Annotated in this window: 45 protein-coding genes; 16 read left to right on the forward strand and 29 right to left on the reverse strand. The window is 74.3% G+C overall.

The window, feature by feature from the left end; translation table 11 throughout:
• Positions 1-128 precede the first annotated feature (128 nt).
• Both ACF1BN_RS35200 and ACF1BN_RS35205 read left to right on the forward strand, forming a co-directional pair.
• The gene (locus ACF1BN_RS35200) at positions 129-497 is read left to right on the forward strand and encodes an ATP-binding protein (protein ID WP_392335665.1); all 369 of its coding nucleotides are present in this window, start codon (positions 129-131) and stop codon (positions 495-497) included.
• Positions 466-1,713: a PP2C family protein-serine/threonine phosphatase gene (locus tag ACF1BN_RS35205; protein ID WP_392335666.1), complete on the forward strand. Its 1,248-nt coding sequence runs from the start codon at positions 466-468 to the stop codon at positions 1,711-1,713. Before ACF1BN_RS35200 ends, ACF1BN_RS35205 begins: the two co-directional genes overlap by 32 nt.
• 32 nt (positions 1,714-1,745) lie before the next feature.
• Here the strand turns inward: ACF1BN_RS35205 and ACF1BN_RS35210 are convergent, their stop codons facing one another.
• Positions 1,746-2,975 (reverse strand): glycosyltransferase, encoded by a 1,230-nt coding sequence (locus ACF1BN_RS35210; RefSeq protein ID WP_392335667.1) that lies wholly within the window; start codon positions 2,973-2,975, stop codon positions 1,746-1,748.
• A 70-nt stretch (positions 2,976-3,045) separates the two neighbouring features.
• Positions 3,046-3,924, reverse strand: a complete 879-nt coding sequence (locus tag ACF1BN_RS35215; protein ID WP_392335668.1) for a LysR family transcriptional regulator — start codon at positions 3,922-3,924, stop codon at positions 3,046-3,048.
• Between the two features lie 122 nt (positions 3,925-4,046).
• Between ACF1BN_RS35215 and mgrA the strand changes: the two genes are divergently transcribed.
• Positions 4,047-5,039: an L-glyceraldehyde 3-phosphate reductase gene (gene mgrA / locus ACF1BN_RS35220; RefSeq protein ID WP_392335669.1), complete on the forward strand. Its 993-nt coding sequence runs from the start codon at positions 4,047-4,049 to the stop codon at positions 5,037-5,039.
• 37 nt (positions 5,040-5,076) lie between these two features.
• Here mgrA and ACF1BN_RS35225 read toward each other — a convergent pair whose 3' ends face one another.
• From ACF1BN_RS35225 to ACF1BN_RS35245, 5 genes are all read right to left on the reverse strand, one after another.
• On the reverse strand, positions 5,077-5,499 hold the full coding sequence (locus tag ACF1BN_RS35225; protein WP_392335670.1) for a subtilase-type protease inhibitor: 423 nt from the start codon (positions 5,497-5,499) through the stop codon (positions 5,077-5,079).
• A gap of 319 nt (positions 5,500-5,818) precedes the next feature.
• Positions 5,819-6,928 (reverse strand): aryl-sulfate sulfotransferase, encoded by a 1,110-nt coding sequence (locus ACF1BN_RS35230; RefSeq protein ID WP_392335671.1) that lies wholly within the window; start codon positions 6,926-6,928, stop codon positions 5,819-5,821.
• Between the two features lie 97 nt (positions 6,929-7,025).
• A complete protein-coding gene (locus ACF1BN_RS35235; protein ID WP_392335672.1) occupies positions 7,026-8,102 on the reverse strand; it encodes an ABC transporter substrate-binding protein in 1,077 nt (358 codons plus the stop codon).
• A gap of 60 nt (positions 8,103-8,162) precedes the next feature.
• A complete protein-coding gene (locus tag ACF1BN_RS35240; protein WP_392335673.1) occupies positions 8,163-8,948 on the reverse strand; it encodes an ABC transporter ATP-binding protein in 786 nt (261 codons plus the stop codon).
• Complete coding sequence (locus tag ACF1BN_RS35245; protein WP_392335674.1) at positions 8,945-9,724, reverse strand: ABC transporter permease; 780 nt, start codon at positions 9,722-9,724, stop codon at positions 8,945-8,947. The genes ACF1BN_RS35240 and ACF1BN_RS35245 overlap by 4 nt, the downstream gene beginning before the upstream one ends.
• A 138-nt stretch (positions 9,725-9,862) precedes the next feature.
• On the opposite strand from ACF1BN_RS35245, the gene ACF1BN_RS35250 reads away from it, so the two are divergent.
• Positions 9,863-10,432, forward strand: coding sequence for a helix-turn-helix domain-containing protein (locus ACF1BN_RS35250; protein WP_392335675.1), 570 nt, complete (start codon positions 9,863-9,865; stop codon positions 10,430-10,432).
• A 44-nt stretch (positions 10,433-10,476) separates the two neighbouring features.
• Here ACF1BN_RS35250 and ACF1BN_RS35255 read toward each other — a convergent pair whose 3' ends face one another.
• The 3 genes from ACF1BN_RS35255 to ACF1BN_RS35265 form a co-directional block, all read right to left on the reverse strand.
• Complete coding sequence (locus ACF1BN_RS35255) at positions 10,477-11,355, reverse strand: DMT family transporter (protein ID WP_392335705.1); 879 nt, start codon at positions 11,353-11,355, stop codon at positions 10,477-10,479.
• A gap of 128 nt (positions 11,356-11,483) precedes the next feature.
• The gene (locus tag ACF1BN_RS35260; protein WP_392335676.1) at positions 11,484-12,461 is read right to left on the reverse strand and encodes an alpha/beta hydrolase; all 978 of its coding nucleotides are present in this window, start codon (positions 12,459-12,461) and stop codon (positions 11,484-11,486) included.
• Positions 12,462-12,486: 25 nt separating this feature from the next.
• Positions 12,487-14,739, reverse strand: a complete 2,253-nt coding sequence (locus ACF1BN_RS35265) for an FUSC family protein (protein WP_392335677.1) — start codon at positions 14,737-14,739, stop codon at positions 12,487-12,489.
• A 234-nt stretch (positions 14,740-14,973) separates the two neighbouring features.
• Between ACF1BN_RS35265 and ACF1BN_RS35270 the strand changes: the two genes are divergently transcribed.
• The 4 genes from ACF1BN_RS35270 (at position 14,974) to ACF1BN_RS35285 (ending at position 18,854) form a co-directional block, all read left to right on the forward strand.
• Complete coding sequence (locus ACF1BN_RS35270; protein WP_392335678.1) at positions 14,974-16,173, forward strand: cytochrome P450; 1,200 nt, start codon at positions 14,974-14,976, stop codon at positions 16,171-16,173.
• Positions 16,174-16,223: 50 nt separating this feature from the next.
• Positions 16,224-16,427 (forward strand): ferredoxin, encoded by a 204-nt coding sequence (locus tag ACF1BN_RS35275; protein WP_392335706.1) that lies wholly within the window; start codon positions 16,224-16,226, stop codon positions 16,425-16,427.
• 101 nt (positions 16,428-16,528) lie between these two features.
• Complete coding sequence (locus tag ACF1BN_RS35280; protein WP_392335679.1) at positions 16,529-17,086, forward strand: TetR/AcrR family transcriptional regulator; 558 nt, start codon at positions 16,529-16,531, stop codon at positions 17,084-17,086.
• A gap of 85 nt (positions 17,087-17,171) precedes the next feature.
• Positions 17,172-18,854, forward strand: coding sequence for an alpha/beta fold hydrolase (locus tag ACF1BN_RS35285; protein WP_392335680.1), 1,683 nt, complete (start codon positions 17,172-17,174; stop codon positions 18,852-18,854).
• A gap of 91 nt (positions 18,855-18,945) precedes the next feature.
• Here ACF1BN_RS35285 and ACF1BN_RS35290 read toward each other — a convergent pair whose 3' ends face one another.
• From ACF1BN_RS35290 to ACF1BN_RS35340, 11 genes are all read right to left on the reverse strand, one after another.
• Positions 18,946-20,394, reverse strand: coding sequence for an amino acid permease (locus tag ACF1BN_RS35290; RefSeq protein WP_392335681.1), 1,449 nt, complete (start codon positions 20,392-20,394; stop codon positions 18,946-18,948).
• 80 nt (positions 20,395-20,474) lie between these two features.
• On the reverse strand, positions 20,475-22,238 hold the full coding sequence (locus ACF1BN_RS35295) for an LVIVD repeat-containing protein (protein ID WP_392335682.1): 1,764 nt from the start codon (positions 22,236-22,238) through the stop codon (positions 20,475-20,477).
• Between the two features lie 53 nt (positions 22,239-22,291).
• Positions 22,292-23,536, reverse strand: a complete 1,245-nt coding sequence (gene kynU / locus ACF1BN_RS35300) for a kynureninase (RefSeq protein WP_392335683.1) — start codon at positions 23,534-23,536, stop codon at positions 22,292-22,294.
• Positions 23,533-24,621: a 4-hydroxy-2-oxovalerate aldolase gene (dmpG, locus tag ACF1BN_RS35305; RefSeq protein WP_392335684.1), complete on the reverse strand. Its 1,089-nt coding sequence runs from the start codon at positions 24,619-24,621 to the stop codon at positions 23,533-23,535. The genes kynU and dmpG overlap by 4 nt, the downstream gene beginning before the upstream one ends.
• Entirely contained in the window at positions 24,618-25,532 is a 915-nt protein-coding gene (locus ACF1BN_RS35310; RefSeq protein ID WP_392335685.1) for an acetaldehyde dehydrogenase (acetylating), read from the reverse strand. Before ACF1BN_RS35310 ends, dmpG begins: the two co-directional genes overlap by 4 nt.
• Positions 25,529-26,551: an amidohydrolase family protein gene (locus ACF1BN_RS35315; protein ID WP_392335686.1), complete on the reverse strand. Its 1,023-nt coding sequence runs from the start codon at positions 26,549-26,551 to the stop codon at positions 25,529-25,531. The genes ACF1BN_RS35310 and ACF1BN_RS35315 overlap by 4 nt, the downstream gene beginning before the upstream one ends.
• Positions 26,548-27,120: a 3-hydroxyanthranilate 3,4-dioxygenase gene (locus ACF1BN_RS35320; RefSeq protein ID WP_392335687.1), complete on the reverse strand. Its 573-nt coding sequence runs from the start codon at positions 27,118-27,120 to the stop codon at positions 26,548-26,550. Before ACF1BN_RS35320 ends, ACF1BN_RS35315 begins: the two co-directional genes overlap by 4 nt.
• Positions 27,117-27,536: a RidA family protein gene (locus ACF1BN_RS35325; protein WP_392335688.1), complete on the reverse strand. Its 420-nt coding sequence runs from the start codon at positions 27,534-27,536 to the stop codon at positions 27,117-27,119. The genes ACF1BN_RS35320 and ACF1BN_RS35325 overlap by 4 nt, the downstream gene beginning before the upstream one ends.
• Positions 27,533-28,300: a 2-keto-4-pentenoate hydratase gene (locus ACF1BN_RS35330; protein ID WP_392335689.1), complete on the reverse strand. Its 768-nt coding sequence runs from the start codon at positions 28,298-28,300 to the stop codon at positions 27,533-27,535. Before ACF1BN_RS35330 ends, ACF1BN_RS35325 begins: the two co-directional genes overlap by 4 nt.
• A 153-nt stretch (positions 28,301-28,453) precedes the next feature.
• Positions 28,454-29,290: a 2-keto-4-pentenoate hydratase gene (locus tag ACF1BN_RS35335; RefSeq protein ID WP_392335690.1), complete on the reverse strand. Its 837-nt coding sequence runs from the start codon at positions 29,288-29,290 to the stop codon at positions 28,454-28,456.
• Positions 29,287-30,702, reverse strand: coding sequence for a 2-hydroxymuconic semialdehyde dehydrogenase (locus ACF1BN_RS35340; protein WP_392335691.1), 1,416 nt, complete (start codon positions 30,700-30,702; stop codon positions 29,287-29,289). Before ACF1BN_RS35340 ends, ACF1BN_RS35335 begins: the two co-directional genes overlap by 4 nt.
• A 178-nt stretch (positions 30,703-30,880) precedes the next feature.
• Between ACF1BN_RS35340 and ACF1BN_RS35345 the strand changes: the two genes are divergently transcribed.
• Together ACF1BN_RS35345 and ACF1BN_RS35350 are read left to right on the forward strand one after the other, a co-directional pair.
• Entirely contained in the window at positions 30,881-31,852 is a 972-nt protein-coding gene (locus ACF1BN_RS35345) for a LysR substrate-binding domain-containing protein (protein WP_392335692.1), read from the forward strand.
• A gap of 210 nt (positions 31,853-32,062) precedes the next feature.
• A complete protein-coding gene (locus ACF1BN_RS35350) occupies positions 32,063-32,494 on the forward strand; it encodes an STAS domain-containing protein (RefSeq protein WP_392335693.1) in 432 nt (143 codons plus the stop codon).
• 119 nt (positions 32,495-32,613) lie between these two features.
• Here the strand turns inward: ACF1BN_RS35350 and ACF1BN_RS35355 are convergent, their stop codons facing one another.
• Entirely contained in the window at positions 32,614-33,837 is a 1,224-nt protein-coding gene (locus ACF1BN_RS35355) for a saccharopine dehydrogenase family protein (protein ID WP_392335694.1), read from the reverse strand.
• Positions 33,838-33,953: 116 nt separating this feature from the next.
• Here ACF1BN_RS35355 and ACF1BN_RS35360 point away from each other — a divergent pair, with 116 nt between their 5' ends.
• Together ACF1BN_RS35360 and ACF1BN_RS35365 are read left to right on the forward strand one after the other, a co-directional pair.
• The gene (locus ACF1BN_RS35360; protein WP_392335695.1) at positions 33,954-34,679 is read left to right on the forward strand and encodes a TetR/AcrR family transcriptional regulator; all 726 of its coding nucleotides are present in this window, start codon (positions 33,954-33,956) and stop codon (positions 34,677-34,679) included.
• A gap of 164 nt (positions 34,680-34,843) precedes the next feature.
• On the forward strand, positions 34,844-36,412 hold the full coding sequence (locus tag ACF1BN_RS35365; RefSeq protein ID WP_392335707.1) for an MFS transporter: 1,569 nt from the start codon (positions 34,844-34,846) through the stop codon (positions 36,410-36,412).
• Positions 36,413-36,609: 197 nt separating this feature from the next.
• Here the strand turns inward: ACF1BN_RS35365 and ACF1BN_RS35370 are convergent, their stop codons facing one another.
• A complete protein-coding gene (locus ACF1BN_RS35370; RefSeq protein WP_392335708.1) occupies positions 36,610-37,374 on the reverse strand; it encodes a MerR family transcriptional regulator in 765 nt (254 codons plus the stop codon).
• A 32-nt stretch (positions 37,375-37,406) separates the two neighbouring features.
• Between ACF1BN_RS35370 and ACF1BN_RS35375 the strand changes: the two genes are divergently transcribed.
• Together ACF1BN_RS35375 and ACF1BN_RS35380 are read left to right on the forward strand one after the other, a co-directional pair.
• Positions 37,407-37,886, forward strand: a complete 480-nt coding sequence (locus ACF1BN_RS35375) for a DUF6194 family protein (RefSeq protein WP_392335709.1) — start codon at positions 37,407-37,409, stop codon at positions 37,884-37,886.
• A gap of 74 nt (positions 37,887-37,960) precedes the next feature.
• On the forward strand, positions 37,961-38,761 hold the full coding sequence (locus ACF1BN_RS35380; protein ID WP_392335696.1) for a HEAT repeat domain-containing protein: 801 nt from the start codon (positions 37,961-37,963) through the stop codon (positions 38,759-38,761).
• 38 nt (positions 38,762-38,799) lie between these two features.
• On the opposite strand, the gene ACF1BN_RS35385 is transcribed toward ACF1BN_RS35380, so the two are convergent.
• From ACF1BN_RS35385 to ACF1BN_RS35400, 4 genes are all read right to left on the reverse strand, one after another.
• A complete protein-coding gene (locus ACF1BN_RS35385; protein ID WP_392335697.1) occupies positions 38,800-39,462 on the reverse strand; it encodes a YoaK family protein in 663 nt (220 codons plus the stop codon).
• A 331-nt stretch (positions 39,463-39,793) separates the two neighbouring features.
• On the reverse strand, positions 39,794-40,066 hold the full coding sequence (locus ACF1BN_RS35390; RefSeq protein WP_392335698.1) for a GlsB/YeaQ/YmgE family stress response membrane protein: 273 nt from the start codon (positions 40,064-40,066) through the stop codon (positions 39,794-39,796).
• Between the two features lie 113 nt (positions 40,067-40,179).
• The gene (locus ACF1BN_RS35395) at positions 40,180-41,208 is read right to left on the reverse strand and encodes a glutathione S-transferase family protein (RefSeq protein WP_392335699.1); all 1,029 of its coding nucleotides are present in this window, start codon (positions 41,206-41,208) and stop codon (positions 40,180-40,182) included.
• Entirely contained in the window at positions 41,198-42,349 is a 1,152-nt protein-coding gene (locus ACF1BN_RS35400; protein ID WP_392335700.1) for a YihY/virulence factor BrkB family protein, read from the reverse strand. Before ACF1BN_RS35400 ends, ACF1BN_RS35395 begins: the two co-directional genes overlap by 11 nt.
• A 231-nt stretch (positions 42,350-42,580) precedes the next feature.
• Here ACF1BN_RS35400 and ACF1BN_RS35405 point away from each other — a divergent pair, with 231 nt between their 5' ends.
• Positions 42,581-43,261: a DUF4230 domain-containing protein gene (locus ACF1BN_RS35405; RefSeq protein ID WP_392335701.1), complete on the forward strand. Its 681-nt coding sequence runs from the start codon at positions 42,581-42,583 to the stop codon at positions 43,259-43,261.
• Between the two features lie 24 nt (positions 43,262-43,285).
• On the opposite strand, the gene ACF1BN_RS35410 is transcribed toward ACF1BN_RS35405, so the two are convergent.
• On the reverse strand, positions 43,286-45,409 hold the full coding sequence (locus ACF1BN_RS35410) for a SpoIIE family protein phosphatase (protein WP_392335702.1): 2,124 nt from the start codon (positions 45,407-45,409) through the stop codon (positions 43,286-43,288).
• A gap of 135 nt (positions 45,410-45,544) precedes the next feature.
• On the opposite strand from ACF1BN_RS35410, the gene ACF1BN_RS35415 reads away from it, so the two are divergent.
• Positions 45,545-46,447, forward strand: a complete 903-nt coding sequence (locus ACF1BN_RS35415; protein WP_392335703.1) for an oxygenase MpaB family protein — start codon at positions 45,545-45,547, stop codon at positions 46,445-46,447.
• 43 nt (positions 46,448-46,490) lie between these two features.
• On the opposite strand, the gene ACF1BN_RS35420 is transcribed toward ACF1BN_RS35415, so the two are convergent.
• On the reverse strand, positions 46,491-46,970 hold a 480-nt coding region (locus tag ACF1BN_RS35420), incomplete at its 5' end, for a sigma-70 family RNA polymerase sigma factor (protein ID WP_392335704.1).

Consider the following 46,970-nt stretch of genomic DNA (forward strand, 5'->3'; position numbering starts at 1 on the left):
ACCCCCCCGACCTACCCCGCGGGGGACCCCCCCCCCCGCCCGGCCCCGGCGGCCCCCCCCCCGCCCCCCCCCGGGGGGGGGGGGGCGGGCCCCCCCCCCCCCCCCCCGACGCCGTGGAGACAGCCCGGTTGGTCATCAGCGAGCTGGTGACCAACGCCCTGAAGTACGCTCCCGGCCCCGTCCTGCTGGAGCTGCGGCTGGAGGGCGGGCTCGTCGCCCTGTCCGTGCGGGACGGCGAGCCGCGCTTCCCGGTGGTCGGGGACACCGACCCCACCCGGGTCGGGCGGCACGGTCTGGAGATCGTGACGGCCGTCGCCCATGACGTCGAGGTGCGGCGGGAGCCCGGCGGCAAGCGGGTGACCGCCCGCGTCGTCCTGGACGGCGCGACGGCGCCCGCGCCCGTACCGGCGCATGATGGGAGGCGGCACCGGGGTCGGCCGGTGACCGGCGGCGGAGGGCGGGCTGGTGCCTGTGGACAGGGCGGACGGCGACGGTGACACCCTGGGCGCGGTCCTGGCGGACGTGCTGGCCTCGGCCCACCGGCTCGCGCCCCGCGCGATCCCCCTCCTCGTGGCGGACGCCGGGCGGCGGCTGGGCCTGACGGAGGCCCGGGTCTACGTGGCCGACCTCCAGCAGGTGGGCCTGGTGGCTCTTCCCCTGCCCGAGCAGGCGTCGCGGCTCGCGGCCGGCGAGGGGGCCGAGGAGCTGGAGACGCTCCCCGTCGACAATTCGCTCGCCGGACACGCGTACCGCACCGAGACGGCGCGGCTCGGCCGGCCGGCCTCCGGGGGCGGGGAGCGCACGGGCTGGATCCCGATCGTGGACGGCATCGGCCGGATGGGCGTGCTGCGGGTGACCGCGCCGGAGCTCGATCCGCCGCTGCTGCACCGGTGCGAGGCCCTCGCGGGTCTGGTCGCCATGATCCTGGCCACCAAGCAGCCGTTCAGCGACGTGCTCGCCCAGACCATGCGCACCCGGTCGATGCGGCTCCAGGCCGAGCTGCTGTGGGCGTTCCTGCCGCCGCGGACCATCGGCACGGCGACGGTCACCTCCAGCGCCGTGCTGGAGCCCGCGTACGAGGTCGGCGGGGACGCGTACGACCACAGCCTGGCCGGAGACCTGCTGCACCTGTCCCTGCTGGACGCCATGGGCCACGACCTCGCGTCCGGCGGCTGCAGCGCCGCCGCGCTCGCCGCCTGCCGCTCCACCCGGCGCGCCGGCGGCGGGCTCGACGACATCGCGGTGGAGATCGACCGCACGCTGGAGCGCTGGATCCCGGAGCGGCTGCTGACCTGTGTCATCGGCGACCTCGACACCACGACCGGCCGGCTGAGGTGGATCAACTGCGGCCATCCCGCTCCCCTGCTGATCCGGGACCGGCGCATCGTGACCGGCGCTCTCGACCGCGCTCCCCACCCGCCCCTCGGACTGACCGGTTACGGCATCGCCGCCCCGCCCGTCCACACCTTCCAGCTCCAGCCGGGCGACCGGCTGCTGCTGTTCACCGACGGAGTCATCGACGCCCGCTCCGCGACGGGCGAGCTGTTCGGCGAGGAGCGCCTGGCCGACATCGTCGTCCGGGCGCTGACCGAGGGTCTTCCGGCGCCCGAGGCGCTGCGGCGCCTCCTCCAGCACATCCTCGTGCACCAGGACCGCCGTCTGAGCGACGACGCCACCATCCTCCTCGCCGAGTGGCATCCCGGGCGCCGCTGAGCCACGGGGGCCGGGGCGCTTCCCGCCCGGGGTCAGCCGGGCAGGCGGGCGAGCGCGGCCAGCACCGGTGCCACGCCGTCCTCCGCGGCGAGACCGTCGGCCAGCGCACGGGCGCGCGTGGTGTGGGAGCCGTCCCGCGTCGCCCGGCGCAGGGCCTCGGCCAGGGCCCCGGCGGTCAGCCGGCGCAGCGGCACCGCGCCGGGGGAGGTGCCGAGCGCGGTCAGCCGGGACGCCCAGAACGCCGCGTCGAACTGGACCGGCACCGGGACGGACGGCACGCCGGCCCGCAGGACGGCGCCGGTGGTGCCCGCTCCCGCGTGGTGGACGACGGCGGCGGTCCGGGGGAAGAGCAGGGAGTGCGGCACCTCGCCGACGGTCAGGATGTCGTCGCCCCGGGCGGACAGGCCCGCCCAGCCGCTCTGCACGATCCCGCGCACCTTCGCGGCCCGCAGCGCGGTGACGATCTCGCGGCTCAGCCGTTCGGGGTCGGGGACGGTGGCGCTGCCCAGTCCGACGAAGACGGGCGGGGGCCCGGCGGCGAGGAAGTCCTCCAGCTCTCCGGAGAGGCGGGCGCCGGGCGGCTCGTGAGGCCACCAGTACCCCGACACGTCGAGGCCGACGGGCCAGTCCCGGGGGCGGGGGACCACGCGTTCGCTGTAGCCGTGGAGCACCGGCCGAGGCCTCCGTCCGGCCCGGCCCGGCGCCGCGATCCCGTGCCGCCGGGGCAGGGACCGTACGGCGTCCGAGAACATCAGCTCCACCGACGTCATGACGGCCCGTCCGCTCAGCCTGTTCCCCACGGACCCCAGGGGCCGGGTCCCGAGGACGGGGGCGGGGAACTCGCCGGTCGGGTGGAGGGGTTGGAGGTGCAGTCCCAGAGCCGGTACCGACAGGGCGTCCGCGAGGGCGTACCCGAGCGGGCCCAGCGCCCCGCCGACGAGCAGGACCTCGCCCTCGCGCGCCGCCGCCACGAGCGTCCCGGTCATCTCGTCGACCGCTCGGCGGGCCATCGACACGAGCCGTACGAGCTTGCCGGCGCCGGTCCTCGCGTCGTGCAGCCGCGCCCCGCGCGCGGAGTGGAGTTCGGCGCGGGGGTCCACCGGAAGCGCGCGGAACCGCACCCCGGACCCCGCCACCAGCGGCTCGAACACGCCGTGGGTGGCCAGGGTCACCTCGTGCCCGGCCCGTACGAGACCGGCACCCAGACCCGTGTACGGCGCGACGTCGCCGCGCGACCCCGCCGTCATCATCACGATGCGCACGCCGCCAGTCTGCCCCGCCGGGGACGCGACCACGCGGAGGACCCGACCGCGCGGTCCGGCCCGTCTTCCGTCAGGACCGTTCGAGCAGTGCCATCAGGGCGCGGGCGGCGGGGCTGGTGGCCTGCGGGGGCGGGAGCAGCGCGACCGTCTCGTAGACGGTGTCGGGCACGCCCCGCACCGGCAGGGCGCGCAGGGTCTCGCGCTTCTGCCGGAAGTGGCGGGGGACGGCCGCCACGCCCAGGTTCTCGTCGACCAGGTCGAGCAGGCTGTGGACGTCGTTGACCTCCAGCGCCACCTTGCGCCGGACGCCGGCGGCGGCGAAGGCGGCGTCGGTGGCCCGGCGGGGTCCCCAGTCGGGGTGGAAGTCGACGAAGACCTCCGCGGCGAGGTCGGCGGGGGCGAGGGGCTTCCCGGCCGTCGCGAGCGGGTGCCCGGGGTGGCACAGCAGGGTCATCGGCTCGGTGGCGAGCGGCACGGCGCGCAGCTGGTCGGAGTCGGCGCGTGTGCGGTAGGCGAAGGCGAGGTCGAGGCGTCCGCCGGAGACCTCCTCGGCCAGGTCGAGGGAGGCGGACTGGCGCAGCCGGATCTCCACGTCCGGGTGCCGGCGGTGGAACGCGGCCAGGAGTCCCGCCGCGTACACCCCGGCGACGCACTGCTCGGTGCCCAGTGTCAGGGTGCCGCGCAGCACGCCCTGGACGGCGGCCACCGCTTCGCGCGCGGTCCGCACCTGGGCCAGGATCCGCTCGGCCTCCCCCAGCAGGGCCCGCCCGGCCTCCGTCAGGGTCACCTGGCGGGTGGTCCGGACGAACAGGGGGGCGCGCAGCTCGCGCTCCAGCGCCCGGACGGACGCGGACAGGCCCGACTGGGAGACCATCAGGCGTTCGGCGGCCCGGGTGAAGTGCCGTTCCTCGGCGACGGCGACGAAGTGCTGGAGGTGGCGCAGTTCCATGACTGAGAAGCGTATCCGCTGAATCCCATCGGATTCTCCTGTTGGACCGATGGTGGGGGGTGGGTGCAGATTGGTCGGCGTCCGGTCCCTGGAGCCGGCACCCCTCGACCCATGGAGCCGCGTTGTACACCGCACACCCCGACCGTTACGCCGACATGCCCTACCGCCGTGCCGGGAACAGCGGCCTCAAGCTGCCCGCGCTGTCGCTGGGCCTGTGGCACAACTTCGGCCCCGACCGCACGGCGGAGGGACAGCGGGCCATTCTGCGCCGCGCCTTCGACCTCGGGATCACCCACTTCGACCTGGCGAACAACTACGGCCCGCCGCCCGGCGCCGCCGAGTCCGCCCTCGGCGCGGTCCTCGCGACGGACTTCGCGCCGCACCGCGACGAGCTGGTCGTCTCCACCAAGGCCGGGTACCTGATGTGGCCGGGCCCGTACGGCGAGTGGGGATCGCGCAAGTACCTGCTGTCCTCGCTGGACCAGAGCCTGAACCGCCTGGGCCTGGAGTACGTGGACGTCTTCTACTCGCACCGCTTCGACCCGGAGACTCCCCTGGAGGAGACGATGGGCGCCCTGCACTCGGCGGTCCAGCAGGGCAAGGCGCTCTACGTCGGCGTCTCCAACTACTCGGCCGAGCAGACCCGCGAGGCGGCCCGCATCCTGGGTGAGCTCGGCACCCCGCTCCTCATCCACCAGCCGCGCTACTCCCTGCTCGACCGGCGCCCGGAGTCCGAGGGGCTGCTGGACGCGCTCGACGAGCTGCGGGTCGGGTCCATCGCCTACTCCCCGCTGGAGCAGGGCCTGCTCACCGGGCGCTACCTGAACGGCATCCCGGAGGACTCCCGGGCCGCGAGCGACAGCCCGTTCCTGCGCCGGGACGCCGTCACCGAGGACCTGGTGGACCGGCTGCGCGCGCTGAACGCCCTCGCGGAGGAGCGCGGCCAGACCCTGGCGCAGCTCGCCCTGGCGTGGGTGCTGCGCGGGGGGCGGGTGACCTCGGCCCTGATCGGCGCGAGCAGCACCCGCCAGCTCGACGACAGCGTGGCCGCCGTCGCGAACCTCGACTTCGACGCCGAGGAGCTGGCTCGCGTGGACGCCCTGGTCGGCCCGTGAGCGGGCGGGGCCGGCGCCCCGCCCCTCGGTGGGCCCGTCAGAACGCGAACACGCCGTGGTCCCTCAGGTCGACGGACATGGCGCAGGTGTTGGAGAACGTGTGCCGCCAGCTGACGCGCTCGCCCTTCCACACGCCGTCGGCGGAGACGGTGATCGGGTCGTAGTGCAGGGGACAGACGCGGTCCGGCGCCGGGGCGGCCAGCAGGCGGTCGAGGGACCCGGAGGTGGCCGCGAGCGCCGCGCAGGCGGCCTCGGGGTCGGGGTGGGTGCCCTGGGCCGTCGGTGCGCAGCTGAGGGTGGACGCCCGGACCACCGTGGCCGCCTGCTCGTCGCCCTGGGCGACGGTCAGCACGAGGGCCGAGGGGGCGTACAGGCTGGCCGGCGCGGCCTGCGCCACGCCGGCGGTGCCGGCGAGGACGAGGAGGGCGGAGGCGGATACGGCGGCGATACGGTGACGCACGACAGGATGCTCCTTCGAAGAAGAGGGATCTCGCAGAAGATTTCTGCGAGTTCCGGGTTCGACGCCGCAGATACTGTCGTGAACGAAGGTCGATCACACCTCGATGGCCTACTTACGGACAAGTCCGCCGATGCACTGCTACCGACCGAACGTTCTGCCTGTTCGACGGGGTGAGGACACCCCGCCGGCTCGCCGGGGCGGGTCCGCGGCCCGGGAGCGCGGGCCCGGGATCACGGGCCCGCGCTCCCGCTCAGGGCCTCTGGTGTTCACCTTCCGTGCATGGAAGATGACCGATTGCCATCGCTCCTCGAACGGTCGGTCACAGCCAGGGCAGCTGTTCGGCCGCGTAGCGGTAGGCGCGGAAGACCGAGTTCTGGGCCCCCGCCGACGACTCCAGGCCCACCCCGTCCCCGAAGGACCGGAACTGCGGCACCACGAACTCCCACACGACCTCGCCGCCCGGTGTCACCTCGAAGAGCCGTCCGAACGATCCCTCCGCGATGAAGGTGTTGCCGTTGGGCAGGCGCTGGGCGCTGGACATGTAGGGGCTGTAGAAGTTCTGCGGCGGGTTGTCCTGGTAGGACCAGACCTCCTCGCCGGTCAGCGGGTCCAGCTCCAGGACCCGCGAGTACGGCACGGAGGTGGTGTCGCGGTAGCTGCCGTTGTCGAAGACGAGGACGGTGCCGCCGGGCAGCTCGTGCGGGTGGTGCTGCTGGGCCAGCACGTCGGGACCGATGCGCCACAGGACCGAGCCGTCGGCGCGGTCGATCGCGACGGCGGAGGACGCGCTGCGGAACCCGAGGACGATCGAGCCGTCGGCGCTCTCGTTGACGGTGTTGGCCATGGGCCAGTGCTCGCGGGCGAAGTGCCGGTCGAGCGGGAAGTCCTCGGGGTCGAGGTGGTCGATGGCGGCCCAGCGCCACACCTCGCTCCCGTCCCAGGCGAGTTCGAGGACGACGTCCCCGTAGATCACCCCGCCCGGCGCCTCGGAGCCGGGGATGCCGCCGCGGATCCGGGCGGCCTGGTCCGGCTCCAGCGGCTCGACGACGGTGACGACGAGGTTCCCGTTGCGCAGGATCGAGGCGTCGTGGTGGTGGTACGGGTGCCGCACCTCGCGCAGGACGGTGGAGTCCGGGGCGAGCTCCTGGAAGATCCCCCCGTGGTAGACGTCCCAGATCGGGAAGAGCGTCGGGCCGCCGGTGTCCTTGGCCGCGTAGAAGAGGTTGCCGTTCGGCAGGAGCTGCGCGTGCCGGCCCGGCGGGTGCGGGGAGTTCCAGGTGTGCGCGGGCCGGCCCTCGATGTCGACGAGGTGGATGTCACCGGAGCCGGTGATGGGCGTGTAGAGGGTGTAGCCGCCGTAGGTGCGGGCGGGGTCGTGGGCGATCAGGCCGACGCCGCGGCGGCGCAGGGTGTTCTGGTCGACGGTCATGGACGGGGTCTCCTCGTACGGTACGGATGAAAATCGATCGGGGGGCGGACGCGGGACCGCGCCCGTGGGAACGGGCGGCGTCGGGGCGTGGTGCCGTTCAGCGCACGGTGACGGCGGCCGGGTCCACGGCCTTCAGCGGCGCGGGGTCCAGGTGCCGCAGCAGCGCGGCGCGGTCGGCGGAGCCCGGCAGCTTCTGGGCGGTCTTGGCCCAGGCGGCCTCCTCGGTCAGCTGGACGAGCAGTTCGGACGAGAGCGTGGAGCCGTACGCGTACCGGGGCTGGAAGGCGGCCACGTAACCGGCCTGGAGCGCCCCCTTCGCCTCCGCGAGGACGTCCTCGCGGGCCCCGGCCGGATCCGCGCCGATGCGCGCCTCGGCCTTCCGCAGGGCGCGGAGCACGGCGGTCGTGGTCTCCTCGGTCGCCTCGGGGCCGGCGACGAGCAGGGTGCGGGCGGTGTAGCCGGTGAAGGAGAGTTCGGCGTACCGGTCACCGAGGGCGGTCCGGGCGGAGTCGTAGAAGCTGGGGAAGGTGACCCCGGCCTCGACGTCGCCGCGCGCGAGTGCCGGGGTGACCTGGTTCGGGGCGAGGTTGACGACGGTCACGTCGGCGGCGGTCAACCCCGCGGAGGCCAGCATCCGCGAGAGCGCGTACTCGACGTTGGTCCCCTGCGGAACACCGACCTTGCGCCCCTTCAGGGCGGCGAAACCGGTGATCCCGTGGTCGGCGCGGGTCAGCAGCCGCCAGTCGGAGAACCGGGACAGGTCGGCGACGACGCGCAGCTCGCGGCCGCCCAGCGCGGCCGTGACGGCGGGCAGGTCTCCGACGACGCCGAGCTGCGCCTGCCCGCCGAGCACGGCGTTGAGCGCGTCGCGGCCCGTCGGCCGGGTGGTCACGGCGGCGGTGATCCCTTCGCTCGTCCACAGCCCCCGCGCCTGCGCCACGTGGACGGGCGCGCCGCCGAGGTGGTCGCTGGTGGCGAGCGAGACCGTGTCACGGCCGGCGGGCTCCGAGCCGGCGGCGCAGCCCGTCGCGAGGGCGCCGGCGAGCACCGCCGCCAGGAGGGCGGCCAGCGCGCGGGCTCTGGCCGAGGCGCGGGGGCCGGGCAGGGCGCGGGGTCTGGTCGAGGCGCGGGGGTCGGTCAGCGCGCGGGGTCTGGTCGGAGTGCGTCCGGGCATGTCGGGTCCTTCCGGGGAACGGGGAGGCGAGAGGGAAGCGGGAAGTGGAGGGGCGGAGGGTCACCGCTCCGAGCCGAGCTGTCGCGCGATCAGCGACCGCAGGCCGGGGGCGGGATCCCGGGAGGGCCCGCCGGACGGTGCCTGCCCGGCCCCCGCCGGTACGGACTCCGGCGTCGCGGCCGCGCGCTCCGGCACCTCGTGGTCCGCGAGCACCCGCCCGGGAGTGCCGCCGAGCACGACGACGCGCTCCGCGAGGGCCAGGGCCTCGTCGATGTCGTGGGTGACGAAGAGGACGGTGGTGCCGCGCCGCCGCCACAGTTCGCGGAGCAGGGTCTGCATCCGGGTCCGGGTGAGGGCGTCCAGGGCGCCGAAGGGTTCGTCCATGAGCAGGACCTCGGGCTCGGCGGCGAGGGCGCGGGCCAGCGCGACGCGCTGCTGCATGCCGCCGGAGAGCTGGGCCGGGTACTTCTCGGCGCCGTCCGCGAGTCCGACCTCGGCCAGGGCCGCCAGGGCGCGGCGGCGTCGCTCCGCGCGCGGGAGTCCGAGGCGCTTGAGGGCGAACTCGACGTTGCCGCGTGCGGTGCGCCAGGGGTAGAGCGCGTAGTGCTGGAAGACGACGCCCCGGTCGGGCCCGGGTCCGCGCGCCGGGGCGGCTCCGGCGGTGACCCGGCCCTCCGAGGGGCGGGTGAAGCCGGCGACGAGGTTCAGCACGGTGGACTTGCCGCATCCGCTGGGCCCCAGGAGGGCGGTGAAGGATCCGGCGGGGAGGTCGAGGTCGATCGGATCCAGGACGCGGGCGGTGCCGTACCGGACCGCGGCGCCCTCCAGGCGTACGTCCTTGCTCATGAGGCGCTCCAGTGGACGATCCGCCGGCCGAGCGCGGCGAGGAGGAGGTCGACGACGACACCGAGCAGCCCGAGCACCAGCAGCCCGGCGAACATCCGGTCCACCCGGAGGAACTGCCCGTCCACCTGGAGCCGGTACGCCAACCCGCTGTCGGCTCCGCCGAGTTCGGCGGCCACGAGGGCGAGGAGGGCGACGGAGGCGCCGTACCGCAGCGCGGCCAGGAGCGCGGGCGCGGCGGCCGGCAGCAGCACCTCGGCGAACCTGCGGTGGAGCGGGGCGCCGAGTGTCCGGGCGGCCCGCAGGTGGGAGACGGGGACCCGGGACACGCCGTCGTGGACGTACAGCCAGACGGCGAGGAGGACGGCGTAGGCGATGAGCAGGCGCTTCGCGGTCTCGCCGACGCCGAACCAGGCGGTGGCGAGCGGCACGAGGGCGATGGCCGGGATCGGCCGCAGGAAGGAGACGATCGGCGTGACGGCGGCCGACAGCTTCGGGAGGTACCCGGTGGCGAAGCCGAGGGCGCCTCCGGCGACGGCGCCGAGCGCGAAGCCCTGGCCTGCGCGGGCCAGGCTGGCCGCCAGGTCGGCGGCGAGCAGCCCGCTGCGCGCGCTGTCGGCGAGCGCGGCGGCCGTCCGGCCGGGCGTGGGCAGGAGGCCTGGCGCCACCGCTCCGGACCGGGCGAGCAGGTACCAGAGCGTGAGCACGGCACCGGCGGCACCGAGGGCCGGCACGAGCCTGCCGCGGGCCCGGCCGGGCGGTGAGGGGGTGACGCGCACGGGGCAGCTCCTTGTTCGGCCACAGAACTTCATAAGCAGGGTCAATAATTGACGACGCTTATGAAGGCTGTGTTGCGGCGGCATGAAACGTCCCCGGGCCCCCGGGCGCTCCGGACCCGATGAGGTACGTTCACCTGCGTGTCCCGACCAGAACCCACGCCCGAGGCCATCGAGGTCGGCCGGGTGGTCCGGAACTGCCGCAAGCAGCGCGGCGTCTCCATGGCCGTCCTCGCCGCCCGTTCAGGCCTCTCCCAGCCCTTCCTCAGCCAGCTCGAACGCGGCCTCACCACCCCCAGCCTCAGCTCGATCTACCGCATCGCCGAGGCCCTGGACGTCACCCCGGGCACCTTCCTCCGCCCGCCGGCCCGTCCCGGCGCCGTGACCCACGAGGCCGACCCGCAGGTCATCCGCGTCAGCGAGACCGCCGGCCAGATCGCGCAGGTCCTCATCCCCGGCGGCCGCAGCTCCCTGATGGAGGCCTACGAGCACCACTTCGAGCCCGGTCGCGGCGAGCGCGGCTGGTTCGAGCACCCCGGTGAGGACTTCCTCTACGTCCTGGAGGGCGAGATCGTCCTGGAGGTCGAGGGCGAGCCCCCGCTCACCCTGACGGCGGGCCAGAGCGCCCATCACCGGGGCGAGGTCCCCCACCGCTGCCGCCTCCCGGGGCCGGCCCCCGCCCGCACCCTCCTGGTGATCGCCAACGCCTGACCCGCTTCCGCCCGCCGAACGGCGCGACGGCGGCTCCGGACGGGTCAGCCGCTCGCGGAAGGGGCCGGGTCGGGGCCGAGTTCACGGATCTGGCGCACGGCGCGGGAGAGCACGAGGACGCCGACGACGATCAGGCCCGCGCCGACGGCCTCCGGCAGGAGGTACCAGCCGGTTCGGATCGTCTCCCGGAAGAGGAAGACCCCGATCAGCAGGCTGACGAGGGCGTCGCCGATGGTGAGCGCGGGCTGCGAGGCGGCGAGCGATCCCGCCTGGAGGGCGTTCTCCAGCAGCAGGACGGCGGCCACTCCCGTGGCGGCGAAGCCGTACGTCTGCCAGCTGGTGAGGAACGCGGCGATCCCGTGGTCCGCGAAGGCTCCCGCCGAGGACTTCAGCAGTGCCGCGGTCAGGGCGTTGGCGACGGCCGCCGCGGTGCCGAAGCAGACGGCCCGGCCGAGCGGGGAACGGCGCCGGGCCACGAGCACCGCGACGCCGATCGCGCCGAGGCAGGCCGTCAGCACGACGGCCCACCGGGTCATCGGCGCGTCGCTGGAAGCCCCCGTCGGTGCGGCCGCGCCCAGGAGCAGCGCCAGACCGGCCACCACGCCGGCCACCGCCCACCAGCCGGAGGCCGGCAGCCGCCGGTGGAGGAGCGGCATCGCGATGACCAGCGCGAAGGGCAGCTCCAGCACGAAGACGGGCTGCACGAGGGACAGCGGCCCGAAGGACAGGGCCAGGGCCTGGAAGAGCGCCGCGCCCACCACCCCGGCGATGCCGACCAGCCAGACGGGACGACGGGCCAGGGTCAGGATCAGCCGCAGGCCACCGCCCTGGGGGACGGTGGCCGCGGCCTTCCGCTGGAACACGGTTCCGGTGGCGTTGCTGGCCGCCCCGAGGACGGCGAAGACGACGGCGAGGAGGAGCACACCGGCCACGTTCCCCCGGCCGGCACGGGTCCACGACCGGCCTCGTCGGGGATTGGGCCGATCGGACGCACGCGGCCCCCCGCCCTCGCGATCGGACGGGGGCGCGCCGGAGGCGGCTCGCCGGGAGGTCAGTCGGCGTGGAGCGCGTCGCGCAGCGCGTCGATCGCGAGCCGCCGGGCCACGACGGCCGCGCGGGTGTCGCGCAGGCTGTCCAGGAGCAGGAAGTCGTGGACCATGCCGGCCACCCGGACCGAGGTCACGTCGACGCCGGCCTCGCGGAGCCGGTTGGCGTACATCTCGCCCTCGTCGCGCAGGACGTCGGCCTCGTCGGTGATGACGAGCGTGGTGGGCAGGCCGCGCAGCTGTTCGAGGGTCGACCGCAGCGGGGAGGCGTGGTGCTGCCTCCGTTCGGCGGGGTCGGTCGTGTAGGCGTCCCAGAACCACTTCATGCCGTCGCGGGTCAGGTAGTACCCCTCCGCGAACTGCAGGTAGGACGGTGTGTCGAAGTCGGCGTCGGTCACCGGGTAGAGCAGGACCTGGGCCTTCAGGTCGAGGCCGTCGTCGCGTTCCTGGTTCATCAGCGCGAAGACGGCCGACATGCAGCCCCCGACGGACTCACCGGTGACGGCCACGCGTGAGACGTCCATCCCGTGGTCGGCGCCGTTCTTCCGCACCCACTGCCCCACCGCGTAGTTCTGCTCGACCTGCGTGGGGTACTTGGCCTCCGGAGCGCGGTCGTACACCGGGAAGACCCCGACGGCGCCGGCGCCGACGACGAGCTCGCGGAAGAGCCGGTCGTGGGTCTTCTCGTCACCGAAGACCCATCCCGCGCCGTGGATGTAGAAGACCACGGGCAGCTGGCCGCTGACGCCCTTCGGCCGGATGACCCGGGTGCGCACCGTGCCCCACTCCCCCGCGTCCACGTCGACCCACTCCTCGTCGACCTCGGGTCGTGGCACGCCCTCGCCGCTCTGGAGATCGGCCAGGATCGCCCTGCCCTGCTCCGGCGGGACCTCGTAGATCCGCGGGTGCGGGTCCGTCGCCTCGGCCAGTTCCTTCGCGGCGGGCTCCAGATAGGGCGTGACGGGCGGGGGAAGCTGCGTCATGAACACTCCAGTGTGTGGTGCCCCGCTACGAGGCGCGACCCCCCTGTGGATCTCCCCGGGTTCCATCGTGACCGCTTCCGGGCTCGGCGCAACCGGTGTCCGGGGCCGGGCGGTCGCCGACGGGTGGGGCGGTCTCGGCACGGCTCTCTCCGGCGAGGCGTCCGAGGTCCGTGGTCAGCGAGGCCAGCCACGCCATGGTCGCGTAGTAGGCGTGCGGCGTGCCGGGCGGGGCGTCGGGGAAGAGGGTGGGCGCCCGGAGGCCGGAGGGCGGCAGCGGCGTCTCCGGGGTGTCACCGGTGGGGTCGGTGCGGGCGGAGATGAGCAGCATCCGGGCCGCGACCCGGTCGCCCGCCCGGACGACGGCCTCGGTCGGGCGGCTGTCCAGCGGCGGGACGTCGACCGGCTCCGGGGGGACGAGGAGCCGGTCGACGCCCCAGAGCGTGTGGTGCCCCGTGATGAGCGCGGCCTGCCAGTCCTGGCCGCCCGGCGGCCGTGCCGGTCCCGTCGGCTCGCTCTGGTACTGCGCGTACGCGGACTCCGCCATGACCAGGGCGTGCTGGAGCGACCTGCTGCCGGGCGCGGAGAGCACCGGTACGCGCCGGCCGCCCGCCGCGGTCCGGGCCGTCGTGGCCACGACGATCTCCGCTGCGACCCGCAGCAGCACCGCGACCGAGCGCCGCAGTTCGTCGTGGGCGCCGCGCGGCCAGGCGAGGAGGCCGAACACCGCGCCGATCGCGCTGCCCGTGACCACGTCGAGCAGCCGGAACTCGGCGAGCTGCCAGGTCGCCGGGGCCAGTTGCGCGAACACCAGGGCGACGACGACGGTGAACAGGGCCTGCGACCATCCGACGCCCTTCACCGGTCCCAGCGTGAAGGTGACGAGCATCAGCGGCGGCAGCGCCACCGCGTACACCTCGATGTCGGTGCCGACGAGCGCCAGCAGGGCGGCCGCGAGGAGCGCGCCGACGAGGGTGCCGGTGAGCGCCCTGCGTACCGTCGTGCGGGTCTCCCGTACCGTCGTGCGGGTCAGCGTCAGGGTGGCCAGGAGGACCCAGAAGCCGTGCGGGAGCGTGTCGACGCCGGCGATCAGCCGGGCCGCCGCCAGCGCGAGGCTGATCCGTACGGCGTTCTGGAAGAACACCGACCGGCCGCCCACATGGCCCGACAGACGCCGCCACCACAGCTGCGGGGCCCGCATCCGCGCGTACCAGAAGCGCCCCGGCGCCGGTGCGGCGCCGGCCCTGCCCCGTACGGCGAGGTCGGCCGCGGTCGACATCGCGAGCGCCGCGTCCGTGACCTCCAGGAGCGCGGCGGTGCGGCGCTGCGCGGCGGGCAGGGCGTCCTCGGCCGTGGTGAGCGCCCTGCGGATCCGGCTCAGCCGGGTGTGGGCCCGGGCGTCCGGGGTTCCGCCCCGCAGTCCGACGGCGGTCTCCCCCGCCACGTCCGCGACGGCCCGCAGCACGTCGGGGTCCTCGACGCCCACCGCACCGGCTCCGGCGGCTCCGGGCGGCGCCACGCCCGGCGCCGGCGGTGGCAGCGCCGCCAGCCTGCCGAGCAGGGTGCGCGTCGCCAGGCCCGTGTGGGCCAGCGCCCTCTGGCGCACACCCGCTCCGGCGGGCCTCTCGGCTTCCGGGACCTGGGAGGAGCGGAGCTCTTTGCTGAGGGTGCGGGCCGAGTCGCGCAGGGCTTCGGGCAGGGTGTACGGCGCCGACCGCAGCCGCTCGGCGCAGCGCGCCACGCCGTCGGCGGCCCGGGCGGCCCTTTCGCGGTAGGGCAGCGCGCCGGGCTCGGGCAGCAGCGTCAGCTCCGCGACGATCAGCAGGGCGATCCCGAAGGTCGCCCCCGCGAGCCGTTCGCCCAGCGTGCCGGGCGCGTAGGGCGGGAACGACGGCAGGATGTACATCAGGTGCAGGCCCGTGGCCGCGCCCGCGAACCGTGGTCCTCCGACCGCCATGAAGGCCAGCGTGAACCCGACGACGAGCATGCCGACGACGGCGCTCCAGGTCCGCACGGACAGGTAGGTGCCGAGCGTGATCAGCGCCCAGCACACCGGCACCGCGCCGAGCAGCAGCTCGGCCCGCTGGCGTCCGGAGCCGGGGAGGTGGGACAGGCCGGCCATGGCGATCGCGCCGAACAGGGCGTAGGTCGCGCCGACCGACCAGTCCAGGCCGTAGAGGAGGACGTAGAACCCGGCCGAGGCGGCGATCGTGACGCGCAGTGCCCTCCGCCCCGCCGTCCGGTAGGCGGGCGGGGGCCGTCGCGGGAGCGCGCCAGGCATGCTCCCAGCATCTCCCGCCGCGGCGGAACCCGCCGGACGACCGGCTGCCGGGCACCCCCGCCGTCACGCGCCCTCGCACGCGCCGCCGGGGCGCCGTCGCTCGCCCGGGGGAAGGGTGCCACCCGTTCCGGCGGATTGGCCGAACTCCGCGTAGACCGGATAGGTGCCTGAGGCATGTAGTGGAGGGTGGCATTCACGCCGGAGCCAACGATCCGACGTCTGCGAGGTTCCCTGATGACGACCACGGACGAGACCGTCGCCTTCCCCCAGAACCGCTCCTGCCCCTATCACCCCCCGACCGCCTACGATCCGCTGCGCGAGGACCGCCCCCTGTCCCGGGTCACCCTGTGGGACGGCCGGGAGGTGTGGCTCGTCACCGGACACCGGACCGCCCGGGCCCTCCTGGCCGACCAGCGGCTGTCCACCGACTCCACCCGCCCCGACTTCCCGATCCCGGTGGAACGCGCCCAGGCCCTCCGCAGCCGCCGGCGCGCCGCGCTCCTCGGCTGGGACGACCCCGAGCACAACGTCCAGCGGAGGATGCTGATCCCGAGCTTCTCCCTGAAGCGCACGGACGGCCTGCGCCCCCGGATCCAGGCGACCGTGGACAGGCTGCTGGACGCCATGGAGGCCGCGGGTCCGCCGGCCGAGCTGGTGAGCGCCTTCGCGCTGCCGGTGCCCTCGATCGTCATCTGCGACCTGCTGGGCGTGCCGTACGAGGACCACGACTTCTTCGAGGAGCAGTCCCGGCGCCTGCTCCGCGGCCCGAAGGGCGAGGACATCGAGGACGCGCTGGCCCGGTTGGAGGGCTATCTCGGCGAACTCATCGACGGCAAGCGCGCCCGGCCCGGCGAAGGGGTCCTCGACGACCTGGTCGCGCGGCAGGCGCGGGAGGGCGGTCCGGACCGCGAGGAGCTGGTGCAGCTGGCGACGATCCTGCTCGTCGCGGGGCACGAGACCACCGCCAACATGATCTCCCTGGGCACGTACACCCTGCTCCGCCATCCCGAGCGGATGGCTCAGCTCCGCGCGGATCCGGCCCTGCTGCCGACGGCCGTGGAGGAGCTGCTCCGCTTCCTGTCGATCGCGGACGGCATGCTGCGGGTGGCCCGCGAGGACGTGGAGATCGACGGGGCGGTCATCCGCGCGGGTGACGGGGTGGTGTTCTCCACCTCGCTCATCAACCGCGACGGCTCGGTCTACGCCGACCCCGACGCGCTGGACTGGGAGCGCACGGCCCGCCATCACGTCGCCTTCGGCTTCGGCATCCACCAGTGCCTGGGCCAGAACCTGGCGCGCGCGGAGCTGGAGATCGCCCTTGGCACGCTGCTGCGGCGGCTGCCGGGCCTCCGGCTGGCGGCGCCCGCCGAGGAGATCCCGTTCAAGCCGGGCGACACGATCCAGGGAATGCTCGAACTCCCCGTCGTCTGGTGAGCGTCACGGCGCGGTCCGGATCCGGTCCCACGACGAAGGGAACCCCTGTGGTGCGCATCGCCATCGACCCCGACCTGTGCATGGGAGCGGGCCAGTGCGCCCTGGTCTCCCCCGATGTCTTCACCCAGGACGACGACGGCTTCGGCGCCGTCCTGCCCGGCCGCGAGGACGGCGCGGGCGCGACGCTGGTGCGCGAGGCGGTCCGCGCCTGCCCGGTCCAGGCGATCAGCCTGGGGGACGATCCGCTGGGGTGAGAGTTCACGGGGGCGGGTCGGGGACGCCGGCCCACCCCCGTGACCACCCCGCCTTCCGCATCCCTGTTGAGGAAATATGTAGATCGGTCTACAGTTCAGCCATGGGACTGAAGGGCGCCGAGACGCGGGACCGACTGCTGGACGCGACACAGGAGTTGCTCGAGACCGGGGGCTACCTCGGCGCCGGGCTCAATCAGGTGATCGCGGCCGGCGGCGCGCCGCGCGGTTCGCTGTATTTCCACTTCCCCGGCGGCAAGGACCAGTTGGTCGGCGAGTCCGTCCGGCGGGCCGGCCGGGCGATCGGGGGCGAACTGGAGGACCTCGCGGAGTCCACCACGTCGGCGGCGGAGTTCGCCGGGGCGATCCTGCGCCGACTGGGCGAGCGCCTGGAGGAGTCGGGGTGGCGCAAGGGCTGCCCGGTGGCCACCGTCGCGCTGGAGACCGCCAGCACCAACGACCCCTTGCAGCAGGCCTGCTCCGAGGTCTACACCTCGTGGGAGGGAGCGCTGCGCGCGCGGCTCGCGGACCGCCCGGACGCCGACGACCTCGCGGTCACCGTCCTCGCCCTCGTCGAGGGCGCGCTCCTGCTGGCCCGCACACACCGCAGCAGGGAACCCCTGGACCGGGTCGCCCGCCAGATCGGCACCCTGCTCGACTGACCCGGCCCCCTACGGCCCGCCGCACTCCGGCGGGCCTTTCACCGGCCCGAAAAATATGTAGACCGATCTATTTAGGGAGTTCATCATGGACGCGATCGTCTTCGGCGCGACCGGCTTCATCGGCCGTTCCCTCGTCGCCGAACTGCTCACCCGGGGCCGACGGGTGGCGGCTGCCGTGCGCAACGACACCCTCACCCCCTGGCTGGCCTCGCAGAACGTCGACACCCGCGGGCTGGAGATCGTCACGGCCGACATCACGCGCCCGCTGGTGGACCTCCCCGAGGTCAGGGACGTCTACAACGCCGCCGCCCGCTTCGCCTTCGGGCTCGACGAGCGGGAGGCCAGGGCGGTCAACGTCACCGGGGCGCTCAACGTGCTCGAATGGGCCGCCACGCTGCCGCGGCTGCGCCGGCTCGTCCACCTCACCGGGTACCGCGTGAGCGCGGCCGCCGACCACCCCGACCACACCTCCCTGGGGGCCTACGAGACGTCGAAGATCGAGGGCGACCGCGCGGTCCGGGCCCGCGCCGAGGCGCTGTCGGTCCCGCTGACCGTCGCCAATCCCAGCACCGTGATCGGACCGGGCCAGTACATCGGCCTGGCGACGCTCGTCGAGGACCTGTGGAACGGACGGCTCCCGTTCGTCCCCGGCGGCTCCGACACCTTCCTGCCGATCACGACCGTCGACCATCTCGCGCGGTTCCTGGCGGAGATCCCCTCGTCGCCCGTGGGCGAGCACTACTGGGTGCTCGACGACGACACCCCTCTCCTGCCCGAACTGATCGGCACCATGGCCGCCCACATGGGTGTGCGGGCACCCCGCGGGACCGTTCCCGCCGGCCTGCTGCGGCGGCTGCCGCGGCGGCTGACCGGTGCGGACCCCGAGACGCTGTCGTTCCTGTCGAACGACCGCTACCCGACGGCCTCCGCCCGGGCCCTCGCCGCGCGCGCCGGCCTGGAGACGCCTCCCGCCTCCGAGGCCCTGCGGACCTGGGCCGACGACCTGGTGGCCGCCCGCTTCGGAGCCGCGTCGCCCTGGCGGAGCCCGTACGGCTTCCAGACCGTGGCGGGCGGTCGGACCTGGGTGACCGGCGACCGGCGCGACCCCTCCCACGTCCTGCTGCACGGCCTGCCGATGAACTCCGACCTGTGGGCTCCACTCGCCGAGCACCTCCCGGGCCCGGTCCTCGCCCCCGACCTGCCCGGCCTGGGGCGCTCGGCCCCCTCCGGGCGGCCGGTCGACGCGTGGCTGGCCGAACTGATGAGCCAGGTGCGGACCCGCCCGGTGCTGGTCGCGCACTCCCTGGCCTGCGGACCCGCCCTCCGCTTCGCCGCCGACCACCCGGACCGCGTCGGCGGACTCGTGCTCGTCTCCCCCGCGTTCCTCCAGGCACCCGCCTCGCGGCTCGCCCGCTCGGTCCTGGCCGGGCCGGCGCTGCGCCGGATGCCGGCCCCTCGGCTGGCCCGGACGCTCGGCGTCCCCGAAGGACCGGAGGTGCGCAGCGCCGCGGCCGACCTCCGGCGCCCCGGGGTGGCGCGGCGCACCGCCGCGTCCTTGCGCGGAGCCGTCGCCGAGCGTCCGCGGGTGCGCGCCCTGCTGGAGCGCGTGGACGTCCCGGTCCGGATCGTCGTGGGCTCGGAGGATCCCCTCGTCGAAGCGGTCGACGTCCCGGTGGCCCGGATCGTCGGAGCCGGTCACTACCCCCAGCTCACCCACCCCGCCGAGCTCGCCCACCACCTCGGCGCCGGGGTGCCGGCCGGGGCGTGACTCCGGGGCGGCCGGCGCGTCGGACGCACCCGGCCCGGGGGCCGTGCCGCGTCGGTGCGGCACGGCCCCCGGGCCGAGGGGCGGCGCAAGGTCACCGGCGGCGCCGGGCCGTCAGCACGTGACAGACGAGGAGGACGGCGGTGAACGCGAGGCCGATGCCGGCGGCCTGGCGCATGTCGGGCACCTCCACCGCCGTCGCCGCCACCGCCAGGACCCCGACGGTGGCGACCACCGCGAGCTTGTCGCCGCCGGGGATGCTGAAGCCGGTGAACTCCTCCGGGTGCGCGTTCCGGTGGCGGCGGAAGGCGACGTACGAGGCGAGGATCAGCAGCCACACGAGCAGCACCGCGAAGATCGCGATCGACATCAGGATGCCGAAGAGCCCGCTGACGTCGTAGAAGGCGAGGAGCGCCGCCACCGCGATGCCCAGGGTGGAGGCGGCGAGGGCCGCCGCCGGGACGCCGCGCCGGCTGAGCCGGGCCAGCGGGGCGGGGGCGAGACCGTCGCTTCCGAGCGAGTGGAGCAGCCGGGAGGCTCCGTAGAGGTGCGCGTTGGCGGCGGACATGGCGGCGATGAGGACGACCGCGTTGGTGACGGTCGCCGCGGCGGGCACGCCGACCTCGGTGAAGACGCGGACGAACGGGCTGGACTCGACGCTGCCGTCGCCGCCGGCCAGGGTCCGCCACGGGATGAGGGCGAGGACGAGGGTGATGGAGAGCAGGTAGAAGAAGGCGAGGCGCCAGGCGAGCTGCCGCATGGCGGTGCGGATGGTGCGCTGCGGGTCGGCCGCCTCGGCGGAGGCGATGGCGACGACCTCGAAGCCGGCGTAGGCGAACATCACGATCGACATGGCCAGCCAGATGGAGCTCGCGCCGTGCGGGAGGAAGCCGCCGTCGCCGGTCAGGTGCGCGAAGCCGGTGGCCTCGGTGTCCGGCAGGCCGAAGACGACGAGCAGGGCGGCGCAGAGGATGAAGGCGCAGAGCGCGACGACCTTGACGGTGGAGAGCCAGAACTCGGTGGTGCCGAAGGACTTCACACTGATGACGTTGACGGCGAGGACCACCGCCGCGATGACGAGGATGGCCGCCGACATCGGCACCTCGGGCCACCACCAGCGGATGTAGAGGGCCGAGGCGACGACCTCGGTGCCGATGACGACGACGGCGCTGAACCAGTACAGCCAGCGGCTGAGGAAGCCGGCCCAGGGGCCGAGGTAGCGGTGGGCGACGGTGCCGAAGGAGCCCTGGACGGGGTGGGCTGCGGACATCTCGCCGAGCAGGACGGCGATGATCGCGACGAGCACGGCGCCGATGACGTACGAGACGATCACGGCGGGTCCGGCGACGGATATCGCGGACCCGGAGCCGAGGAAGAGGCCGGTGCCGAGCGCGGAGCCCAGGCCGATCATGGTGGTCTGGCGGTGGGTGAGGGAGCGGACCAGGCCGCTCTCGCCGCCGGGTGCCGGTCTGGCGGCCTCGTCGGCGTCGGTTCCGTCGGTGGAGGAGGGGGCGGGGGGCGCGGATTCGCCGGCTGCGGTCATGGCGGGGTGACCCTTCTGCGCGGGGAGACGGGGTGGCGGGGATGGCGGGGCGGGGGTGGTTCGCGGGGGACGCGGGGCGGTCAGAACTCGCTGGTGCGGAACGGCTTCGCGGGGGCGTCGAGGTCGGGCTTGCCGAGGACCTTCGACGAGAGGGCGTAGATGCCGTGGTTGGTCAGCGCCCAGGCGATGTTGCGGTCCCACTCGACGTAGACGCCGTGGGTCTGGTTGCCGTACGCGTACTCGGCGGTGTCCCGGCCGTAGGCCTTGGGGACGAAGTACGCGGAGATCTCCGGGTCGGCCGGGTCGGAGACGTCGAAGAACTGGACGCCGGCGTTGTAGAAGCCGTAGCCGAGCAGTCCGGCGTCGTGCCTGCCCGGGTTGGTGTAGTAGCCGGTGCGCTTGGGGCCGAAGCTGCCGCGCCGCTGGCAGTAGTCGGTGAGGCCGGACGCCTTCGGCGGGACGGGGCGGGGCAGCACGCCGACGACGCGCGGTCGGGCGGGGTCGCGGACGTCGATCTGGTAGACGTCCTTGTAGGGCTCGTAGCAGTCCTCGGTCAGCGGGTAGCCGGAGTAGTAGATCATCCCGGTCTTCTCGTACTGGGAGACGTCGATGTTGTCGCCCTCGGTGCCCGCGACCGAGGCGGGCAGGTCGAGCCGGCCGACGGTCCGCATGTGCGCGGGGTCGGAGACGTCGAGCACCGTCAGGCCGTACCCGCCCATCGCGGCGAAGGCGTAACGCCCGCCCTTCTCCACGGGCTTGGGGAGGAAGAGCGGCATCCGGGCGCCCATCCAGCTGGTGCGGTTCCCGCAGCGCGGGTTCTCCCGGTAGGCGGCGTCCTCGCCGGTGCGCTGGCCGGGCAGGTGCCAGGTGTCGAGGAGCTTCGGGTGCGCCGGGTCGGACATGTCCCAGGACTGGTAGCCGGCCGAGTGCAGGTTGGTCGGGTACTCGGTGCCGGAGTAGGTGTCGTCGGGGGCCGTGGCGAGGAACATGTACTTCTCGCCGGTCCAGTGGGGGACGTCGATGGAGCCGGAGCCCTGCTGCGCGGTGGCGGGGTCGCTGCGCAGCGGGTCCTTCTGGGTGGTGTCGGTGGAGACGGTCGCGAGGAGCTTCCAGTCCTTCTTGCGCGGTCCGTCGAGGCGGTAGACCTTGAAGCCCTTGAGTCCCGGCTTGGCGCGCAGCTTCCGGACACCGTCGGGGTTGTTGTACTTGTCGAGCGGCGGGTGGTCGGAGAGTTCGGAGATCTGCCGCTTGCTCTCGAAGCTCTGCACCATGACGTACGCGCCGAGTTTGCGGCTCCACTGGATCGTGGAGGCGCCCCAGTAGTCGTGCGCGGCCCAGTCGCCGTTGGCTCGGGTCTCGTCGCCGTCGACGTCCTCACGGCTCAGCTTCTCGACGACCCTGACCTTCTTGACGTCGGTGATGTCGTAGACGCGGCCCTCGGAGCGGTCGTACTGGAAGAGGTAGCGGCGGCCGTCGAAGTCGACGACGTTCTGCCAGGTGTGGAAGTAGTCGGGGGTGAAGTCGGCTCCCTCGTAGGCGGCTTCGACCTTCATGTTCTTGATGTACGCGCGGGTGTCGTACTGGTCGGCGCGGCCGGGGAAGGGGTGGTCGGACTCCTCGTCGACGGGGGTGAGGGAGGGGTGGCGGAACGTGCCGTCGAGCTGCATCCCGTACGCGCCGGGGTCGGCCGGCCCGGGGCGGCGGTCGGCGCAGACCTCGCGGACGTCCGGGTCGGTCGCGGCGGCGGCGACGGGCGTGGCGGAGATGCCGGGGGCGAGCAGCGTGGCCGTGGCGGCGGCCGCGACGAGGGTGGCGAGCACCGTGGTTCCGCGGGTGAGGCGCATGGACGGTCCTTTCGGGGGCTGCGGGATGCGCGGGGAGAGGGAGGGGGCGGGGGTCAGGTGACGGTCGGGCGGGACCGGAACGCGGGGGCGCGGTGGGCGCCGGTGACGGCGATGTCGCGGAGTTCGCGGACCGCGCGCAGGACGTCCGCGTGGGTGACGTACAGGGCGTTGAAGCCGAAGCGGAGCAGGTCGGGGGCGCGCATGTCGCCGATGACGCCGCGGGCGGTGAGCGCGGCGACGAGGGGGTACGCCTCGGGGTGGCGCAGCGCGACCTGGCTGCCGCGCCGGTCGGGGTCGCGCGGGGTGGCCGGGGTGAAGCCGAGGCCGTCGAGCAGGGTGTCGGCGCACTCCTGGAAGAAGCCGGTGAGGGAGAGGCTCTTCTCCCGGACGGTCCTCATCCCGACGCCGTCGAAGGCGGTGAGCGCGGCCTCCAGGGCGATCAGGGAGAGGAGGGCGGGGGTGCCGACACGGGCCCGGGTGATGCCCGGGGCGGGCGTGTAGGTGCCGGACATGGCGAACGGCTCGGCGTGTCCGTGCCAACCGGTGAGGGGGTGGTCGAACGCCTCCTGGTGGCGGCGGGCGACATACGCGAAGGCGGGGGCGCCGGGTCCGCCGGACAGGTATTTGTAGCCGCAGCCGACCGCGAAGTCGGCCTCGATGGCGTCGAGTTCGACGGGGAGGGCGCCGGCCGCGTGGCAGAGGTCCCAGTGGACGAGGGCGCCGGCGGCGTGGGCGGCGGCGGTGAGCGCGGCCATGTCGTGGAGCTCGCCGGTGCGGTAGTCGACGGGGGCGTACGCGGCGACGGCGACGTTCCCGGACTCGGCGGCGAGCACGGCGGCGGCGTCGCGGGCGGGGACGCGGCGCACGTCGAGGCCGAGGAGCCGGCCGACGGAGTCGGCGATGTACTGGTCGGTCGGGAAGTGGTCGGGGTCGGTGAGGAGGAGGCGGCGGCCGGGGCGGAGCCGGGCGGCGGCGAGGAGGGTGTTGAAGAGCTGGACGCTGGTGGAGTCGCCGGCGACGACCTGCCCGGGCGCGGCGCCGATCAGGCGGCCGATGGCGTCGCCGGTGCGGACGGGGGCGTCCCACCAGCCGTTGGCGTTCCAGGAGCGGATGAGGTCGGTGCCCCACTGGCGGTGGACGGCGTCCTCGACGGCGGCGGGGACGGCGGCGGGCAGGGCTCCGAGCGAGTTGCCGTCGAGGTAGACGACGTCCTCTGGGAGGAGGAAGCGGTCCCGGACGGCGGCGAGCGGGTCGGCGGCGTCCAGGGCGGCGGCGCGGGCGGTGAGGTCGTGCGTCATGCGAGGGCTCCGGGGGCGGAGGGGGCGGGGGCGTCGGGGGTACCGGGGGTGCCGGGGGCGGCGGGGGCTTCGAGGTCGGCGGCGTGCCGGGTGAGGTCGAGGGCGATGTCCGTCAGGAGGTCCTCCTGACCGCCGACGAGGCGGCGCCTGCCCGCCTCGACCAGCAGGTCGCGGGTGTCGAGGCCGTGGCGGGCGGCGGTCGTCTCGGCGTGCCGCAGGAAGCTGGAGTACACGCCGGCGTAGCCGAGCGTGAGGGTCTCCCGGTCGACGCGGACGGGCCGGTCCTGGGTGGGGCGGACGAGTTCCTCGGCGGCGTCCATGAGGGGGAAGAGGTCGCAGCCGTGCGCGATGCCCATGAGGTCCAGGACGGCGACGACGGGTTCCAGGGGCGCGTTGCCGGCGCCCGCGCCCTGTCCGGCGAGGGAGGCGTCGACGCGGTGGGCACCGGCCTCGACGGCGACGATGCTGTTGGCGACGCCGAGGCCGAGGTTGTGGTGGGCGTGGACGCCGATCTCGGTGGCCGGGTCGAGGACGTCGCGGTAGGCGCGGACCCGCTCGCGCACGCCGTCCATGGTGAGCCGGCCGCCGGAGTCGGTGACGTACACGCAGTGGGCGCCGTACGACTCCATGAGGCGGGCCTGGGCGGCGAGTTCGGCGGGTGGGGCGAGGTGGGACATCATCAGGAAGCCGGAGACGTCCATGCCGAGTTCACGGGCGAGCCCGATGTGCTGGGCGGAGATGTCGGCCTCGGTGCAGTGGGTGGCGACCCGGACGGAGGTGACGCCGAGGGCGTGGGCGCGGCGCAGGTCGTGGGCGGTGCCGATGCCGGGCAGCAGCAGGGTGGTGAGGCGCGCCCGGTCGAGGACGTCGGCGGCGGCCTCCAGCCACTCCCAGTCGGTGTGGGCGCCGGGTCCGTAGGTGACGGAGGAGCCGGAGAGGCCGTCGCCGTGGGCGACCTCGACGGCGTCGACGCCGGCCGCCTCCAGGGCGGCGGCGATGGCCCTGACCTGGTCGAGGGTGTAGCGGTGGGAGACGGCGTGCATGCCGTCCCTCAGGGTGACGTCCTGGACGTAGACCCGGTTCATCGGTTCCGGCTCCGTTCGGCCAGGCGCTCGGCGGTGCGCAGCGCGGCGGCGGTCATGATGTCGAGGTTTCCGGCGTAGGCGGGGAGGTGGTGGGCGGCGCCCTCGACCTCCAGGTAGACGGAGACGAGGAGCCGGGCGCCGGCGCCGAGGCGGACGAGCGGGTCGTCGGCGGGGAGCGTGCGGAACTGGGGTTCCTGCTTGAGGCGGTAGCCGGGGACGTAGGCGGCGACGGAGGCGGCCATCGCGTGCACGGAGGCGGTGACGCGGTCGGTGTCGGCGTCGTCGACGAGGCAGTGGACGGTGTCCCGCATGAGGAGCGGGGGTTCGGCCGGGTTGAGGACGATGATGGCCTTGCCGCGGGCGGCGCCGCCGACCTGTTCGAGGGCGCGGGAGGTGGTCTCGGTGAACTCGTCGATGTTGGCGCGGGTGCCGGGTCCTGCGGAGCGGGAGGCGATGGAGGCGACGATCTCCGCGTAGTGGACGGGGGTGACGGCGGAGACGGCCGCGACGATCGGGACGGTGGCCTGGCCGCCGCAGGTGACCATGTTGACGTTGGTCTCGCCGAGGTGCTGGTCGAGGTTGACCGGCGGGACGACGTACGGGCCGATGGCGGCCGGGGTGAGGTCGACGAGCGTCTTGCCGTAGGGGGCGAGGGCGGCGGCGTTGCGGTGGTGGGCGGCGGCGGAGGTGGCGTCGAAGACGACGTCGATCTCGTCGAAGCCGTCCAGGGCGAGGAGTCCGGCGACGCCGTCGGACGTGGTGGGGACGCCGAGTCTGCGGGCTCGGGCGAGTCCTTCCGAGTCGGGGTCGATGCCGGCCATGGCGGCGGCGGTGACGTGCCCCTCGCCTCGGATGATCTTGATGAGGAGATCGGTGCCGATGTTGCCCGATCCGATGACGGCTGCCTTCACCGCGCGGCCTCCTTGAGCCTGGGGGTCAGTCCGAAGAAGCGGACGGCGTTGCCGCCGAGGACGGCGGCCCGCTCCCGGGGGGTGAGGTCGCTCTCGCGGACGAGCCGCCCGATGGCCTCCTCGCCGAGCGGGAAGGGGTGGTCGGAGCCGAGGAGGACCCGCTCCGCGCCCATCACGTCGACCAGGAGCCGCAGCGCGCCCGGGTCGAAGACGGCGGAGTCGACGGAGAAGCGGTCGGTGTACGCGGACGGCGGGCGGGGGCTGTCGGCGCGGACGATGTCGCGGCGGTGCCAGGCGTTGTCGGCCCGGCCCAGCAGGTACGGGAAGCTGCCGCCGCCGTGCGCGAAGAGGAGCCGCAGGGAGGCCGGGAGCCGTTCGAAGGCGCCGGAGAGGATCAGCGAGAGGATCGTCAGGTGGGTCTCGCCGGCCATGCCGGCCAGCCAGGCCAGCATGTACCGGGAGTACCGGGGCCCGGAGGGCAGGTCCCAGGGGTGGACGAGGACGGCCGCGTCCTCGTGGGCGCAGTGCGCCAGGAACTCCACGAGCGCGCCGTCGTCGAGGTCGCGGTCGCCGAGGTGGTTGCCGATGTGGACGCCGTGGAAGCCCTGCCGCATCGCCTCGGTGACCGTCTCGCAGGCGGCCTCGGTGTCCTGGAGGGGCACCTGGCACAGCGGGGCGAGCCGGTCGGGGGCGTGGGCGGCGTACGCCAGGAGGTGGGCGTTGACGCCGCGGCACCAGTCGGCGGCGCGGGCCGGGTCGAGTCCGTAGCCGAAGAGCAGCGGGGTGCTGGACAGCACCTGGACGTCGACGCCGAGCCGGTCGAGGTCGGCGACGCGTTCGGCCGGGTCCCACAGGGTGCGCCGCACCGGGCGGTACTCGGTGGTGCCGGCCATCATCATCCCGGCGTCGGGGCCGTCGGTGGTGCGCAGCCAGGGCGCGTCGTCGCTGCCGGTGACGCGGGTGGCCTCGGCGCGGCCGATCTCGGGGAAGACGTGGGCGTGGATGTCGACGACGGTCATGCGTCGGCCGCCCCGTCGCGGCGGGTGCGGGGGCGCAGTTCCTCGGGCCAGTCCTTGCCGGGGTGGAGGGCGCCGCAGTGGCCGCAGGTGCGGGCGGCCTCGTCGGCGTAGAAGGCGCTGAAGACGGGCGGCAGGTCGTCCACGATGGAGGTGAGCTGGACCTCGCTGCGGTGCACGAGGTGGTGGCACTCGACGCAGTACCACTCGAAGGCGTCGCGGTGGCCCTGGGGGCGGGCGAACTCGACGACGAGGCCGATGCTGTCCTCCTCGGGGCGCTGCGGGGAGTGCCGGAGGTGGGCGGGGGCGAGGAAGACGTCGCCCTCGCGGATGTGGACGTCGCGCGGCGGGCTGCCCTCCTCCTCCATGACGCGGAGCACCATGTCGCCCTTGAGCTGGTAGAAGAACTCCTCGATGGGGTCGTCGTGGAAGTCGGTGCGGCGGTTGGGGCCGCCGACGACCGTCACCATCAGGTCGGCGTCCTGCCAGATCTGCACGTTGCCGACGGGCGGCTTCAGCAGGTGGCGGTGCTCCTCGATCCACGCCTGGAGGTTGAACGGTCTGAGGTTCATCGGTGCGTGTCCTTGTCGTGCGGGAGGTGGGCCACCGCGCTGATCTCGATCAGCAGGTGGGGGTGGGGCAGCTGGTGGACGGCGACGGTCGTCCGGGTCGGACCGGTCTCGTCGAAGTACTCGCCGTAGACCTCGTTGTAGCCGCCGAAGTCGTTCATGCTGACGAGGTAGGCGGTGACCGACACGAGGTCACGGAGGCTTCCGCCGGCGGCGGCGAGGAGGCCGTCGATGGTGTCGAGGACGGCGCGGGTCTGGACCCGGATGTCGAGGTCGGTGACGCCCATCGGGTCGGCGCTCGCGCCGGCGAAGGTGCCGTCGGGGCGGCGGGAGCTGGTGCCGGAGACGAAGACCAGGTCGCCCGCGCGCCTCAGGTGCGGGAAGCGGCCGCGCGGCGGGGCCGCGCCGGGGACGATCACCGGGCCTCCTCGGTGGTGAGGCGGACCGCGCCGAGCCGGGCGACGGTGGCCCGCACGTGGGTGCCGGGCGGCAGCGGTACGGCGGCGGTCGCCGCTCCGGCGAGGACGACCGTCCCGGCGGGGAGCGGGCCGGCGAGCCGTGCCGCGGCGGCGAGGGCGCGCAGCGGGTCGCCGAGGATCGCGGCGGTGGAGCCGGTCTGAGCGGGGCGGCCGTCGAGTTCGAGGACGACGCCGAGGTTGGCGAGGGCGCGCGGACCGCCGAGGGCGTCGGGCCGGGTCCAGGGGCCGGTGGCGTACGCGGCGGCGGAGGTGTTGTCGGCGACGACCTCGGCCAGTGAGAAGCGGAAGCCGTCGTAGCGGGAGTCGATGACCTCCAGGGCGGGGGCGACTCCGGCGACGGCGGCGGCCGGGTCGCCGCCGGGGGTGAGCTCGGCGCCGAGGAGGAAGGCGAGCTCGGGTTCGACGCGGGGGTGGATGAGCCCGGTCGTGTCGAGGCGTCCGCCGTCCGGGACCTCCATGCGGTCGGTGAGCCGTCCGTGGATCAGGTCGGCGACGCCCATCTGACGCATCTTGGCGAGGCTGGTGAAGCCGAGCTTGACGCCGGTGGGGCGTTCGCCGCGGGCGAGGCGGAACGCGACCAGGGCCTCCTGGACGGCGTAGGCGGCGCCGGTGTCGGCGTCGGTGAGGCCGGTGGTGCCGCCGGACAGGGGGCGGGCGTCGCGGGCGGCGGCGTCGAGGCGTGCGGCGAGCGCGGCCGGGTTCACCGGGCGCCTCCTTCGGGGTGGGAGGGGTTCGACGGTCGCGCCCTTCGGGTGCGCCGGGGTGCGTCGGCTCGTTCTTCGGGAGCGGCGGGGTCCGCCGGTGGTCCCGCGGAGGCGGCGGGGTTCATCGGGCGTCCTTCGCGGAGGCGGCGGGGTTCATCGGGCGTCCTTCGCGGGGGCGGCCGGGCCGAAGGCGGCGCGGACCGAGCCGAGTCCGTCGATGCGGGCTTCCAGGACGTCGCCCGGGGCCACTTCGGCCATGGGGCCGAGCGCCCCGGTGAGGACGGTGTCCCCGGCGCGCAGCGGCCGGCCGAGGCGGACGAGGGTGTCGGCGAGCCAGACGGCGGCGTGCAGCGGGTTGCCGAGGCAGGCGACGCCCGCGCCGGTCGAGACGGGTTCGCCGCGGCGTTCCAGGACCATGCCGGCGGTCCGCAGGTCGAGGTCGCGCAGGAGGACCGGGCGGGTGCCGAGGACGTACGCGCCGCTGGAGGCGTTGTCGGCGACGGTGTCGACGGCCGTGATGTCCCAGTCGCGGACGCGGCTGCCGACGATCTCGACGGCGGGCAGCGCGAAGGCGGTCGCCCGGATCACGTCGGCGACGGTGTGCCGCTCGTGCGGGAGGTCGTGCTCCAGGACGAGCGCCACCTCTGCCTCGGCCTTCGGCTGGAGTACCGCGCCCCAGGGCAGCTCCTCGCCGTCGGGGACGGCGGTGTCGTCGAGGAGGGCGCCGAAGTCGGGTGTGTCGACGCCGAGCTGACGCTGGACGGCGGGCGAGGTGAGGCCGACCTTCCAGCCGGTGGTCCGGCGGCCCTCGGCGAGCCGGCGCCCGGTGAGGAGGTCCTGGACGGCGTAGGCGGCGTCGAGGTCGCCGGGCGGCAGGAGGTCGCGGACGGGGTCGCAGGGAACTCCGGTGCGGCGGGCGCGGTCGAGGCGTTCGGCGGCGGCCGCCACCGCCTCGCTGCCGCGCGGGGTGGCCTCGCGGGTCGTCGTCACAGCTTCACGCACACATTCATCGGTTCGGAGAAGAAGTCGAGCGAGTGGTCGCCGCCCTCGCGCCCGATGCCGGAGGCCTTCACGCCGCCGAAGGGGGTGCGCAGGTCGCGCAGGTTCCAGGTGTTGACCCAGGCGATGCCGACGTCGAGGGCGGGGGCCACGCGGTGGGCCCGGCGCACGTCTCCGGTCCAGACGGTGGCGGCGAGGCCGTACGGGCCGGCGTTGGCGAGCGCGAGGGCCTCCTCCTCGGTGTCGAACGGCGCCAGGTGCACGACCGGGCCGAAGATCTCGTCGCGTACCGCGGGGTGGTCCTCCGGGAGGCCGCTGAGCACCGTGGGCTCGACCCAGAAGCCGCCGTCGCGGGCGTCCCCGAAGGACGGGACGCCGCCGCCTGCCAGCACCTGCCCGTCGGCGGCGGCGCGTGCGAGGTGGCCGCGGACCTTGTCGCGGTGGGCGGCCGAGATCATCGGGCCGTAGCCGGTGAGCTCCTTCGCCCCGGCGGCGAGGGCGGCGGCGAACGCGTCGAGGACCGGCCGTTCCACGTACACGCGCTCGGTGCAGAGGCAGACCTGGCCGCTGTGGGTGAAGGAGGAGCGGAGCGTGCCGGCCACGGCCTCGTCGAGGTCGGCGTCGGCGAAGACGAGTCCGGCGTTCTTCCCGCCGAGCTCGAAGGAGACCGGGGCGAGCCGGGCCGCCGCGGCCCGCATGATCGTCGATCCGGTGCGGGACTCGCCGGTGAAGGCGATCGCGTCCACGCCGGGGTGCTCGGTCAGCCACTGGCCCGCGGCGTCGGCGCCCCGGCCGTGCACGAGGTTGAAGACGCCCGCCGGGACCTCCGCCTCCGCCATCACCTCGGCGAGCAGGCAGGCGGTGCCGGGGGTGAGTTCGGACGGCTTGGCGACGACGGTGTTGCCGGTGGCCAGGGCCGGTGCGACCTTCCAGGTGAGGAGCAGCAGCGGCAGGTTCCACGGCGAGATGACCGCGACCACGCCGAGGGGCTTGTGCACGGTGTAGTTGAGGGCGCCGCGCCCGTCGGGGGTCGGGGTGTGCCACGAGCGCTCGTGGCGGCCGGTCAGGAGGTCCGCGTAGGCGCGGAAGTTGGCGACGGCGCGCGGGATGTCGACGGTCGAGGCCAGCTCGCGGGGCTTGCCGGTGTCGGCGCACTCGGCGGCGGTGAACTCCTCGGAGCGCCGCTCGATGCCGTCCGCGATCCGGTGCAGGAGCCGCGACCGCCGCCCCGGGCTCCAGCCGGCCCACGGTCCGCGCAGCGCCTCGCGGGCCGCGCCCACCGCCCGGTCGACCAGCTCCCGGCTCGCCTCCGGCACCTCGCCGACGACGCGCCCGGTGACCGGGTCGACGAGCGGGAACGGCACGCCGGACGCGTCGAACCCGCCTCCTACGTAATGCCGCACGGGTGAACTCACCTTGCAGACCTCCGTTGCTGAGCCGGGGGCTGTCCGAAACTCGCCCCCGGTGCGTGTCGGTATAGTGCGCCCACTCAGCTATGCCGATCCAATGCCGATCGGTGCGTGAGCTATAGCGAAACCGGTATGCGGGGAGGGATCCGTCCCGCGGAAGGAGCCCTGGGCGATGGACCTCCTGGACGGCCGGCTCAAGTTCCGGCACCTGACCCTGCTGATCGCGGTCTACGAGCACGGGAGCGTCGTCCGCGCCGCGGAATCGCTGCACCTCACCCAGCCCGCCGCGACCCGCACCCTGCGCGAGCTGGAGGCGGTGGCGGAGCTGCCGCTCTTCACCCGCGTCCCGCGCGGCATGCTCCCCACCGTCTACGGCGAGGCGCTCGTCGGTCACGCCCGCGCGGTGGTGGCCGAGGTGCGGCGCGCCGAGGAGCACCTCACGGGGCTGCGGCAGGGCCGGGACGGCACGGTCACCGTGGGCACCCTGCTCGCCGGGGCGAACGTGCTGCTCCCCCGCGCCGTCGCCCGGCTGAAGCGCGAGCGCCCCCGGCTGACCGTCGTCGTCCGGGAGGGCACGCCGGACGTCCTCCACCCCGCCCTGCTCGGCGGCGAACTCGACGTCATCGTCGGGCGGGTGGGGGCCGTGTCCGGCGACGGCGAAGCGGGCGAGCGGGTACGCCAGCGGGTGCTCTACCGCGAGCCCATCCGGCTCGCGGTGCGGGCCGGGCACCCGCTCCTCGACGAGCGGGCCGACGGGGACGGGCCGGAGGTCACGCTCGCCGACGCCCTCGGGCACCCCTGGATCCTGCCCGTCGAGCAGACCGCCCTGCGGCAGGAGCTGGCCGCCCTCTTCGTCGACCGGGGCCTCTCGCTCCCCGTCGACCGGGTCGAGTGCACGTCGATCCTGACCATGCGGGCGCTGCTGCTCCAGACGGACATGGTGGCGCTCCTGCCCGAACTGGTCCTCCGCGACGACGAACATCTCGCCGCCCTGCCCGTCGAGCTCCCGTCCGTCGGCCGTACGGTGGGCGTCACCGAGGCCGCCCACCGCACCCGTACCCCCGCCCTGGAGGCCCTGCTGCGCCACCTCGACGAGGAGGCGGCCCTGCTGCGCGCCTCACTGCCCGGGAGTGTCGGCGGCTGAGGCACCGCCGAGGCGCGCGGGCCTTCGCCGCGCGCCGGATCACGACGGACGCACTTTTCCCTCTTTCCGGGGATCGCCGCTGGTCAGTTGGGGTGAACGGAGCGCGAGCGGCGTGCCCGGCGCGGGACGGAGGGCGTTGGAGGGGATGTGAGTACCGCAAGCACAGCTCCGATACTGACCGTTCTTCTCGACACTCCCGCCCCTCCCCCCGTGCACGACTCGGGCGCGGACGCCGCGCCCGGCGAGATAGTCGTCACCTCCTGCACCACCCTCGGCAGCACCCTGATCGTCCATCTCACCGGCGAGATCGATCACCTGAGCGTCGGTCCGCTGCGGGCCCTGCTGGCCTCGGCGGCCGACCACGGGTGCACCGGGCTGGTCCTGGACACCTCGCAGGTCACCTTCTGCGACTCCGCGTTCCTCAAGGTCCTGGACTGGTGGCCTCGGCACGGTCGACGGCTCAGGTTGGCGAACCGCTCCCGAGCCGTCCTGCGCCTCCTGAGCGCCGCCGCGTACGGAGGACCGCGCCGCGAGTGGGCCGTCTCCCCCGCCCCCAGGAACCCCCGGGGCCGACCGCGGGGCGTCGCCCCGACGCGCCCCGGCAGCCCTCGGACCGGATTCTGGACCGTCCGCGAGCGCTAGCCCGTCCACGACGCACCGCGTGAGGAGGGTGGTGGGCCGGGTGGCGAGATGCCACCCGCGCCCCACCACCCCCTCTCCACCGACCGCCCCCTCGTCCTGGGCACACACCTTCGGGGCGGTCAGCGCTCCTCGCGCAGCCCCCAGGGCGATCCGTACGCGCCGAGGAGGTCGAGGAACGGCCGGGCCGGCAGCGCCTCGGGACCGAGGACGCCGGCGGCCTTCCACGTGCCCTCGGCGATCAGTTCCAGCGCGATCACCGGGTTCAGGGCGGTCTGCCAGACCACGGCCTGGGAACCGTACTCGCGCATCGACCACTCGTTGTCGACGACGTGGTACAGGTACACCTCCCGCGCCGTGCCGTCCTTCGTCCCCTTGACCCAGGTGCCCGCGCAGGTCTTGCCCGTCATGCGGTCGCCCAGGGTGGCCGGGTCGGGCAGGCAGGCGGCGACCACGTCGCGCGGGGAGACCCGGACCGGGCCGTCCGGGCCGGGCACGGTGACCTCCGCCGTCGAGTCGAGCCCCAGGTCCCTGAGGGTCTTCAGCTTGGCGATGAAGTCGTCGCCGAGCCCGTACTTGAAGGTCACCCGGCGCGCGTCCACCCAGCGGGGCATGAGGAGGACCTCCTCGTGCTCCACGTTCACGCACTCCACCGGGCCGATGCCCTCGGGGAAGTCGAAGACCTCCGGCTCGCTGAAGGGGGCCGTGGTGAACCAGCCGCGGTCCTTCTCGTAGACGACGGGCGGGTTGAGGCATTCCTCGATGGTGGTCCAGATGCTGAAGGAGGGCGCGAAGTCGTAGCCCTCCACCGTGAGGTTCGCGCCGTCGCGGACGCCGATCTCCTCGATCTCGTCGAAGAGCTCGTCCGCCGCGTGCCGCGCGAACACGTCGGAGAGGCCCGGCTCCACGCCCATGCCGACGAGGGCGAGGCGGTCCGCCTTCTCCCACTCCCCGGCGAGCGCGAACTGCTCGTCGCCGAGCTTGACGCCGCACTGTGCGTAAGGGGCGGTCGGGTGCGGCACGGACAGCGACATCGCCATGTCGACATAGTGCGTGCCCGCGGCGAGCGCCGCGGTGAACAGGGGCATCACGAACCTGGGGTCGGTGGCGTTCAGCAGCACGTCGCAGTGCTCCTCCTCCAGGAGACGGCGGACCGCCGTCTCGTCGGAGGCGTCCACGCGCCGGGCGCTGAAGCGGCCCTCCCGGTCGTCCAGCGCGGCCACGGCGGCCTCCGCGCGGGCCGGGTCGTAGTCGGCCACGACCATGTGGGTGAGAAAGGCACGTCGGGCCGCGATGCGGGTGACGGCGGTTCCGACACCGCCCGCACCCACGAGAAGTACACGCATGTCACACACCATTTCGTCGAGGTCGTCCCGGCGAGAACCCGGGAACGCCTCGATGCAACACGAACCCGGAGGTTAAAGTCTACGGCGTTGGCATAAGGGTGCGAGGTGGTGGAGCGATGCCGAAGAAGGTGGTTCCGGAGGCGGAACGGCGCCGGCGGCGGCCGACCCGGCAGGGCACCGTCCTGTCGGAGCGGCACATAGTGGAGACGGCGCTGCGGATGCTGCGCGAGCACGGGAGTGCCGGGCTGACCGCCCGGAGGCTCGGCGCCGCCCTCGGCGCGGACCCCAGCACGGTGTACCGCTACTTCGCCGGACTCGACGGCCTCACCCGGGCCATCGGCGAGGAGCTGATGGGACGGGCCCTGGACAGCTGGACGCCCACCGGGAGCTGGCGGCCCGACCTGCGCGCGCTGGGTCTGGCCATCCACGCCTCCTACCTCGCGCACCCCCAGGCCGCTCTGCTGACCGCGAGCCGCGTCACCGGCCGTCCCCGGGAGATCGAGGTGGACGAGACCATCCTGGGCATCCTGCGCGGTGTGGGGTTCGACGACGCGGAGGCCGTCGGTCTGTATCACGCCTTCATCGATCTGGCGCTGGCCTTCGCCTCCCTCGACGCGGGTGCGCTGGCCGTGAAGGACGACGCCCGGCACGCGGACGAGTCGATGTGGACCTCCACGTACGCCCGTCTGCCCGCCGAGACCCATCCGCACATCGCCGCCACCTCGCGTCTGCTGGCGGACCGGATGAATCTCAGTGCCTATCCGACCGTCCTCGACACCCTCCTGGACCGGGCGGAGGCCCGCCTGACGGCCTCACGGAGCCGGGCCCCCGGTACCGGCTGACGGCGGGCGCGGCTCCCGGTCACGGCCTCGACGCGATGCGGAACGCACGGGTCGGGATCACACTGGTCAGGGTGAGCAACCAACCGGCATCCGGTTCGGGGCCCGGAGCGACACAGACCGGGAGTCCCCCGCGGGCTCCGAACCAGACCGTGGCCCTCGCGGCGATGATGTTCGCGGTGGCGATGACCTTCATCGACCAGACCATCGTCTCCATCGCCGCCCCGGACATCGTCCGGGAGCTCGGTCTCACGAGTTCGGGCATGCAGTGGGTCGTGAACGCCTACCTGCTGGCCCTCGCCGCCTTCTTCGCCCTGGGCGGCAGGCTCGCGGACCTGTACGGTCCCCGGCGCGTGGTCATGATCGGCACCCTGGTGTTCGTCGTGGCCTCGGTGCTGTGCGGATGCGTTCCGTCCGGGGACTTCGCGCAGACCTGGCTCATCGTCTTCCGGGGCGTCCAGGGTTTCGGCGCGGCGCTGCTGTTCCCGGCCGCGCTGGCCGTCGTGGTGGCCGTGTTCCCGGTCGAGCGGCGTGGCCGCGCCCTCGCCCTGTTCTTCGGGATCTCGGGCGCGCTGACCGCGATCGGGCCCCTGCTGGGCGGCTGGCTCACGGCTTCGTGGACCTGGCGGGCCGTCTTCTGGGTCAACGTCCCCGTGGCGATCGTCGCCCTGGTCCTGACGGCGTTCGCCCACATCGCCGACCGGCCGCGCGGCGGCACCCTGGACTGGCGGGGCGCCGTGCTCGTCGCCGCCGGCATGGGCCTGAGCGTCCTCGGCTTCCAGCAGGCGTGGTCGTGGGGCTGGGGCAGCGCGGCGACGTGGCTGTGCATCGTCGGCGGGCTCGCGGTGCTCTTCGTCTTCGTGCGGTACGAGCAGCGCGTCGAGCATCCCCTGGTCGATCTGAGGGTGTTCAGGGACAAGGCGTTCTCGATGGACGTGGCGGTGCTGTTCTTCGCGATGCTGGCCTTCGTCCCGGTGTTCTTCTTCTCCTCCGTGTACGCCCAGGTGTCCCTCAGCGCCTCGCCGAACCAGGCGGCCCTGTTCCTGCTGTACTTCTTCGCCGGCTTCGCCCTCGCCTCCCAGTGGGGCGGCCGGATCCTCGACAAGAAGGGCGCCCGCCCCGCGCTGAAGATCGGATCCATCGTCGGCGCCGTGGGGTTCGCCCTGTGGGCGAACAACCTCACCAACCTCTCGATGCACGACCAGTGGCCCTACGCGGCCATGGCGGGAGCTGGTATCGGCTTCATCCTCGCGCCCGCCTCGACCGACGCCGTGAACCGGGCGATCGGACCGTCGTACGGGGAGGTCACCGGCATCACCCAGACGGTGCGCAACTACGCGGCGAGCGTCGGCATGGCCGTGTTCGGCACCATCCTGACCCGGGTCATGGCCGACAACGTGGTGGAGACGTTGCGGGCCCGCGGCATCTCCTCCGACGTGGCGCACGACGTCGCCCGCAACATCAGCGAGTCCGTCTCCGGGCACGGCGACTCCACGCCGCCCACCGGGACGGGCCAGGCGGCGGAGGCGACGCGGGACGCGATGCAGGCCATCCAGATGGACTTCGCGCAGGCCAACCAATGGGTCTTCTACGGCATGGCCATCGCCCTCGCCGTCGGTTTCCTCTTCGCCCTGCGCCACCCCGGCGGCCACGGCACCGGCACGCGACAGCCGGAGCACGCCGGAAGCGGCGAGGGGAGCGGGGCCGGGTCGCGGGAGCGCCCCCCGGGCGGTTGAGCACCGGGGCCGGGAGAAGCGGGCCCAGGGCCTGTCGTCGGACTCCCGTCGTCGCCCGAAGGGCGGCCCCCCGGCGTCAGGCGCGTGTTCTCGGCGTGCCGGGCACATGCCCTCGTACGGGGCGTACTCGGGCTTGTGTCCGGTGCGGCGAGAGCGCGCAGGGCGTCGCGGGGCAGACGGGAGGCCGACGACAGGCCCTATCGGGCGGCCGGGGCCCGCGCCGAGGTGACGACGGCCGCCAGGTCGGTGCCGGCCCGCAGCAGGGCCACGGTCCGCGTGGCGATCCCGTCGAGACGCCGCTGGAGGATGTCCCGGGCCTCCCCCGGGCCGTCGAGCCGGTCCAGGGAGGCCATCAGGTCGCGTACGGCGGGAATGCCGTAGCCGGCGCCGCGGAGGGCCGCGACGATCCGGGCCGCTCCGATCGCCGGAAGGCCGTACCTGCGGGCCCGCAGGGACGTCACCCGCTCGGGGAGGACGAGACCTTCCTGCTCCCAGAACCGGAGCGTGGAGGGGCGCAGGCCGAGCGCCGCGGCCAACTGCGTGATCGTCATCGCGTCGCCCTCCCGCTCGGACCCGGCCGGATCCGTCTCCTCCTGGATCGCCCGCAGGGCCTCCTGGGCGCGCAGCGTCTCCTCCCGTTCCCGTGCGAGCCGCACGTGCACCGCGCCGATCGCCGAGGCCGCCGCCGTGATCGTCCCCGTCCGCAGCTCGGCGAGCATCCGCCGCGCCTCGACCGGTCCCACGGCGGAGGCGAGCCCGCGATAGGCGCGCAGGGCATGGACGTGGTCCGACGTGTAGGAGCGGTAGCCGTTGCCCGCCCGGGCGGCCGGCGGGATGACCCCCAGCCGCTCCAGGTCACGCACCTGCTGCGGCGAGTAGCCCGACTCCCTCGCGACATCGACGGTCCTGAGCGGTCCTCGTCGGGCTCCGCTCGCGCTCTCCTCCACCGGCCAACCCCACATAAGCACTCGAAGCTGATGCTTGAACCATGAGTATGGACGTGAGCAGGGAACAGATCATCGCGACCGTGCGGGGCCTCGACGGCGCGCTCGTGCTGCTTCCGGGGCCGGGGAGCGACTTCCCCGAGCCCGCGTGGGGGGACGCCTTCTTCTACTACGCCCCCGACGGGCGGATCCCCGGGAACACTCAGCCCTACGGGACGATCGTCACCAAGGACCAGCCCGGCGACACCGCCTCCGCCCTCGACCCCCCGGGTCGCTGGCGCGTGAACGTCCACGTCGACCGCGGGACGTTCCGCCGGCTCACCGGGGAGGAGCCGCGAAGCGTCGGCCGGCCTCGCGACCACACGGCCGCCGACACGGTGATGCCGCACCCGGTGTACGGTCCGCTCGGCTGGATCTGCGTCGTCGGTCCCGGTGAGAAAACGACGAACACGGTCGTACGGCTCCTCCGCGACGCGCACGAGGCGGCCCGCGCGCGCTTCGAGCGGCGCCACGGTCCGGGACCCGCCTGAGCCCGCACCGCCGCACCGCGTCCGACGCGGAGGCGCCCGCCGCCATGACACGGGGTCACCTACCCTCGTGTGTCATGGCGATGTTCGTACACATGACCTCGGCGGCGAACGCGCCGCGGATCCGCCGGTCCGGGATCCGGGCGGCCGGCCACGGCCAGGGCGGCGCGCGGGGCGTCCACTGCTTCCCCGTCCTGCCCTCGCACACCCTCACCCACCAATGGCTGCGCGAGCTGGCCCGTTTCGGCAGCAGGGGCGGACTCGTGGCCGTCCACCTACGTCTCGACGACGCCCAGGACGTGCTGGTCGGACGGTACTCCGACCGGGCGCGGGGCCGGCAGGCCGAGGTCGCCGCTTCCGAGGCGGTGCGACGGATCGCGGCGCTGGAGGACCCGCGCGGGTGGGAGGTCTTCGTGCCCCGGGCGGTCCGGCCGCGCGAGGTGCACCGGGTCCGGGCGGCGCCGCAGGTGGCGGGCTGGCGGTACCTGCCGGACGCGCACGGCACGCGCCCCTGTTCCTGCTTCGGGTGCGGGGTGCGTGGCGGGTACGGGGCGCGGCGGCTGCGCGAGCGGTTGCCGCATCCGCTGGACGGTCCGCCGCCGCCCGTCGGGGTGCTGCTCGCCCGGGTCGAGGCCGCCGACCCCGGGGACCCGGCGGCGCTGCGCGAGGCCCTGCGCTGGTTCGGCATGCGCCGGCGCGGCCCGCTCGGCCGGTTGAGCGGCCTCGCCGCCCATCCGGACCCCGCGGTGCGGGAGGCCCTGGTGTGGGCGGTCGCCGGCTGGTCCACCCCGGGCGTCGCCGAACTGCTCGACGGCCTCGCCGACGACCCGCACGCCGACGTCCGGGAGGCGGTGGAGGCGGTCCGCGATCCGCTGTGACCGCGGCTTCCTGATCGCGCCCGTGCGGCGGGAGGCGGTCACGGGCCGCCCCGGTCCCCGTCCTCGGGCTCCTCGTGGTGTCGGCGCGCCACCGACACGACGGCGAGCACGAGGCACAGCGCCACGGCGAGGACGCCCTCCGCGCCGAGACGGGCGTGCAGCACACCTCCTGTGTAGGCTCCCGCCGCCAGCGTGACCACCGAGACCGCGCGCCGCATCGTGGCGGATCCCGGGCGATCCACTGCGAGCCCGGTCAGTGTCCGGGTCATGACGGTCGTGGTCAGGTCCGGCACCCCCAGGCGGTGCACCAGGGCGTTCTGCACCCCCATGCCGCAGGCCAGGGGCACCAGGACCGCGTACCGGCCCCAGCCCGCCGCCTGGCACACGAGTGCCGCCGCGAGGAGCAGGGCCTGGATCGTGGCCAAGGGCGCGACGATCCGGGCGGGCTCCCTCTCCCGCCGCCACGCACCGCCCGCGAACGCGCCGGTGAGGAAGCCGAGGAGGGCGACCGCCGAGGCGGCTACGGACAGTTGCGCCGCACCCGCCAGGGCGAACCCGAGGAAGACGACGTTGCCGGTCATGTTGGCCACGAACACCCGGCCGAGGCCGAGGAAGCTCGCGGCGTCCACCAGCCCGCTGACGAAGGTCAGCACGAACAGCAGCGGCACGAACCGCGCGAAGGGGTGCCCCTCGGGGAACATCCACCGCGCGGTCGCCCCTCCCCCGCTCACCGGTGCCCGCCCCCTCGGCCGTACCCCGGTCGACGAGCGCCGTCGGCTTCGCTCACCCGCGTCCCTGTCACCTGCTCACTGGACCAGAGGACGGACGGAAAACGGGCGTCCCACGCCCGACGGGCCTCCCCGGCCCCTCCGCGTGGCGGGCGTCCCCGGCACCTCCGCGTGGCGGCGGGCCCGGTCTCCTGTGCGGGGCTACGGGTCCGGTGCCCTTCGGCCCGACGCACCACGCGGAGGGGCCCTCCCGCCGTTCGGCGGGAGGGCCCCTCCGCGTGGTGCCCGGTGCTCCGGCCCGGGGTCAGGCGTGCCGGCGCCGGCCTCCGGTGACGAGGCGGTAGAGGGCGAGCAGGATCATCGAGCCGACGATGGCCGCGATCCAGGTCGAGAGATCGAAGAAGCCGTCGATCGAGTCGACGCCGAAGATCACCTTGCCGAGCCAGCCACCCAGCAGACCACCGGCGATGCCGATGAGGATGGTGATGATGACGCCGCCGGGGTCCTTGCCCGGCATGAGGGCCTTGGCGATCATTCCGGCCAGCAGGCCGATGAGGATCCACGCGATGATGCCCATGGGGCGCCTCCAGATTCTTGGCTCATTGGGGTCGTAGCCTTCGTCTGTACCGATCCGGCGCCGCCAAACCCCCTATTCTCATATCTTCGTAAGGATGTTGTCGGCGTCGATTCTCAGCCGGACGACGGGGCGTGCGCACCGGGCGGCGGGACGTGCACGCCGGGCGGCGGGACGCGTTCGGCGGGCGGCGGAGGGCCCGGCGGGGTGCCGTCGCCGAAGGGGCGTCCTGGGAGCACTTCCCGGCCGTGCGGGGTGAGCCAGTCGCTGGTGTCGGGTCCCCGGGGCACGATTCCGGTCGGGTTGATGTCCCGGTGGACGACGTAGTAGTGCTCCTTGATCTGGGGGAAGTCGATCGTGTCGCCGAAGCCGGGCGTCTGGAACAGGTCGCGGGCGTACGCCCACAGCGCCGGCATCTCGCTCAGCTTCCGCCGGTTGCACTTGAAGTGCCCGTGGTAGACGGCGTCGAAGCGGGCGAGGGTGGGGAAGAGCCGGACGTCGGCCTCGGTGAGCGTGTCACCGACGAGATAGCGCCGCCCGGAGAGCCGTTCCTCCAGCCGGTCGAGCGCGTCCCACAGGCGGCGGTAGGCGGAGTCGTACGCCTCCTGCGTGGTGGCGAAGCCGCAGCGGTACACGCCGTTGTTGACCTCGTGGTAGATCTCCTCGCAGAGGGACTCGATCTCCTCCCGGTGCCGCTCGGGGAAGAGGTCCGGCGCGCCGTCGCGCTGATGGGCCTTCCACTGGCTGCCCAGGTCGAGGGTGATGGCGGCGAAGTCGTTGGTGACCACCTCGCCGGTGGGCACGTCGACGATCGCCGGCACGGTGATCCCCCGGTCGTATCCGGGGTCACGTTTCAGGAACGCCTCCCGCAACCGCCGGACGCCGAGCACGGGGTCGCGGCCCCCCGGGTCGAGGTCGAAGGACCAGCTGCGCTCGTCGTGGACCGGCCCGGCGATGCCCATCGGGAGCGCCTCCTCCAGCCCCATGAGCCGCCGCACGATCACGGCGCGGTTCGCCCACGGGCACGCGCGCGCGACGATCAGCCGGTAGCGGCCCGGCTCCACGGGGTAGCCGTCGCGGCCGTCCGCCGTGATCCTCGTCGTCAGGTAGTGCCGGTCCCGCTCGTACGTTCCCTCACTCGTCATCGTCTCGCTCCTTCCGGGGAGGCAGGCCGGCCCTGCGCCGCTCCTCCTCGCTCCACGCGCGCGTGTCGCGCGGTTCCACGTATGGTTCCCGGTCCGGTGGCATGCCGCCCGCCACCGCGCGCCGGCGCAGCAGTTCGGCGTCGAGCTCCAGGCCCAGCAGCACGGCCAGGTTGCTGATCCACAGCCAGACGAGGAACACGACGACGCCCGCCATGGTGCCGTAGACCCGGTTGTACGAGGCGAACGTGGAGACGTACACGCCGAAGCCCGCCGACGCCGTCACCCAGATCAGCAGCGCGAGCACGCTGCCGGGGGTGACCCAGCGCCATCCGCGGCCCTTCGCGTTCGGGCTCCCCCAGTACAGGAGGGCGATCATCACCACGGCCAGCAGCGGCAGAACGGGCCACTTGGCCACGGACCAGATCGCGAGCGTGGTGTCGCCGACGCCCAGGAGGTCGCCGGCCCGACGTGCCACGTCCCCGCTGAGGACGAGGACCAGGGCGCCGGCGGCGGCCATCACCATCAGCCCCGCCGTGATGCCGAGGCGGAGCGGCAGCAGCTTCCAGAGGGGGCGGCCCTCCGGCACGTCGTGGACGCGGTTGGCGGCGCGCATGAAGGCGCCGACATAGCCGGACGCCGACCACAGCGCCACGGCCAGGCCGACCACGGCCATCGTGGCGCCCGTGGCGGCGTTCTCCCGGAGGGAGGCCAGTGCCTGCTCCAGGACATCCCGGGCCGGTCCCGGTGCCAGGCCGCCGAGGCTGTCCATCACCCGGTCGGTGGTGTGCCGCCCGCTGATCCCGAGCAGCGACACGAGGGCGAGCAGTCCGGGGAAGAGCGACAGCACGCCGTAGTACGTCAGCGCCGCCGCCCGGTCCGTGAGCTCGTCCCGCGTGAACTCGCCCGCCGCGCTCTTGAGGACCGCGACCCAGGAGGACCTGGGGAGCCCGGCCGGCGAGTCCGGGGCGCGGGCCTCGACGGCGGGGCCCGGTCCGGCGGCCTCGGTCTCGGTCTCGGTCTCGCGCGGGTCGCCCGCGTCGCCCGTCGCGTGGATGCCAGGGGGCTCGTCGGAGTCGCGTTTCTCGGGAGCCGGTGCCGGTCGCGCCGACGTCCGCCGTTCGTGGATGCTTCGCTCGGCCATGCCCCGCCGTGTACCCGCCGGCGGCGGTTCTACGCGACGCCGCCCGCCGGGCGCCGGAGGGGCGTTCCGGTGTCCGCGCTGCTCCCGGGGGGCGGGGGTGGGCGAGGCAGCCGTCCGAGGATGACGCCACGGAAGCGCGCCTCTTCCGGAACACCCGCCCCGTCGACCCCAACGACACATCATCTTCCCGCAGTTGGGCATGAGCGGCGTCTGCTCGGGCATCCGGCCCTCATGGCAGAAGAGACCGAGAACAGACCCTCGTCCGACCGCCGTTCGTGGAAGCGCCCCGGAGGGAGGTGGCGTCTCGCCACCGTCGCCCTGCTCGTGGTCGCCGTCGCCCTCATGGTCGTCGGCCAGTTCCTCAGGCTCCCCGGCCTGGACGTCTTCGGGACCGACGTGAAGGACCGCTCCGGCCCCGCCGTCCTGAAGTCCGTCCAGGACCTGAGCCGGTACGAGGGCGCGGCCGGGACCTATCAGGTGGTGGTCGACCTGGAGCACGACGCGCGGTTCCTGCCGGACGCGATCCGCGGCACCCGCACCCTCTACGTCGCGACCGGCGGCGTCAGCGCCTATGTCGACCTCGGCGGTCTGAAGGACGACGCGGTCACCGTCGGCGCGGACCGGACCGAGGCCACGCTCCGCCTGCCCCACGCCCGGCTGAGCGAGGCCGCCCTCGACCCCGCGCACTCCTACGCCGTCTCCAAGCAGCGCGGTCTGCTCGACCGGCTGGGCGACCTCTTCTCGGACAACCCCGCGAGCGAGCAGGCCGTCAACGTCCTCGCCGCCCAGCGCATCGGCGAGGCCGCCCGCGCGTCCGACCTGACCTCCCGGGCGGAGCGGAACACGACGGCGATGCTCCAGGGGCTCCTCCTCGGCCTCGGCTTCGAGCGCGTCACCGTCGTCTACGAGTGAGCGCGCCCGCCGGCCGGGCCACGGCTACCGGCTGCGCAGCAGGAACAGCGCGATGTCGTCCGTGTGCCCGTGCCGCGGCGCGGCCTGCCGCAGGAGGGTGTCGGCGATCAGGTCGAGCGGCCGGCCGCCCGCCCGGTCGAGCTGGTGGGCGAGGTCGGCGAGGGACTCGGTGATGTCGGTGCCGGGGCTCTCGACGAGCCCGTCGGTGTACAGCGCGAGCAGGGATCCCGCGGGCAGGGCGACGGTCGTGACGGGGTAGTCGGCCTCGGTGCACGGTCCGATGCCGAGCAGCGGTCCCGGGTCCACGGCGAGCGGGGCGGTCCGCCCGGTCGGGGCGGGGCCGCGCAGCAGCGGAGGCAGGTGCCCCGCGCTGGCCAGCTGGAGCCGTCGCTCCGCGAGGTCGAGGTGGACGTACAGGCAGGACACGAACAGGTCGGTCTCCAGATCGATCAGCACGCGGTTGGTGCGTGCCAGCACGTCGCCGGGGCGGGAGCCCGCCGTGGCGTGGACGGCGGTGCGGACCTGGCCCATGAGGGCGGCGGCGTTGATGTTGTGCCCCTGGACGTCGCCGATGACCGCCGCGGCGGCGCTGTCGCCGAGGCGGATCAGGTCGTAGAAGTCACCGCCGACGTCGATACCGTGCGCGGCCGGGAGGTAGCGGGCGGCGACGGCGAGCTGGGGGACGCGGGGCAGGGTCACCGGGAGAAGCGCCTGCTGGAGGCCGTGGGCCAGATCGTGCTTGGCGTCGTACAGCAGCGCCCGGTCCATGGCCTGGGCGATGAGCCCGGCCAGGGACACCAGGACGGCGCGGTCGCCGGCGTCGAAGGGGTGCGGATGGTCGTACGACAGGACGCAGCAGCCCACCCGGCGCTGGGAGACCACCAGGGGCAGGAAGGCCCAGGCCTGCTTGCCGGTGTGCAGCGGGGCCCGGGGGTGGGCGCGGGCGAGTTCGCCGGAGTCGGCGTAGAAGGCGGGGGTGCCGCCGGCCAGGACGCGGGCGACGGGTGAGAGCTCCGTGTCGATCGGCAGCCCGTCCAGCCGGGCCACCGCCCTCGGGTCGTGGCCCCGGTGCCCGATGACCCTGAGCCGGCCTGCGTCGGCGGCGGAGACGACCAGGCCCTGGGCCCCGAAGGCGGGAAGGATCTGGTCGGCCACGGTGGCGATCACGTCGGAGACGGTGACGGTCTGGCTCAGGGCGGCGGACAGGTGCATGAGCTGGTGGATCCGGCCCGTGCCGACGGTCTCCGCCGGGTCCTCCGAGCTGCTGGCGACACGCGGGGGCGGGGCGTCGGCGGACTGCTCGCCGGGACTCGGCGAGATGAAGGCGCTGATGCCGCTGTCGTCGGGGTAGAGCCGGATGTCGTACCGGCGGCCGGGCGGCCCCGTGGCCGTGTAGGCGACCGGCTCGCGGCTGAGGACGGCCGTCCGGTACCGGTCCTCGTGCACCGGGGAGTCGAGCCAGGGCACGGTCTGCCAGGGCAGGGAGCCCATGAGGCTGTCGGCGCTGCGGCCCAGCATCCGGGTGGCCGCGTCGTTGACGTAGGTGACGCGGCCCTGGAGGTCCATGCCGACGGCGCCGACGGGCAGCCGTCGCAGCAGGTCGTCGGCGGCGAGCCCGGTCTGCGCGGGGTCCGCGCCGGGACGGAGCAGGGGGACGGCCTTCGGCTCGTCGGGGATGTCCCACAGGCCGGAGGCCTCGTCCAGGATGCGGGTGACGCCGCTCGCGCTCGCCAGCACCGCACCGCGTTCCCGCCCGGTCAGCGAAGGCGGATGGCTCTTGGGCCAGACGAGCGCCAGCGCCCCCCACCGGCGTGCCCCGTGCAGGGGCGCGAAGGCGAGCGCGAACTGGTAGGGCAGTCCGGCCGCGGCGTTCGGGTACAGCCGGGCCATGTCCTCCTGCCTCCCCACCCACACGAGGTGGTCCTCCCGCACCGACTCGGACAGCGGTCCGGCCGCCGACACCGCCACTCTCCACCAGGGCGCCACCGTGCGCACCGGCATGCCGCACACGGCGGCCAGGCACAGCATCGGCTGGTCCGGCGAGAGCAGGTACACGCCCGCCGCCAGCGCCCCCGTGCGCTGCACGGTCGCGCTGAGCGCCTGCTCCAGGGACAGTTCCCCGCCGCCCGCGAGGCCGTCAGCACTCATACGATCGACAGTAGCCCGCTCAGGCCCGAAGGGCCGGGGCGCGCCTCGACGGGCCGGGCACGCCTCGACGCGAGGAAGCCGGGCACGGGCATACGTGCCGTGGACCGCGGGCAGCCGTGGAAGGAGGCGATGCCGATGCGTGCGGTACTGATCGACAGGGTGCGCGCGAAGGCCGGTGACGCGCTGTTGCGGCGGGTGGCGGGCCCTTCGGCGCACCGCAAGCGCGCCCGGATCCACGGAACCCCGGGTCCGCGCTGGTTCGCCCCTGACCGCCCGGTGCGGGCCGTGCACGGGGACGCCTCCATGTACGTCGGGGGCCTGGCGGCGCTCCTCCTGCAGTCGCTGCATCCGGTCGCCATGGCCGCCGTCTGGGCGCACTCCGGGTTCCGGGGCGACCCCTGGGGCCGGCTCCAGCGGACCAGCACCTTCCTCGCGGAGACGACCTTCGGGACGGCCGACGACGCCGAGCGGGCGGTGGAGCGGGTGCGCGCGGTGCACGGGCGGGTGACCGGGACGACGCCGGACGGAGTGGCCTACCGGGCCTCCGACCCCGCGCTGCTCTCCTGGGTGCACCTGGCCGAGACCTGCTGCTTCCTCCGCGCGTACCAGTGGTACGGGAAGGCCCCGCTGCCGGCCGCCCGCCGGGACGGCTACGTCGCGGACATGGCGTCGGTCGCCCGGAGACTGGGAATCCCCGACCCCCCGGTGACGGAGGCGGCCCTGTCGGAGGAGCTGGGGCGCAGGCGCGTCGAGCTGGAGGCCACCGAGCAGTCGGCGGGGACGGCGCGCTACCTGCTGGCCTCGCCGCCCCTGCCATGGCCGGCCCGTATCCCGTACGCCCTCCTCGCGGCAGCCGCGGTCGATCTCCTGCCGGCGTGGGCGAGACGGCTCGTCCCCCTGCCGGTGCACATCCGGCTCCTCCTGCCGGTGGCGCGGCCGGGCGGCCGGCTCGTCATCGCGGCGATCCGCTGGGCGTCGCCCCCGCTGCCCGCGTCCCCGAACCTGCCTCCGCGGGCCGACGGAACCGCCCCCGCTTGAGCGGCCTGCGGGCCGACCGCCGGGTGACGGCTCCGTCGCCGGGTCAGCAGCTTTCCAGCAGGCCTGCGCGCAGGCGCTTGACCGTGCGGGCCAGCAGGCGCGAGACGTGCATCTGCGAGCAGCCCAGACGCTCACCGATCTCCGCCTGCGTCAGCTCCTCCACGAATCGCATGTGGATGATCTGCCGATCCCGCTCGTCCAGATCCGCGATCAACGGAGCCAGGGAGTGGAAGTCGTCCACCAGCTCCAGGGCCGGGTCATCGGCGCCGATGAAGTCGGCGAGCGACGCGTCACGTTCCTCGTCCTCGCCACCCAGTGCCGCGTCCAGCGAGGAGGAGTTGTAACCGTTCGACGCCAACCGCGCCTCGGTCACCTCCTCCTCCGTCAGACTCATCAGCTCCGCCAGCTCCTTCACCGTCGGCGACCGACCCAGCCGCGTACTCAACTCCTCCGTCGCCTTCGCCAGCTCCACCCGCGCCTCCTGAAGCCGCCGCGGCACATGCACCGCCCACGACGTGTCCCG

This window comes from Streptomyces sp. NPDC014861 (genome assembly GCF_043081625.1).
In the GTDB taxonomy this organism is placed as follows: Bacteria; Actinomycetota; Actinomycetes; order Streptomycetales; family Streptomycetaceae; genus Streptomyces.

Coding starts and splice junctions, on each gene's coding strand:
- ACF1BN_RS35215 (WP_392335668.1), bottom strand. CDS start 3,924: ATGGAACTGCGCCACCTCCAGCACTTCGTCGCCGTCGCCGAGGAACGG.
- ACF1BN_RS35230 (WP_392335671.1), bottom strand. CDS start 6,928: ATGACCGTCGACCAGAACACCCTGCGCCGCCGCGGCGTCGGCCTGATC.
- ACF1BN_RS35235 (WP_392335672.1), bottom strand. CDS start 8,102: ATGCCCGGACGCACTCCGACCAGACCCCGCGCGCTGACCGACCCCCGC.
- ACF1BN_RS35240 (WP_392335673.1), bottom strand. CDS start 8,948: ATGAGCAAGGACGTACGCCTGGAGGGCGCCGCGGTCCGGTACGGCACC.
- ACF1BN_RS35260 (WP_392335676.1), bottom strand. CDS start 12,461: ATGACGCAGCTTCCCCCGCCCGTCACGCCCTATCTGGAGCCCGCCGCG.
- ACF1BN_RS35265 (WP_392335677.1), bottom strand. CDS start 14,739: ATGCCTGGCGCGCTCCCGCGACGGCCCCCGCCCGCCTACCGGACGGCG.
- ACF1BN_RS35270 (WP_392335678.1), top strand. CDS start 14,974: ATGACGACCACGGACGAGACCGTCGCCTTCCCCCAGAACCGCTCCTGC.
- ACF1BN_RS35280 (WP_392335679.1), top strand. CDS start 16,529: ATGGGACTGAAGGGCGCCGAGACGCGGGACCGACTGCTGGACGCGACA.
- ACF1BN_RS35285 (WP_392335680.1), top strand. CDS start 17,172: ATGGACGCGATCGTCTTCGGCGCGACCGGCTTCATCGGCCGTTCCCTC.
- ACF1BN_RS35290 (WP_392335681.1), bottom strand. CDS start 20,394: ATGACCGCAGCCGGCGAATCCGCGCCCCCCGCCCCCTCCTCCACCGAC.
- ACF1BN_RS35295 (WP_392335682.1), bottom strand. CDS start 22,238: ATGCGCCTCACCCGCGGAACCACGGTGCTCGCCACCCTCGTCGCGGCC.
- kynU (WP_392335683.1), bottom strand. CDS start 23,536: ATGACGCACGACCTCACCGCCCGCGCCGCCGCCCTGGACGCCGCCGAC.
- dmpG (WP_392335684.1), bottom strand. CDS start 24,621: ATGAACCGGGTCTACGTCCAGGACGTCACCCTGAGGGACGGCATGCAC.
- ACF1BN_RS35315 (WP_392335686.1), bottom strand. CDS start 26,551: ATGACCGTCGTCGACATCCACGCCCACGTCTTCCCCGAGATCGGCCGC.
- ACF1BN_RS35320 (WP_392335687.1), bottom strand. CDS start 27,120: ATGAACCTCAGACCGTTCAACCTCCAGGCGTGGATCGAGGAGCACCGC.
- ACF1BN_RS35345 (WP_392335692.1), top strand. CDS start 30,881: ATGGACCTCCTGGACGGCCGGCTCAAGTTCCGGCACCTGACCCTGCTG.
- ACF1BN_RS35355 (WP_392335694.1), bottom strand. CDS start 33,837: ATGCGTGTACTTCTCGTGGGTGCGGGCGGTGTCGGAACCGCCGTCACC.
- ACF1BN_RS35360 (WP_392335695.1), top strand. CDS start 33,954: ATGCCGAAGAAGGTGGTTCCGGAGGCGGAACGGCGCCGGCGGCGGCCG.
- ACF1BN_RS35365 (WP_392335707.1), top strand. CDS start 34,844: ATGATGTTCGCGGTGGCGATGACCTTCATCGACCAGACCATCGTCTCC.
- ACF1BN_RS35370 (WP_392335708.1), bottom strand. CDS start 37,374: ATGTGGGGTTGGCCGGTGGAGGAGAGCGCGAGCGGAGCCCGACGAGGA.
- ACF1BN_RS35375 (WP_392335709.1), top strand. CDS start 37,407: ATGGACGTGAGCAGGGAACAGATCATCGCGACCGTGCGGGGCCTCGAC.
- ACF1BN_RS35380 (WP_392335696.1), top strand. CDS start 37,961: ATGGCGATGTTCGTACACATGACCTCGGCGGCGAACGCGCCGCGGATC.
- ACF1BN_RS35385 (WP_392335697.1), bottom strand. CDS start 39,462: ATGTTCCCCGAGGGGCACCCCTTCGCGCGGTTCGTGCCGCTGCTGTTC.
- ACF1BN_RS35390 (WP_392335698.1), bottom strand. CDS start 40,066: ATGGGCATCATCGCGTGGATCCTCATCGGCCTGCTGGCCGGAATGATC.
- ACF1BN_RS35395 (WP_392335699.1), bottom strand. CDS start 41,208: ATGACGAGTGAGGGAACGTACGAGCGGGACCGGCACTACCTGACGACG.
- ACF1BN_RS35400 (WP_392335700.1), bottom strand. CDS start 42,349: ATGGCCGAGCGAAGCATCCACGAACGGCGGACGTCGGCGCGACCGGCA.
- ACF1BN_RS35405 (WP_392335701.1), top strand. CDS start 42,581: ATGGCAGAAGAGACCGAGAACAGACCCTCGTCCGACCGCCGTTCGTGG.
- ACF1BN_RS35410 (WP_392335702.1), bottom strand. CDS start 45,409: ATGAGTGCTGACGGCCTCGCGGGCGGCGGGGAACTGTCCCTGGAGCAG.
- ACF1BN_RS35415 (WP_392335703.1), top strand. CDS start 45,545: ATGCGTGCGGTACTGATCGACAGGGTGCGCGCGAAGGCCGGTGACGCG.